Source organism: Aetokthonos hydrillicola CCALA 1050 (assembly GCF_017591665.1).
Lineage (GTDB): Bacteria > Cyanobacteriota > Cyanobacteriia > Cyanobacteriales > Nostocaceae > Aetokthonos > Aetokthonos hydrillicola.
Genome location: NZ_JAAKGC010000024.1, coordinates 1 through 57,671 on the forward strand (window position 1 = coordinate 1; position 57,671 = coordinate 57,671).

Genomic DNA, 57,671 nt, shown 5'->3' on the forward strand with positions numbered 1-57,671 from the left:
AACCCCTGTTATTCTGTTGCAACTATAGAACCTGAACAAGTATTTTTGTTATCAGAAAGGGAGACAATTTGGCTAAGCGATCGCCTTTCTTGTAGTTTAGCTGGTTTAATCGATAGCAATCTCAGTATTGATGAAATTCTTGACACCATTGAAAAGTCTCTACTGCAAGATCCAAAATCTTTTGAAGAAGCTGCTACCTTTTTCCAAGAAGTTTTCAATGTCAGTATTAAAGCCCAATATGCTTTGTTCCATTTGGAACAAAAGGGTTATCTTGTCAAACCAGATCACTCTTTACCATCGCATTTAAATATTTTTTGTCATCATCTTAATATTGCTCCCACAGTAGCCCATCAAAGATTGCGATCAACTAAGGTAGCAGTAAAAGCATTAGGTTTGGTTGCTGCATCTGATTTGATTGCTGTGCTTGAATCTCTCCAAATTCAAGTAGCAGACGTTGGTGACTTGACAGTAGTGTTAACTGATGACTATCTCGCGCCTGAGTTAGATGAGTTCAATCAACAAGCTTTAAAATCCCAATCTCCCTGGATGTTAGTTAAACCATTGGGAACAATAGTCTGGCTTGGCCCTTTATTTGATCCTAAAAAAACTGGGTGTTGGGAATGTTTAGCCAAGCGTTTGCGAGATAACAGACCAATTGAAGGGTTTATTCAGAGACAAAAGCCCATTTCTCCTTCTTTAACACCTCCTTTAGGGTTTTTGGCATCTACTGTACAAACTGCATTAGGAATGGCAGCCACTGAGGTGTTTAAATGGATTGTCCAAGGGGAAAACAAACAATTAGAAAACAATCTAATCGCTTACGATACGATCGCACTGCAAACTCAAAATCATGGCTGGGTGAAACGTCCTCAATGTTCTAGCTGTGGAGAGATGGTAAATAAGTTAACCAAAAACCCCCTACCGGTTGTTTTAGGACACCGCCAAAAAACCTTTACAGTCGATGGAGGACACCGTATTTGTTCGCCACAAGAAACTCTCAGGAAATATCAACATCATATTAGCCCCATTACCGGGGTTGTGCGAGAACTGAATAAAATTCCTGGGAATGGATTAACTCACAGCTACGTTGCCAAACATCATTTTCACAGTATATTTGATGATTTCAACGGCTTGCGCCAAAATTTAGGGGGAAGAAGCGCAGGGAAAGGTAGGACTGATTCTCAAGCTAGAGCTAGTGGTTTCTGCGAAGCGATCGAGCGATATTCTGGGGTGTTTCAAGGGTATGAAATTAGAGAAAAAGCCAGTTACCAACAAATGGGGGATAAAGCGATTCACCCCAATGCTTGCATGAACTTTAGTCAAAAACAATACCAAAATAGAGAGCAATGGAATGTTGAATGTCAAGGCTGGTTTCAAAAAGTCCCCGAACCTTTTGATGAGGAAAGAGAAATTGACTGGACTCCTGTTTGGTCTTTAACCCATCAGGAATTTAAGTATCTGCCAACGGCTTACTGCTATTATGGCTATCAAGCGGACTATAAACCCGACTGTTGGGCTGATTCCAATGGGTGCGCGGCGGGTAACACTATCGAAGAAGCTATTCTGCAAGGGTTTATGGAGTTAGTAGAGCGTGATGCTGTCGCCTTATGGTGGTATAACTCTCTGCAAAAGCCGCAAGTTGATTTAGATAGTTTCGACGAGCCTTATTTTCACAGTCTAAAGCAATATTATCAAACTATTAATCGGGAACTTTGGGTTTTAGATATTACTAGCGATCTCAATATTCCTGTCTTTGCTGCTATTAGTCGCAGAAGCGATGATCCCAAGGGGGTCGCGCGGAGCGATCGCGAAGTAGAAGATATTGTTTTGGGTTATGGCGCTCATTTCGATGCCAGGATTGCTATTAGTCGAGCCTTAACGGAAGTAAACCAAATTTTACCTAACGTTTTATTTTCCAAAGCTGATGGAAGTACTCAATATCCCCCGTCAGCAGATCCCTTGGCAGTAGATTGGTGGAAAACCGCAACTTTAAGCAATCAACCTTATTTAGTTCCAAGCCAGAGAATTGCTGCTAAAGTCAGTGGCGATTATCGCCAAATGGCAACTGACGATTTACTCGAAGATGTCAAGCTCTGTCAACAAATCGTTGAGAACAATGGTTTAGAAATGCTGGTTTTAGATCAGACTCGTCCCGATATAGGACTTCACGTTGCCAAGGTAATCGTTCCTGGAATGCGCCATATGTGGAAAAGGTTAGCGCCAGGACGGCTTTATCAGGCTCCGGTGACAATGGGTTGGTTGCCAAAACCACTGTCAGAAGAGCACCTCAACTCTTTTCCCATGTGGATGTGAGGGGTAATTCATTGCGATTGAAGCTCACATTCCGTACCCTCAAATGTCACAACCTGAAGGAAAGAATAAAAGCAGCGAGTTCTTTTTTAACTAATTGATAACATGCCCTAAGATTCATTGAAAAATTATGCGACCTAAAGTAATACTAGCTTTAATTCCTATTTACTTTCTTCTTGGTAGTTGCAAAAATGACGATTTAGTAGCAGCTAAGTCATTTGCTGCTTTATCCGAAAGCCTAGCAAACGCTAACAAGAAAATATCGGCTGATATTTATGCTTCCTGCGCTCGATCTGCAAGTTGGATAGCTCTAGGAACAGCCAAGAGTCGAGAAAATCAGCAAAAACAATTAGATACGTGTAATGACCAATTCCGTCGCAATTCACAAAATACCGAAATTGCTGGCAGTGTTTTAGTCAATTATGTTGCAGCAGTTGGAAATTTAGCGACCAAAAATGAAAATGGCTTTAGTCCTAAGATCAACCAAATTTCAGAAACTTTAGGCAATATTAACGTCAAGGGGCAGACAATAATTAAGGAAAATGCTCGTAAAGCAGGATTTCAGATTGTTGATTTTATTACTAATCTTCTAGTGAATGATTTTCGGCGGCGTAATTTGAAACTCGCTATTATCTGCACAGATAAAGATATTCAGGAATATTCTGCAAGCCTGTCCAATCTCATTGATTTATCCTATACAAACTATTCACTTGATACAGAAATCGAACATATTAATAAATATTTTGGTTACTATATAGGTCAAGTGAATCCACAATTAACAAAATTATCAGACTCAAAAGATAATCCACAAGGTTTTAACACACTTCAAGAAAGACAAACTTTCTTAGAAGAACAACAGCGAGCAGAAATTAACAAAGTTATTGAACGTAAAAAGGAGGGTGCGGCATATGTAGCAACTATTCGTTCTACCGCAGATTTTCATCACAAATTGAAACGCATTTTCAATGGAAATCAGGAGGAAATTTCACCTAAACAAATTCAAAAATGTGATAAGTATCGCTCCAACCGTGAAAGCCAAAATGTTCAAGGTATTGATAGACAGAATGATTCCTGGAATCAAGAAATTACTAGCTCAGAGTTAAAGCAAGCTAAGAAAGCGACCAAGGAATACATTGACAAAGTTACCCCTCTACTTCAGGAAATTCAAGATTAATTAACAATCTAACCGTTTGGAAATTAAGGAAAGGTAAATTATGGCTAATAATCAAAACTTAAAAAATATCCTTAACCCTGTAGATGAAGCAATTACTCGTGCTAAAGAATCTCCATATTATGTAAACCTTAATAATTCAGAATTGCAAAAAGCAAATGATAAATTGGAAGAATTGGAAAGAATAAAAAGTAAGATAATGGGTAAGATATTTGAGCAAGAAATTCAAGAAAAGCTTCTCAACCAGGATCCTGACAGTCCTCGTTCCCAAATTGAGCAAGCTACAGATCGTCTTAATAAGTCTGCTGGTAAAATTGAGGATTTTGATAATTTTTTATCAGACATAGATAAGGCTTTAAACATTGTTAGTAGTATCATCAAGGCTATTTCACCGATTCCGATTGCTCCAAAAAAACAGGGCTAACGCAACTGACACGTAATAACTGTAAGCTGTGTAAAGCTACGAAAAAATTTCAGCGTAGGAATCAAACTTTTAGCGTTACGCACCAACTCCCAATTCTGAGACAGATTGATTACAGATGATGTTAAACGGATATTCGATTATTGATGCGGATTCCCACGTAATTGAGCCTCCCAGTATGTGGGCTGAGTATCTCGAACCAGAATTTAAACAGTTTGCTCCCTCAGCAGACATGAAAATTCAAGGGGAAGACATTGTAAAAAAAGTCTCTAGGCAAGTTCGAGATAAGGGGAATAAGCAAATGATGGAAGCTCATCCTAATGCTTATTTCCAAGGCTACAATGTCGAGTCCCACGTTCAAGAGATGGTGCAGATGGGGATCGATCTGGCATTCCTTTATCCAACTTATGGGTTGTGGCTTTGGGCGATCGATACTATGCAACCGGAAGTTGCTGGCGCTTTTACCCGCGCTTACAACAATTGGTTAAAAGACTTTTGCAGCTACGATCCAGATAGACTGAAGGGGGTGGGAGCAATTAATCTGCACGCGCCAGAGTCAATGGTGGATGAATTGCATAGAATTGTCGATTTTGGCTGGAAAGCAGTGTTTTTACGCCCTAACCCCGTAAAAGGAAGATTATTAAGCGACTCTGCTTACGAGCCATTTTGGACAGAATGCGAGCGACTAGGAATAGCAGTAGGTATTCACGAAGGGACTCATAGCCGTTTGCCAACTACTGGAACAGAAAGGTTTAACACTCGTTTCGCTACCCACGCTTGCTCTCACCCGATGGAACAGATGATGGCTTTATTAGCCTTGATTGAAGGAGGGGTATTAGAACGTCATCCAAAACTGAAAGTGGCTTTTCTGGAGTCGGGTTGTGGCTGGCTTCCCTATTGGCTGTGGCGACTGGATGAAGAGTATGAAAATTTAGCTTGGGAGGATACGATTCATGATAATGTGAAAATAAAGCCATCAGAGTATTTTCGTCGCCAGTGCTTTATTGCCATAGAGCCTTCAGAACCATTACTGGCTCAGGTGATTGAATATATTGGCACGGAAAATTTAATCTTTGGTTCGGACTATCCCCATATGGATCATAAACCGAACATCGTTGCAGAAATGGTAAAGCTTGAGGAAAAATTATCGAAAGAAACTGTGCAAAAGATTCTTTGGGATAATTCTTGCCGTTTTTACAATTTGTCTTGAATTACAGATTATATAGGAGGAAAAGACAATGTGCTATTCACCAGAACTAACAGCAGCATCAAACAACGAACAAGCAATATTATCAGAGCCATTTCCTAAAAGTGATTATTACCAGATTCTATATGTAGAACCTGTAGACCGTACAGAATGTCCTCAGAATAAACACAAGCACATATCTACGACCATATTGACGAAAAAAAGAATTATTGAATCTAATAACAGTCAAATACCGGATTCAGATACGTCTAAAAAACCTAAAGATCTAGCGAGTTTCAATTTATTTCAACTTGATGAAAAAACAAAAAAGAACTTAAAAGGTTATCCTAAAACAGGCGGTGAGCCAGACAATCTGCTATCCTCATATTTACCTTCGCCAGGAGTCGTTTTTCCACCAAAGTTTCTCAAGTCATTAGAAGATGATAAAGAAATAAAATACGGTAATTTTTATGTTCCAATGCGGACTCTACTACATAGTCGCAAAATATCTCAGTTGATTGCTAAAACTTGGTGGTCTTATATGGAAGCGAGAAAGACTGAGGAAAATAGTGAGTGCTGGAAGAATTTTGTTGACGGTAAGTGGGGTCTTATTGATTCTGAAATTTTAGATGGTCTCATTGCTAGAGAAATTTTTCTTTTTGGTGGAGGAGATGTTCCTGACAAAATCGAGAAGCCTGATAACCCCGATGTCTACTGGCCTTCAAGGCCTGAAGAAAGATGTAAAAATACAAGATTTATAATTTTTCCTGGCAGCAAAGCTTGGCAGGGAAGTTGTTTATCTCTGTTATTAGCTGGACAAGCCTATTATGACAGTTATGAAAGCACAGGTAAATACAGTTATGAAAGAAAAAGAACAGGTAAATACCACCAAATTTCCCAACCTATTTTAAGCACAGGTGAAATCACTGATCAATATACTTTAGAAGTAGACTGGTGTAGCTTTAATGCTAATATCAAAGAGATTCTTATTAGTCAAGAAAAACCTTGGGTAGCTTATCAGGTTGCTATTCCCTATCCACCTATACCTAAGGAAGCCACGGAAAAAGAGGTTCGAGAATGGGCATATGCAAAAGAAGACCCAGAAAAGGCAGAAAAAGACCCGGAAAAGGGAGGGAATTTTCCCTTTTTTATAAGGGACACATCCGGCAAATATGTAGCAGATGTGAAATATTTTAGATCTCCCTATCCCTATATTCCACTCAGTTCCAGCTAATAAAAAATGTAGCATAAAATTTCTCCACAATGATAAAATCCTAGAAAGCCTAAAAAAATTCCAGGATTTTATCAAACTTCCTATGAATCAGCAGCCAGACAAAATTCAAACAGACTATCAGATTATTAAAAAAATCTATGAAAGTGCTAATTCATTAGTCTACCGAGCCATTCTTAAACCCGATAATCAACATGTTATTTTAAAGATTCTCAAGGAAAACTACCCAACTCCCTCAGAACTAACTCGATATAAGCAGGAATATGAAGTAACCCGCTCCTTTAATAGTGATGGAGTTATTAACGCATATGATTTGCAGCGGTATAAAAATAGTCTAGTCATGCTCTTAGAAGACTTTGGTGGTGCATCTTTAAAACTATTAATAGCCAACCAACGCCAATTTACTCTCAAAGAATTTCTCTCTATAGCCATTAAAACTACTGAGAGTTTAGGATCTATTCACGCTGCCAATATTATCCATAAAGATATTAATCCCTCTAATATCGTTTATAACCCAGAAACCGAACAACTTAAAATTATCGATTTCGGTATTTCCACTTCGTTATCGCGAGAAAATCAGACAGTTGGCAATATTGAGCGCTTAGAAGGGACTTTAGCTTATATTGCTCCAGAGCAAACTGGAAGAATGAACCGAGGAATAGATTACCGCAGCGATTTTTATTCCTTGGGTGCTACCTTCTACGAATTGCTGACTAATCAACTACCTTTTGCAACTACTGACCCTATAGAATTAGTTCATTGTCATATTGCTCAACAACCTGTTTCCCCCAATAAACTTGTAGAAACGTTAAATTTAACATCTCAACCAATACCTAAAGCCGTTTCAGACATTGTAATGAAATTATTGGCAAAAATTCCAGAAGAACGATACCAAAGCGCTTGGGGAATCAAAGCCGATTTGGAAACCTGTCGCGATCGCTTAGAGAGTTTAGGGCAAATAGACGAGTTTTGTTTAGCAACTCAGGATATTTGCGATCGCTTTGTTATCCCTGAAAAACTTTACGGTAGAGAAGAAGAAGTCACTCAACTATTAACTACTTTTGAGCGAGTCAGTCAAGGCAACAGTGAGATAATGCTGGTTTCTGGTTATTCAGGAATTGGCAAATCTGCCTTGGTTAATGAAATTCATAAACCAATATTACGCCAGAGGGGGTACTTTATTAGGGGAAAATTCGACCAGTTGCAGCGAGACATTCCCTATGCAGCAATCACTTTAGCATTTCAAGACTTAATACGGCAGTTACTTACGGAATCTGAGGTGAGACTACAAACTTGGAAACAAGAACTTTTAGCAGCATTGAATCCTAATGCTCAGGTTATCATCGATATAATTCCTGAATTGGAGCAAATTATCGGTAAACAACTGCCAGTCGAGCAATTAGGAGCAACTGAAGCTCAAAATCGATTTCATTTATTTTTTCAAAGATTTATTCACATTTTCACTAAAAAAGAACACCCTTTAGTTATCTTCCTGGACGATCTACAGTGGGCAGATTTAGCTTCTGTGAAATTAATTGAGCTATTAATAACCGATCCTGATAGCCAACATCTATTGATAATCGGAGCCTACCGAGATAATGAAGTTGATGCTACTCATCCCTTTATGCAAACCTTAGAGCAAATAAAAAAAGAAGGTGCTAGGGTCAATAATATCTTGCTGCAACCATTAGAAATTCAAAATATCAACCAATTAATTACTGATACTTTAAATTGCTCGATAGAAAAATCAAAACCTCTAGCAGAGTTAGTCACCAATAAAACTCAAGGTAATCCTTTTTTCTTAACTCAATTACTCGAATTTTTGTACAAAGAAAACCTTTTGTTATTTGATCACAATCAAAGTTGTTGGGACTGGAATGTTGAACAAATCGAAGGAGTAGGAATAACTGATAATGTTGTTGAGCTAACTATCAGCAAAATTACCAAACTAAACGAAAACACTCAGAAAATTTTGCAATTAGCTGCCTGCATCGGCAATCAATTTAATTTAGAATTTCTCTCTGTCGTAAATAGAAAATCTCAACTTACTACAGCTAGAGAACTTCAGCCAGCATTAGAAGAAGGCTTGATTTTACCTCTGAGTAATGACTATAAAATACCTCTGCTTTGGAATCAGGAAGAAATATCAATAAATACTTCAGAAATATCTTCTGTTTTTATTCCCAAAATACCCAAATATATCTCCTACAAATTTTTGCACGACAAAGTTCAGCAAGCGGCTTATGCTTTAATTCCAGAAGCAGAGAAAAAAGCACTTCATTTGCAACTGGGTCGTCTTCTTCTAAAAAATATAAAGAAAACTGAATTAGAAGAAAATATTTTTGATATTGTTAATCATCTAAATGAAGGTTCTGAATTAATTACTGAGCGTTCAGAAAGAGATAATTTAGCTAAATTAAATCTTCGAGCAGGTAAAAAAGCAAAAGAATCAACAGCTTATCAACCAGCCTTAAGATATTTAAAAACTGGGTTGGGATTATTATCACTGAATAGTTGGAAAACCCAGTATAAATTAACTTTAGAAATTCATGTAAAAACTTTAGAATTACTCTACTTAAATACTGAGTTTGATCAAATTGAAGATTTTTCAGAAACTATTCTAAAACAAGCTAGCACTATTCTCGATACAATCGAAGTTTATAAGATAAAGATATTTTATTATTTCGCTATATTAGACAGTCAACGTGCAATAGATAATGCTCTTGAGATTTTATCAAAACTAGGGATAGATATTTCTGACAGAACTATCGATATAAATGAGAAAATAGAACAAAAACAGAAATATATTGAATCACTTTTTCAAAATATAAAAATTGAAGATTTAGCTAATCTACCTGTAATAACCGACAAATATAAGCTAGCAGCTATACAAATCTTACAGCAAATGATACCGCCCACATTTACTGCGAACTTTTCATTATTTGTTTTGGTAATGCTAACTCTAATTAATTTTTGTTTGGAATTTGGAAATTATCCTCAAGTATCTATTACTTATAGTTTCTATGGACTACTTCTTTGTAGAGTAATAAATCATATTGATTATGGATATAAATTCGGAGAACTGTCTATCAAATTGCTGAATAAATTTGATAGATCTCAATCAGAATCTCAACCTATTCATGTATATTATGGATTTATCTGGCACTGGAAAATATTTCTAAAAGAAAAAGTGGCGCAAGATAAATTACTCAGCACTTTTCAGAAAGGAATAAATATAGGAGATTATGAGCATTCTGGTTATGTATCTATAGATTATTGCTTGATAAAGTTTTTTGGGGGAGATAATTTAAAACAAATTAAAGATGATGAAAACAAATATTTTTTGTTAATGAAAAAAGCAAAACAAAAATATTTAACTGAGTATTTAATGATTTGTCAGAGGACAGTTGATAATTTAACAACAAAATCTAAAAATCAAAACTTTTTGTTAATCGGAGATTCTCAACAGGAAGAAGAAAAAAAGATTCAAGAATATACTATATATAATAACCAATGGTTATTATATACTTTTTACTTGAATAAAACAATAGTAAACTATTATTTTAATGATTTATCTCAAGCTGTTAATAATGCAATTGAGACGGAAAAACATGTTGAAAGTATTGGCTCATATTTAACTGCAGCGCAGCATAACTTATACTCTTCTCTTTCCTTCCTCGGTTATTATCATTGTTATAATCTAGAGCAACAAAAAAAAATCTTAGAACAAATAGAAAAAAATCAGCAGAACATGAAAACATGGGCTAATGATTGCCCAGCCAACTTTCAAAATAAATACGATTTAGTAGAAGCAGAGAAAGCGCGAGTACTGGAACAAAATTGGCAAGCCCAAGAACTTTACGAAAAAGCAATTCAAGGTGCTAAAAAATCGGAATTTATCCACGAAGAAGCCATAGCTTACGAACGCGCAGCAGAATTTTATCTGTCTATAGGTAGAGAAGAAATAGGACGACTATATCTGAAAAATGCTTATCATTGTTATAGTCATTGGGGTGCAAAAGCCAAAGTTAAAGCCCTAGAATTGGAGTATCCGCAGTTTCTAATGGATATAAACAACCGAAAACAAGACCAAAGCATTAATACAACTGAATCTACTGGTGGTACAAATCCTCAAGTACTCGATCTGATGGCAGTTACCAAAGCCTCTCACGTATTAGCTAGGGAAATTAAACTGGATCAACTGCTGGCTAAGCTGATGAAAACTGTAATTGAAAATGGCGGTGCTCAAAAAGGCTTTCTGCTTTTAGAAAAAGATAATAAATGGGCGATCGAAGCTGAAGGGACAGTAGATTCTGATCATGTTAATACACTACAATCAATTTCAGTAGACTTCGTAGATGACTCCAATCACTTTCCCCTCTTGTCATCTGCCATTATCAACTATGTTGCTCGCACGCAGGAATGCGTAATTTTAAATGATGCTGCCCATGAGGGACAATTTGTTCGTGATCCATATATCGTCGCCACTCAACCTAAATCCCTTCTTTGCACACCCTTACTCAATCAAGGCAAGCTTAACGGCATCTTATATCTGGAAAATAATTTAACTACTGGTGCTTTTACACCAGATCGCCTAGAAGTTCTAAAACTCCTGTCTTCTCAAGCCGCAATTTCTCTTCAAAATGCTCAACTTTATGTTGCACTATATGAGAATGAGCAAAGATTAGCCCAATTTTTAGAAGCTATGCCCATAGGTGTCTTTGCACTTAATGCTAAGGGCGAACCCTACTATGCAAATCAGGCTGCCCAGCTAATCCTTGGCAAGGGAATTGTAACTGGAGCAACAACTGATCAATTGACCGAAACCTATCAGGCTTATTTAGCAGGGACAGACCAATTATACCCAACTCAACAACAACCCATTGTACGAGCCTTAAATGGCGAAAGTACGACTACGGATGATATAGAAATTCACCAAGTTGATAAAACAATTCCTTTAGAAATATCAGCTACCCCTGTTTACGATGAGAAGGGACAAATTGTTTATGCGATCGCTACCTTTCAAGATATCACCGAACGCAAACAAGCCGAAGCGGATCGGGTTCAGTATACCCAAGAACTAGCCCTCAAAAATCTTGCTCTAGAACAAGCTAAAGATGAAATAGAAGGATATAGCCGGACTCTAGAACAAAAAGTCTCAGAACGCACACAAGAACTGTCACAAACTTTAGAAATTCTCAAAGCCACCCAAGCAGAACTGCTATTTGAAAACGAGTTACTCAGAAGTAATGAACAAGCCAGCACTTTTGACTATCAAGTGGGAGGAAGTTTGCCGATGGATGCTTCCACTTATGTAGTGCGTTCCGCAGATCGTTACCTCTACAAAGCTTTAAAACGCGGAGAATTTTGTTACGTTCTCAATCCCCGACAGATGGGAAAGTCCAGTCTCATGGTACGCATGATTCACTACCTCCAGCACGAAGGGGTTTGTTGTGCGGCAATTGATATGACCCTTATTGGCACCGAAAATATTACCCCAAATCAATGGTATAAGGGATTAGCTTCTGAGTTAGGGCGACGTTTGGGTTTACGAAGCAAAGTTAACCTAAAAGCTTGGTGGAAAGAGCGAGATGGTATTTCTCCAGTTCAGAGGTTAAATCAATTTATCGAAGAAGTCCTGCTAGTAGAAGCAGGGATAGAAAATGACATTCCTTCCAAACAACTGGTTATTTTTATCGATGAAATTGATAGTGTCTTAGGTTTGAATTTCGCAGTTAATGACTTTTTTGCCTTGATTCGCTACTGCTACAACCAGCGCAGTCTCAATCCACAGTATCAGCGTTTGACTTTTGCTTTTTTTGGTGTTGCTACCCCCTCAGATTTAATTAGTAGTATCCAAACAACCCCCTTTAACATTGGTCAGTTTATTCAACTTGAGGGCTTTAAAGAGCATGAAGCCCAACCTTTGCTGCAAGGATTGGCAGAAAAAGTGAGCAATCCGCAAACCGTGCTTAAAGAAATCTTAGCCTGGACGAACGGGCAGCCTTTTCTTACCCAAAAACTCTGTAAACTCATCCGCAATACTTCATCTCCTATTCCCAATGGCGATGAAGTCTCCTGGATTGAGAATTTAGTGCGAACGAATATAATAGACAATTGGGAATCCCAGGATGAGCCAGAGCATTTGAGAACCATCCGCGATCGTATTCTCAGAAGTAACAAGTCTGTTCAACTACTAGAAATTTTTCGACAAGTTTTACATCAGGAAGAAGTTATCACTGTCGACAGCCCAGAGGAAAAGGAATTGATCTTGTCAGGTTTAGTAGTCAAACAACAGGGAATTTTGAGAGTCCAGAACCGTATTTATAAATTGATTTTTAACCGCAGTTGGGTTGATTTGCACATTTAGGAAGGAGTATTCTTAAAGTACTGCTGATACAACTTACACGTTGGTATTGCTTTATGTCCTGATTCAGTAATCAGCCCCAAACTACTTAACTTGTAAGACAGCATACCATCTAACCGCACAGGTTCATTAGCATTTATGACTGCTAGAAGGGTACTGGCTAATTCTGGTTGTTCTTGCAGTGTGACTAAATGTCGCTGCAAGTGATGGGAATAAATTCCGGTCGGTGTGGGCGCAGTTTCCAGCAGTTGTGCCAAAGTTGCATTCCCACGACTAAGGTGATAAAGAGCAATTTGCACTAGTGCAGGATGTCCCCCCACCATGTCTATTAGTTGCATAGCTTCCTCCCCATCTTCCCAATTAAGCTCGTAACGTTGGGCTAACTGCTGTACCTCCTGCTTACTAAAATTGTTTAACTGAACTGGCAGTCCCACATTGAATGGGGACTGGTTAAGCTGGAGAGGAACGTAAATTTCCGTCGAGTGAACCACAATCAGGCGGAGCTTTTGCCATATAGGCAAAGTTCTGGCTTCTTCATACCAAGAGCGCAGCAGAGGTAAAAAATCCTTTGCCACTTGAGGATGCTCAAAAATCTGATTCACTTCATCCAACCCTAACACCACCGGAGTCGCAATTGATTCTAGTAGATAGTCTTGGAAGTATGAAGTGCAGCTAATTTTACTGCCTAGATCCTCATCCCAGTACTCGTCTAAGTTCCGTTCTAACTGAAGGTGGCGCGCACAATTGGCACACAGCCAACGCAAAAATTGATTCAAATCGCTCAAGATTCCTTGGTCAACTTGATCTAGGTTCAAGCTAATCGTGCGGTAGCCTAAACGTTTACCAAAGTCGAGAACTCTCTGGAGTAGAGAAGTCTTGCCCATTTCTCTAGCCGCTTTAATCCGCACTAAGGCTCCTGGTTTCCTGATTTCTTGATAAACCTGCTCTTCAAGGGGAGCGCGTTCAATATAAAAAAGGGAGCCAAGAGGAACTGGACCATTCGGGTAGCTCGGCGACATGTCCTGGTTGACATCGATCAGCTCAGGGGATTCAAGGTTTTTGTCTATAGTTTTGGATGAAACCTCAAAATTTAGATTGGCAATTTCTCTCCAGTCCAGTCCCAATTTCCGGCAGAGTTCTTCAAATGTCGTGTAGTCGACAGGCTTACCTGTCAGGAAGTTATTGACCGTTGCTAGAGCAAATCCTACTTCTTCAGCTAAAGAGCGTTGACTGGGAAAACCGTTAGATCTTAGTGCCAATTTAACTTTGTCAAGGCAATCCTGTTGAACTCTAAGGGATCTAGCCATGGAACATTTTACGACAACTTCGAAGAATCATACGCAAATCGACATTGAAAAGTCAACCCAGATTAACGAAATGTAAAATCATTAACGAGCTTATAAATTGTGTCATTATAAGGCTTTTATAAGGCTAAAAACACCTTACAAACTGAAGAATTTTCACGAGGTTTGAGAGGATCCAATTCGGCAATACTTAGAGATACTTATAGCTAAATGTTCCATTTATAATCTTGTACAATTGGCAATTGGTTTGGCATACAGCCAATCATACTTATCTAAAATGTAATAGTTTTATCTTCAAAAACGATATTGATTTTCCCTTGAAAGCAGAGTCTCATATTTTACCACAAAAGTCATAACAAAAGTACTCACAAATCAGGAATAAGTCAGTAATTCTCAGATTCGAACTCAGTTAGCAACAGTGTTTGATGGATATATGAAACCTCTATTTCAATTCAAAAGGAGAAATAAATTCATGTTTAATCGAGTCGTTACGCTTAAGTGCTTGGGAGATGTAGAAGGTCCTAGATTCTTAGATGGTAGAACAAGAGAGGGATCTGTTGGACTGGCACCTGGTACAGATGGAGTTTTTACTGGCACTAGATGGGAAATGACCGATCTAGATGATGATAAATTCCCCTCAGGCCGCCCCCCAGTGCCGCCCCGAAATTAACTAAGGATTTTTGCTCAAAGCCTTACAAGGGCTAGGATCCCGCTAATGAAGCACACCCGCTCTTTAATATAAACTTATTCCCTATAGAGCGCGGGCGCTTCAGCATCTATATACCAGTTGGTATATGGATGCTGAAGTCGGAAAAGCATCAATCAAAGCCAATTGTAGTTTTTTACGCTTATTTGGGTTTAATCTGAACGCTATTCGTTCAATTTAATGATGAGATCCAAAAAGTTATTGATACCCTTGATGATTGCTTGCTAGATATTAGTTCTGGCTCTGAGCATGAACAAGTTGAACTTGAGGATTGAAACGCCCTTTTTATTCGCGATTATATCTCGCGAATAATATGTTTTTTCTAAATTGGGATGCTCCCTTTTATAAGTGCTTCAGGTTTTCTTAGTGCCATTCAACTATAGACAAAAATTTCTAGAAAAAAATTGGTCCTAGATTCTGGAATTGGAATTAGACGCTGTGTATTTACCTTACGAACAAAACCACTTCTATAACTTACCTTTATGAAATCTCTTACTCCAGAATTAATTCGAGCTATAACCCCCATGTTTCTGGCAACTATTGGAGCGGTCATTGGTGTTGCTGTTTTAGTCTCCCCAAAAATCACTGATGCCAAATGGTCTGCGGGGCTTGGACTTGCAGGAACAGCAATTGCAGGTGCTGCTGGTCTTGCTCAAAGTAGCAAAAGTGAGCCTGACTTTTCAGTGAGTAAGCAGGGGGACAACTTGAAAGTTGAAACCCCGAACTCTGAGCCAGCAGATAGACACTAAGAAAGTTTAATGAGAGTCTGGAACGCAATTATATTTATTTTTTGAGCCTTTTCTTATAGTCATAAATGGATCAAATTTAACGTTTATGTTTCTGAAAATATTTCCCCAGCCGAAATCTTTATTAAGAATGTTTGTGTTTTTAAATTTGAAAACAGAAGCAATAGAGTAATTGTGATATGAAAGAATTCAAAATTATGACATTAGGAGCATCAGGCGCAGGAAAAACTGTATTCCTCGCAAGTTTATGTAAACGGCGCATTTTTACAGAAAGACGTTTTTGGTAGCTTGCTTCCTGTACGTTCGCTCATTTTTAACCGCAAGATTTAATTAAGCCTTACGGGGCTTGTAATTCAGGCTGTGCAATGGATTTAGGCATTTTTAGTCCCATAGAGCTTTTGGTCATTTTATGATTTATCGTATGCCTACGGCTAAAATAACCGCCTCTGAAAGCCTTTTATGATAGTCACAAATTTTACATGAAAATAACGATTCACGTAGAAATCTCTTTTATCCTTTTACATTAAGGCTTTAATTCCCCTTCGGATCTCAAAATAAGCGAACGCACAGTGCTTCCCCACACCTCGGTTAATATTGTTCTAAATCCAGAACAGTCTAACCAACGTGGGCTTTCTGCTTAAATGTTGTAAATCAAACCTATTACGGACAAAACTTGAAAAAACCTCAAATTCAACAGCAGAAAATGTGGTATCGAAGGAATCATAGATTCTGTAAAGTACTGTTGGCTTTGCTACTGATGTGCGTGACAGTCCGCTTACTTCCCTATTTAGCCCCCATTAAAGTTGCAGATATTGCACAACAACAGCTAGCGCTTGAATTTACAGATCGCAATGGGTTACCACTAGGCACATTACTGACACGCGACCAAGAACATACAGCAGTTATACCGCTAAATCAGGTTTCTCCGGAATTTATTCATGCTATTTTAGCCGCTGAAGATGGAAGGTTTTACAAACATGGTGCGCTGGATGTAAAGGCGATCGCGCGCGCACTCAACCAAGCAATCCACGCAAAAACAATAGTTTCTGGTGCTTCGACAATCACCATGCAATTAGCACGGATGTTAGCTCAACAGCAACGCACCATATCAGGTAAACTTCAGGAAATTTGGCTATCTTGGCGGTTAGCAGCCGGAATGAGCAAATATGAAATCCTTGGCGCATATATTAACCGTCTACCAATGGGTGGGAATATCTACGGCGTTGAAGCAGCCGCTCGTACTTATTTTTCCATACCTGCTAGTGATTTGAATCTTTCTCAAGCTAGCATTCTTGCTGCTATTCCCAACAATCCCACATACTTCAATCCTTACGATCATTATCAACGTTTGAAGCAGCGCCAAAAATACGTGCTTAATCGTATGGTATTTGATGGGTATATCACTCAATCTCAAGCAGAACGAGCATTTACTGAAGAAATTACATTTCAAGCTCGCCAATTCTCAATTAAAGCACCACACTTTTTGTTTTGGCTAGCTACTCAGTTACCACTACCTCAACTCGCTCCAATCCGCACTACTATAGATCGTCCTTTGCAAGAGTTTGTCCAAGCACAAGTACAGCAAGTTATTTCTACCCTCGCCAGCAATAATGTTCACGATGCTGCCGCTTTAGTGATTGATAACCATACTGGAGAAGTTTTGGCTTACGTCGGTTCACCAAATTACTTTGATCAAGAAACGCTAGGACGCAATGATGGAGTACAGGCGCTACGTCAACCAGGATCTACTCTCAAACCGTTTCTCTATCAATTAGCTTTAGAAAAAGACGTGATTCGCCCTAATACAATTTTGGTAGATGAGCCTGCTCACTATGCAATCCCTGGAGCGAAACTGTATAGTCCTACAGATTATAGCCACAGTTTTCTCGGATCTGTGCGGGTACGTGTAGCGTTAGCAAATTCTCTTAACGTTCCAGCGGTGCGGGTGTTAGAAAAGGTAGGGGTGCAGACTTTTTTGAATCGCCTTCATGATTTAGGATTTACGCACCTGTCTCACTCTGCAGAATATTATGGTTTAGGGTTGACTCTAGGAAGTGGTGAAGTCAGTTTATGGGAATTAGCTAGGGCTTACCTTTCTATGGCAAGATTGGGAGAAGCTATCCCCTTAGTAACAACATTGTCTCGAAGAGAAATTGCAACCACACCTACCACTAAGGTTGAAAATCGGACGACATGGGAATTGATTACGAATATGTTGAGCGATCGCCATGCGCGTGCAACAGCGTTTGGTGTAGATTCAGTGCTAAGTTTACCGTTTCCTGCTGCTGTGAAAACTGGAACCTCCTCGAATTTTCGTGATACTTGGACAGTGGGATGGACTACCGATTACACTGTCGCTACCTGGGTAGGTAATTTCGATGGTCAACCAATGCAACAAGTTTCTGGAGTTACCGGGGCTGCACCTTTGTGGAATCGGATTATGTTACACTTGCACGAGCATCAAGAACCCGCAGATTTTCCACCTCCAGAAGGGATGATACAACTACCTATCTGCGTGAATTCTGGGTTGCGACCTACACCAGATTGTACATCAATAGTACAGGAATATTTCTCTCCAGAACACAAAGTAGACTATGAACATCTATCTGGAAAGAATCAGAACTCGTTAGCGAGTTCACAATTTAATTTTAGTTCTAACAAATTGAAAATTGTATCTCCTCATAACGGCGATTTATTCCTAGTTAATAACCCTGCTTTGGGACATGAAAAATTAGAATTTAAACTAACAGGTACACAGACAAAACCCGTAGAGTGGTGGCTGAACAATCAAAAATTAGCTACACAGTCAACCAATTCTTTATTTTGGAATTTACAACCTGGCCACTGGACTTTGGAAATCAGAAGTGGTGAAATGAGAGAAAAGGTAAGTTTTGAAGTTCAGTTAGCTAATAGAAAACCTAAACATCGAGGGTTCGTAGTGATGGTGTCTAGTATACGAGAATCTTCACCCTAAGCTAGACTATATTGATTGATTTTTAATCGAAAAAGAGAAACTAGGTATTACTATTCTCTACTCAGGTATTATTCTTATCTACCCACCATATTATGATGCTAAAATTACGTTAATTTACGCATTGACATCGTGAAAGCTTTTGACTTATCGTATGTTATCAACAATTAAATTTCTAGCGAAGAAAATTATTGAGCAATTCTTACAAGTGTAAGTTAGCTAACCTTCGCTTCGGTTAGACAAAATCTCGCATCCTATACGGGGTGTGAAGTAACTCGGAATCAAAAGTCATTTTTCAGGGTTTAGCCTCTACCTACGTGGATTAAGAAGACTCATCAATATGAGCTTCAACCAACTTAGGTAAAAGGAGAAGAGGCAAATGGTAATTTTCACTCATAATATTGCGAGTATCATTAGTCATACTTGCAATGGTGTTGTTGTCGAGGGTGCTAGGACTCAACATCAATCAAGCTTGAATTGGAATCGAAGTATTACACAGCAGCGAGTCAATACATGACCGCTCGCGTGCGATCAGCGCTTCTCCTAACTGATATCTTGCACCTGGGCTGTCAGCCACCCAGCCAGCGATTTAAATCGCTGGCTGATAGCTAAAGTCCTCTCAAGAGGACTGATCAAGAATTTCAGTCCATTTCAATGGACTTAAGCTATTAGCCCTGCACTTAAGTGTAGGGCGGGATATCGGGCTGATTCAGAATGGTGCAAGATATCAGCTAACGGAAAGGCTGCGCCAACGCCGCTGCGCTAACGCGATCGCATTTGAAATTGACATAATCGCATTTGGAATTGACATACAAGACTTACAAACTCTAAGTCAACCCAGGAATAACACTATCTGACTGTTCAAATCTGAACCGTTTTAGCAGTGTTATTCACAAGATTTCGTAAAAACACAAAATAGCTTCTTTAGACGTGCTTATGATCACTCGTGCAAATCAAAAGCGATTCCTTGAGATAACTGTGTCATGTTTAGCGACTATTGTTCCATTGGGAATGTTTAGTAATGGCATCGCTTTGGGGCAAACAGCCGACCAGTTAACAAAGTTTCGGTCTGAGGCTTTGAACGAACATAATGCTAAGCGAGCTCTTCATCCTATCAACCCTCTAACCTTAGCACCAGAAACTGACGAGTTGAACGCAGGCTCTCAACAATGGGCGGAACATTTGCTTGAACTCGGAAAGCTTCAGCACAGTTCTTCTCAAGAGCGCAATGGTGCCGGAGAGAACTTATACGTCGTTTACACCACACGAAGCTATGAGGCAGATCAGGTTGCCAAACAAGCAGTTGATCGCTGGTATGGTGAGATAACAAACTATGACTACAACAACCCAACGTTTAGTTCAGCTACTGGACATTTTACTCAAGTAGTCTGGAAGAACACTACGACATTAGGCTGCGGTTATGCAGAAGGAGCTAAAACCGTAAACGGGATTACTTACAATGCATACTATACGGTCTGTCGATATAGTCCTGCTGGTAATGTACTAGGTGAGTTCGAGGACAACGTGCTGCCACCAAAATGAATCAATTATAAAAAGGAGTCAGAAGACAGGAGTCAGAATTCATGCTGACTCCTGACTCCTGAATTCTTCTTTACCTAGAAACTACCAGGGTTGTCATCAAGTGCGAGCAGAAAATTGATGAGATCTGTTTGCTCTTTAGGATTAAATCCAGCTTGCCTATCGACATAAAATTCATGACCTGTACCATCAACGTTACTACTCACTAAACCAGGGTTAGCTTTGTTGGCTTGCACAACTAAAGCACGAAGATCACGATCCACCAAAGCACGCAAGCTACTAGCAGCATCCGCTGGTATCCCTTGACTGAGAGTGCCATTCAATCCTAAACCATTTCGATCAACAACAGTAAAGCTGCCATTTGGACGAACTTCAAGACTTCCGGCTCGTACTGCTACGCCACCATCATGCAAATATGGTGCACTCAAATAAAGACCACGTAGGGAAGGCGTTTTGTAAGCACCATTCGGCAAGATCTCTTTGGGTAAGGTTGTGGGACTATCAGAGATGCCATCCGTTGGTATATTTAGGACTTCAGCGTTATCAGGTACGGGAACAGAAGTGTCAAAAGTGTATAGCTTTGGTGGCACTAACAAGTTATTCAGTGCTAAGCGGGACTGACCACGCGCTGGGTTCGTACGAATTTGCTCAAGGGGATGAATTTTATTGTCGGTAAAGAAGGGTGGAATATGACAAACTGCACAATTGGCTTTCTCAAAAACTTTTGCCCCCCGCTCAACAGAATTATTCTTCAATGCTTCCTGATTTTCCGAAGTCCGATTGGCAGGCGGTACTAAGCTATTTTGGAAAGCAGACATGGCATTGTTAGCAAAGAGAAAAGTCCCACTAGCAACATCATCTGAGTTTCCAGTATTAGGGCTGAAAATCAAGCCATTGAATGTAAAAAGGCTGGGTTGCAGGTTTGGATAAGTTCCGCTACCAGGAGCAACAACTTGGTCTTCTAATTCTGCCTTTGCAATATCTGGTGCAATTGTCCGCAACCACTCTGAGGGTTTTACTGTAACTCCTTCCGGTAAACGTAATCTTGGATCGGCAGAGTTCTGAATGCTTGTACCAATATAAACTTCTGGGTCAATGCCAAGAGTTTTTGCAATAAGCTGTGAAGATGCTAGAACATTAATTTCTGAGGAGTGAACAGCATTGTTAAAAGCACTCAATCCTCCAAACGGACCAAGAGCGCCGCTCTCTCCAGACCAGCCATAAGGGTGACTCTTAAACGTGAAAACGTTGGGAATCTGGGCGGTATTTTTAATGCCGTCTGTTGAACTCTCGAAGTTACCAAAAGGTAAGTCTAGTAATATATCATCAAAAGCTTTCTCAAACTTCTCAGGATCTGGTAATTTTACTAAATTACCTTGGCTGTCAATAATCGTTTTGCCATTACCTTGATATTGTGGATCTAGGGGATTGATTTTTGTACGTGAAAATCCAGAAGCCGAATTTGGTGCCAAAGCGAGAAACAAGGGAAAGGCAATTTCACTATTGGCAACCCCTACAAGACGTTTACCCTCCTTTGAAACACTAGCATGACATAATGCACAAGTAATGTTGCCATTTGGTACAGATCCCAACGGGGTAGTGTTCCCTTTTTCGATTTTTAAGCCTGTGTTGATAACAGTTCCTTTGGGAAAAGTCCGACTACCTAAGGTAATATCTTTTTGAAGAGTAATTTGTAAATTTGTCGTCGGCTGACCTTGCAATTTGGAAATTGCTACAGTAAATTCGTCTGAGAGCAAATTTATACCTTGTCCAAGACCGAATACTCCTTGCAAACCGAATGTGTCACCAATTTTACGGTTGAGAAATATATCTTCACCTTTTGCGATTAATTCTTGAGTGATTTCAACTGCTCCGACTCTCTTGTAAGAAACGGGGTCTTTAGGATTAAGTCCTTTACTTGTAACGAGTTCTGACGCTTCTTGAGGACTAAGCAGTTTGCCAAAATAATCGTAATATCCTAACGGTTGAGTCGGTGCAGGTTGTAGGAGATTAATCTGGGCGAAAGTTTTTTGACTTGTTGTCAAAACATTGGATAAAACTATACTACAAAAACTAATAAAAAATACACAGATCAGTAAGGGAAGCTTCGCTTTGAAGACGTATAGTCTCCTAACTAAGCCAATAGCAGGATAATTTTTTTTCATTGCGTATTACGGAATGAAGTTGAATGACTTTGGGCTTACATGGCACATGAAAAATAATATCTATCGATAGATAGATATAGATTTTTTATGTTTCTGCAATTTGTTTTCAGTTGTTTCGCTTAGCGGCATAGAGTACATTTTTCGTATCTATTGAATAGATAACGCATTCATGTACGCAGAAAGCACAACAAGAGAGTAAAACAAGCTGCTGCTCTTTACGTAAGACCGATTGAAGAATACAATACTTGACCCCGTAATAGCTTTGTTGCCAACTTGGCACATATAATATTATCGTCTGGCCGTAACGCACCATTTATGAGCGATTAGTGCGTTACAGCTTTCCGTTTGACACGCCCTAGAATAATTAATCCTGGTCTAACCACTCCACAATGTGTCGATTCACAATATCTGGTACTTCATCGTGAGGGCAATGCCCAGCATTAGGAATAGGAATGATTTTAATATCTTTACCATTCTCCCGCGCTTGAGCGTAAATTTGCGCCCCAGTAATTGGCGTCCAAGGATCAGCCTCACCCCAAATAACTAACAATGGACTTTCAACTTTAGGTAACAATTCTACTGGACTTGGGCCAGGTGGTGCTGCGATGACAGAGGCAAAAACTTGCTGTGCTCCAGGGTCACAAGATGGAGCATAAAGTAAATCAACCAGTTCATCTGTCACTGCTTCTGGATTCCGATACACTTGGTACAAGGTACGGCGAATTTGGGATTTTTGGCGGATCCGGTCAAAGAAAAATTTACCTGTAATGGGATGACGAACTAAGCCGTTAAATGCTGCCATAACAATGCTTAGTGCGGGGTTAAGTTCATTACGACGATGACTTAAACCACCAGCAGAGTTAATTAAAACCGCACCCTCAGCAATTTCTGGATGTTCTGCCACTACCATTAAGCTTATTAGTGCGCCAATGGAATTGCCGATAAATACTGCGGGTTCTTTAATATTTGCTACGGAAAAATCCTTGAGCAATTCGACCCATAATTGTAAACTGTATTTTAGCGGCGGTTTAGCCGAACCACCAAACCCTAACAGATCAATAGCAAAAACTCGGTAACCAGCATTTGCTAAAACAGGAATATTTTTTCGCCAATGTCCAATAGAAGCACCAAAGCCGTGTACCAACACTAAGGGTTTGCCAGTACCCATAACAGTGTATTTAATTTTGTGACCCTGCCAATTCCAAAAAAGACTCTCAAATGAGGTTGGTAGCTGTTGTGTATTTACAGTCATTATTAAGATTTGTAAACTATTTTCTTATATAATAGCTCAATAGCTTGTACGGTAGGATTTTCCCTTAATATTCAGTGAGACAGGGCTATACGGTTCCCTGTCCCATAAAATCAAAGTTGACTAAGCTGCACAATAAATAGGGGTGGATTTGCAACCCACCCCAACTGTTTTAGATATACTGCGACCAACTGCTGCTGCTACAGGTTCTAAATCATGAACTAAATTGACCATATCTTCTAAAGAAAGTGCTTGACGTGCATCGGAGATTGATTTTTCTGGCTCTGGGTGACACTCAATAATCAGTCCATCTGCGCCACAAGCGACAGCCGCTTTAGCCACAGGTGCTATCAGTTCTCGCTTACCTACTGCGTGGGAAGGATCTACAATCACCGGTAGGTGAGTTATTTGCTTGAGTGCGGCTACTGCTGCTAGATCCAACACGTTACGAGTGTAACTATCGAAGCTCCGAATACCTCGCTCGCACAGAATTACATTCGGATTTCCGTGGCTTAAAATATATTCGGCTGCCATAACGAATTCTTCTATTGTTGCTGCTAATCCACGTTTGAGAAGTATCGGTTTGCTTACCTGCCCTAAAGCTTTCAGTAAATCGAAGTTCTGCATGTTGCGGCTACCTACTTGAAGCATATCAACATGGGTAGCGACTGATTCAATTTGTGAAACTGACATGACTTCGGTAACGACTGGGAAACCGTAGCGCGATCGCACTCCTGCTAAAATTTCTAGTCCTTCCTCTCCCATTCCCTGGAAAGCGTAGGGAGAGGTTCTGGGTTTGTAGACACCACCGCGTAGAGCATGAATAGGAGCAGTTGATAGCATTTGGGCAACTATCTCCATTTGTTCGCGACTTTCAACAGCGCATGGTCCACCAATAATTACCAGTTCGTTACCGCCACACGCGATTTCTTCAGAGATATTTACAATTGTCTGACTGTGAGGATGGGATTTGGCAGCTAATTTAGCGTTGATCATGACTAGATTCTCCTTAAGAATTAGGTGATGGGTGTCAGGTGAAAGAAATAGAACTAACAAAAAAGCCCGGAACCTTTTTTGTTCCGGGCTGTAGCGTTTTATCGGCATGACGCTATTTACCCGGAATGAGGGCTCCAAAAGTAAAAACCATAAAACCAGTTGCTTAAATAAGTCATCACGATAAAATTTGCTCCTTAAAAAACAAAACCGCAGAACTTAGTCTGCGGTTCACTGGGCGATTTCCATGTGGAAATTTAATTCACTCCCAGTGAACCGCCCTATACCAAAAATAAAAATAAGAATAATTATTGAACATTTTTTCGCCGCTCTGCTTTAATGAATGATTTAATGTAATTATACCTTCCCTGAAGGCTAACACAGAGAATCATCTCTGTCAAGACCCCCGTGATTATGGACTTTGAAATTTCTATCAACCTATGCCCCATGCCCCATTCCCTATGCCCCATGCCCCATTCCCTATGCCCCATGCCCATCTTAACCCGACTGTCCAGAAGAAACTATTTTTCTAACTTTGCCGTCGCTCTTAGATGTTACGTAGAGTTCTCTTTGCTCATCTATTCCGAATCGGGCTTCTGAGCGACTGTTCCCGACTATTTGTAGAAAAGACCGTTCCTGAGTACCATCAAACAATCGGAGCTCATTAATAGTTGCCTGTTGACCATCAATTAGGTTATCTACAGGAACATTAAAAAATCGACCATCATTAGCAAAGTCAGCAAAAATATACTGACCGACTAGTTCAGGAATGACACTACCTCGATATACAAAACCACCAGCGATCGCGATCCCATAAAATCCCACAGCATCCGGGGGTATATCATGCTCATATTGAGCCACAGGGTAGGTGTAGTTAAAATCAACATCATTAGCAGGTAATGGAAAAATAACGTTTATATTGTTTCTATCGGTCAAGAAAGTACCTTCTCGATCTGGCCAACCATAATTAGCTCCTTTCTTTCCGAGATTCACTTCTTCGATAAAAGCCTGACCTATATCCGAAATCAACATTTTACCATCGCCACCTGTATCCCAGCTGAAACGATGAGGATTACGCAGCCCATAAGCCCAAATTTCACCCAGCGTTGCTGAGTTCCCACTATTTACAAAAGGGTTATCGGAAGGAATGCCATATTTTCCATTAGCACTATTATTACCGAGAGGATCAATCCGGAGAATTTTTCCCAGTGGTGTACTTAGATCCTGTGCATTATCGAGAGGATCGGTTCTCCCTACAGGAAAGCCATCACTTCCGCCGTCACCTGTTGCAATGTAGAGCATCCCATAATCTGCATCACCAGGATTAGCATTAGGATTAAAAGCCAGTTGTCCTAAGTTGTGATCTCCATAAGGTTGTTCAATACGGATCAGTTCCCGAAATGTTCCAGAAAAAGTGTTTGCGGTAGGATCACTAGCAGTCCACTCACGAATTACATCGTGATGAGAACTGGCTATAACATTCTTATTGTTATCAACAACTGTCTTTATAACTGGAAAATCAGGTGTTCCGGTATCTTTATTTTCAGCATGCACTGTGTAAAATAACCCATTCGTGGCAAATTGCGGATGGAAGGCAAAGTATGAAAATCCTTGTTGACTATTGTCACGAAATCCTGCGCCTACAACACTTTTCAGATCCAAATAAACGCTAGCAACACCATTGATAATGATATATAGCTTACCGTGGGTATCGTTTACGAATGACCTCCCACTGCCATCCTTAGCGTTAGCGAGCAAGTTCAATTGAGCAGATGGCTGATCTGCACTTCCACTATCAGGAATTTTTACAATTTCTTGCAATCCCACGGCAAGACCTGACTTTACAATTGGATCAGGAATAGGATTTGTTGTTATTTGAGCAAAGGCAATGGTGGAAAAAGTGACTGTTAAAAAAAGAATAAGACAGAACCAAGGCCAGGAGATAAATTCCTTGATATAGTTAGATATTCTCCGCTTATTATCGCTTTTTGATAACATAGAGTGTTATTTTTTGTTGAGAGATTGGGTATTATATCATGCCATCATGTTGATTTTAATCGTGTTTTTACTGTACTCCCGCAATGAATATAATGATTACTACCTCAAGTCATAAGCTACAAACAGAGGGAAAGAAACTGCAAGTAAACTTTTGGATAAACTTACACATCCTTAATCTTTTTTTTGTAATTTTTACTTTTTACTTTTTACTTTTGGCTTGTTGTACTAGATTTATAAGTCATAAAGAAAAAAATACCGATAATACCCTATTACCACTTTTCCATATCTCTATCATTATTTGATCAAGACTACCAAGTTTGATTATGCCCAGTCCCAAAATCTTAGCCTCATCTTTCAACGGTCAGGACGTCTATCCCTGCCCAGTCTGTCGCGTAGGCAAAATTACTCATATGCCTCTAATGGAGGCTATGTCTTGTGACTTCTGCCAGCAGATCTTTAGCGTTAATATAGAGGAGCAGCAGATAAAGATGCCTTCTAGACAACCCCCACTGATTTGGCGTTGGAACGGCTTTAACTGGACGCAAGCTCATGTAGAGGGTGTAGAATTTGGCTGGAGCTATGTGCTAGCAGCAGTTGCATTTATACTCTTCCCCACCGCCCTCATTGGAATAGTAGCTTACTATTTCCCTCCCCGTCCAGATACTCCCTTATCTTGGGTACCTTATATCTGGACAGGATTAACCTTCATATCCCATTCAGCAATTATTGTTTGGCTTTTGATTGAAGTCTATCAAATTCCACTTAGAGCTTATTGGAGAGGCATACGTAACATACTCAGAACTCCTAGCTTTTAACCGCTCAATAAAAGTTGGATCTTTTGCAGATCCGTTGGTAGAATCGGAGTATGGGTGAGCGAAACACCCCCACGACGATACTATTTTTTTGCCTAACGCGCCAATGGGTAGGTGTTGAGAAAGAGACACAAGAACTAATGGCTGGACTGCTCGTTGTACAACGCTTTGACCGCATCACCTAATCTTAGATACCTGTCTAAAGTGCAGTGGTAGGTTGGGTTGAACGAAGTGAAACCCAACAAAATCCTAAAAATGTTGGGTTTCGTCCCTCAACCCAACCTACACAATTTTAGGCTTTAGGCTTTAACTGAACCGTATTGGTCTATTACCTACCTTCACTGTTAAGTTCACACCTCCAACAAGATTGGGATATGTCCAAGAAACAAAGGAGATTTAAGGCTGTTAGCCGTCTTGAAAATGTGGAAATCCTTATCCAAGAACCATGCCAGGTTCGGTGGACAGATATGGAAGGGGATGATCATGTGAGAAAATGTCACTATTTTGAGCCACTCCCCCGAATAGAATTCGGGGGATTCAGGCGTAGAGCCGCCAGGGATGGGTCAAACACCCCCTACTGATTTGGCTGAGGTCAAGCCCCATCCTCACCGCTACTTTGCGAAGTATATTACCCGCACCATTGAGATCCGCGTTGACTTCAAAACCGGCTGACGTTCTGAACAATCCTCTCTTAACGCGAGTTCCAGAAAATTCGTACCCTTCGGGTTTCTCACCGAATGCAGGCACTAAATCTTCATCCAAAAAACTTGCCTTAGAAGTGTACGCTTCCTCAGCCTCAACAAAATTAATCCCGTGCAAAATGCATAACTGCTCAACTCTTTTTCTAAGCTTGGCGGTGGGAATTTGCACGAAATTTTGATTGTTCCGGGAACCGATATCTATACCCTGTTTTTGTTCCTTGTTGCAACCAAAAACAACTGTATTAACTGAGTTACCCAAACACCAATTAATAATTGTTTTTGCTACCACATTAACCGCGTTTCTCATTTGACGGTTCCGCTTATCGGTTAATCGCTGCATTCTTTTGGTGAAGAAACCGGATTCTCCAAGGTATTTATCCACTGCTCCTTGCAATGCAGCCTTTGTCTTGTTGTAGTACTGGTTAACGGATTTAAGACGCTTGCCAGAGATTAAAAAAGATTTCCCGTTGGTACAAACCGCAGACACCCAGTTGTTTAAACCCGGATCAATTCCTAGCGCATTACTGCCAGTGGCTTGTACTTGTGGGGAGATCTCGTACACGTACTCTGTGTACCATGTACCGTGAGATGGAATAAATCTCAACTCCTTAATCTGTTTGTCCCACAACCGTTGAGGGTAGGGCAAGGTTATTGAATCAATCCCTTCAAAAAAGGCTTTACCAGCTCTGCCTAAAGGAATTTGTATCCACCTACGGTCTTTGTCTTCTATTACCTTGAGTGCTTGACCAGGATAAACTATTTGGTACAGCCCACCCTTAGTCCGGTAGTGCGGCAGTCTAGGCTTTTCTTTTAATTCCCCATTCTTAAACATTCGTTCTAGTTCTCGAAATGAAGAAAAAGATTCAGCGACACTTTTTAGTGTTTGTTGTCCAGCTTGAGAATGCATGATTTTGTAGTTTTCATCAACTTTCAAATCGCTGCATAATTTGGAATAACCAACAAATCTTTTTTCTTTAAAATACCTTTGACGGTTTACATAGACTCCTGTGTTGTACAGGCTGTTTGATGCCATAGCCAGAACTTTAAGTATCTGTTGGGTTGTGGCATCTGGTTTAGTTAAATCTTTTTGTGTTCCTATTTCCACTTTGTTTAAAGTTGGGTTATACTCCTAAAATAAGACAAAAACACCCTTAAAGTCAATGGCTAGACAAAAAAAATTTCAACTTTGGTTGACAGATGATGAGTACAATCTTTTAAAAAGTGTTGCGGATAAAAAGAATGTACCGATGGGTGAAATTCTCAGGGATTACATCAAGGATTTAGCCAAGAAGAGTACTCACGGGGAATAAATTCCCCCGTGTCGTCTTTCATCCCCGGTCTAAAGACACGGGGCTTTCAGCCTCCCGCACTATCTTGGTAAATTAAATGTTTACAACTTTATAGGCATGTCTCTTGAAGAAATTCTCAACTTGATTAATCTGCATGAAGAAAAACTTTGCGCTCAACTTTATGCTCGTGCTGATGGTACGATGACGATGGAACCTTGCAGGGAAAAACAAGAAGATAATAATATTGTTAGAGGTAGGATCCGAGTAACTAACAAAGAACGGTAAAAAAAGTTACTTTTTTAGTGTGGAGAATTTGAAACAACGAAACTTGGTAATGCACATTACGGTGAATTTGTACAGTGGGTAAGCTCTAAAAAGAATTCAGCAGATAGACGATGGATAACTCATAATGAAGATGATTGTCCATCAAGAGTGATATGAGTGAGCTGGAGCGGTACTACAGGGTGTTAGATTTGGAACCTGGAGCAACACTAGAAGAAGTGAACCAGGCTTACAAGGATTTGGCTTTTATCTGGCATCCTGATCGTATCCCAAATGATAATCCCCGCTTACAACAGAAAGCGCAAAAAAAGCTGCAAGAAATAAATGAAGCTAGGGAACAATTACGTTCTCTAAAACAGAAGTATCAAAATACACAATGGGAAAAGCCACCGCAAAAAACCTATCAACCACCGAAGCAAAACTCAGACTTAAGTGGTAGGGATTTCAGTCGAGCCAACTTGAAGGGTAGAGATTTATCTAGAAGAAACTTAAGCTATGCGAACTTAAGCGGTGCAAATCTCAGTGATACTTTTATGCACAAAGCTAATCTCAGAGGAGCAAATTTATCTGAAGCAAATTTGTTTAGAGCCAACCTTCTGTTGTCTGACATGAGAGAAGCAAATTTGCGATTTTCAAACTTAATTGGAGCGGATCTGAGCGGAGCGGATTTGCGAGGAGCAGACTTAACAGGAGCGCGGATTCGGTCTGGCGATCGCCTACTTGTTAAAATGATTGGGACTAACTTAGCTGGTGCAATTATGCCTGATGGGAAAATTTATGAGTAATACTGGAACAATTGTGTTTTGTTTACCTGCAATGTGCAAAAATCAGCTACGATATACAATTTTAACTCCTTGATTAATTATGAATATTGCTATTATAGGTTGTGGTTATGTCGGTTGCAAGGTTGCTGAATATTGGCAGCAAGAGAAGTCTTTTGTTGTGACAGCCACTACAACCAGTCCTGAACGCGTTCCTACATTAGAAGCAGTAGCACAAAAAGTAGAAGTATTAAAAGGCAGTGATGCTGAAAGTCTAAAATCAATCTTAAAAAATCAAGAGACTGTACTCTTAAGTGTTGCTGCCAAAGGTGCTGATTTTTATCAAGAAACTTATCTGCATACTGCCCAAACTTTAGTTTCTGTCTTAAAGCAGATTCCGAGTGTACAACACTTGATATATACAGGAAGTTATTCTGTTTATGGTGATAAAAATGGGGAATGGGTCGATGAAGAATCTCCCGTTGCACCAACAAACGTTTCTGGGGAAATCCTTAGTAAGACTGAACAAGTTTTACTATCAGCAAACAGTCAAAGCCTTCGCGTGTGCATCTTGCGGTTAGGAGGAATCTATGGCCCAAATAGAGAATTGGTAAAGATATTTAGTCGATATGCAGGAACAACTCGACCAGGTGATGGGGAGGACGTAACAAATTGGGTTCATCTAGATGATATTGTTGCTGCGATAGAGTTTGTCCGTGAAAAGAAACTCGAAGGTATTTATAATTTAGTTGACGATGCACATCTGAGAAGTCGAGAATTACTAAACCAAATTTTCGAGAAACACAGTTTGCCTAATGTTACGTGGGATCCTACCCAGAAAAGTACTCGTCCCTACAACGCTAGGGTATCCAATCAAAAGATAAAAGACGCAGGTTATCAGTTGATTCACCCCCAAATGATTTTTTAAACATGAGCACTCAAACTAAAACCAAATCTCCCACCCAGTTTTACACTTGGAAAAATTACCGTTGTGCATACGAAGTTCACAACCCACTCAATTCATCACCTGAAGGTACCCCTCTGCTGTTAATTCATCCAATTGGTGTGGGGTTATCGCGTCAATTTTGGCAACGATTTTATCATGAATGGGATAAGCAAGAACAACGTAATTTGATTTACAACCCTGATTTACTAGGATGTGGTGAAAGTGATATGCCTCATGTAGGCTACACTGCTGTTGATTGGGCGGAACAGTTGCAGCATTTTTTACGCACAGTGGTACAAAAACCTGTGATCGTGTTGGTACAAGGTGCTTTAATGGCTGTTGCAATTGAATTAGTTCAAAAAGAACCCAATTTAATTGCAGGACTTATACTAGCAGGTCCACCAGCTTGGGCTATAACTACTAAAAGAATACCAGAGTCACGGCAAAAAATTATTTGGAATCTTTTAGATTCACCTCTGGGAAATGCTTTTTATCGATATGCTCGTCGTGAGAATTTTTTGCGCAATTTCTCAACTCGTCAGCTGTTTGACAAGAGTGATGCTGTAGATGCTGAATGGTTGAATACATTGCGCAAGGGTGCAGAAAATCCTGCTAGTCGCCATGCAGTTTTTTCTTTTTTAGCTGGCTTTTGGCGGAAGGATTATACTAACGCGATCGCGTCTATCAACAAACCCACACTAATAGTTATCGGTGAGACAGCATCAAGTATTGGTAAAGAGGGTAAACAAGAAACACCAGACGAGCGCTTGGCTGATTACCTGAAGTATTTACCCCAAGGTCGTAGTATAAAAATTCCGGGTCGTAATGTTTTACCATATGAATCGACGACCGAGTTTGTTAAGGCGATAGCTTCGCTGCTGCGTGAAGCGCAGATCGCGCCTTTTGTCGCTGAATTATCTTAACTGCTTATCGCGACAAGTTCGGTTCGACAATTTCTGACCAGTTTTCAAAATTGCGCCTAACCCAATCCATCCCAACTTCATTATTTAGCTTAATTTTTTGGGGTGTGTTTGGGTAGATTTTGTGCAGTATATCAGTATCTTGCTCTACAATAACTCTCGCAAAGTTGAGAAAACTCTGTCCAAGAAACTTAAGTGCAGGATTATTGATGATCCCATACATAATCACATAAGTGCGCGTACAAGTTTCCGACTCTGGTACAAACAAGTGGATCTGAGCTACTTTACCAAGTCCTGTTTTCCCGTGAAATATCACTAAGTGCGGAAAGTGATTTTCTAAATGAGCTTTTAGGACTTTTGGTAAAAGTAACAAACTAGGATTGCTGATTTTTTCAGCCCAACTGCTGAATGATGTAACATTAGTTAAGAATGCGTGAGATTGATGTCCATTGTCAATAAACTGCTCAAAACGAACTTCCTCAATCCTAAATAAAGGGCGATGGGTACCGTTTTGGTGATTGTAATCGTGCATGTTTAACAGCATACTTAGCAAATCCGTTTTCACGCTGGTATCACCTGCATGACCAATAAACTCATACTGCGAAGCAATCTCATTCAAGATATTAGGGATCGGTATTTTAGGCTCATAACCACCATAAGACCAAATAAAATCACCTTGAATAATCAGTTCTAGCGGCTTGATTTGCGGTAATGTTTTCTTGTTGGAACCTGGCAAAACCGTACATCCTTCACCATCAAACTCAAGTGCATGAAAAGGACAAACGACTACGCTCGTTTTATCTTCACCCTCTTGACACCACCCTTCAGACAGCATAGCTCCCATGTGTGGACAAGTATTGGGTAAAGCGCTCACTTTACCAGTTCTATCTTTCCAAAGTACATAGTCTTCACCGTAAAGAGATATCTTTTTCGGCTTATTGACTTCTAGCATAGATTTGTGTGCTAATAGCCAGGGTGCACCAACGAGCATAGACATAGGTGTTACTCTCCTGATTTACTAGTGTTCTGAGGAATTATTTGAGGCAGGCTGATTTTGCTTGTCTACTGTAATAGTAAAACAAAACGTGACTAATATGTCACATTTATATGTAAAATTATGACAAAAAATTCATATTTGCCAATAAATAAGAACCAGGGTATGCGGCGTCAACCTCAGCAAAAGCGCAGTCAGCAGCGTGTGGAGAGAATGTTAGATGCAGCAGCGGAGGTATTTGATGAGGTGGGTTATGAAGCGGCGACCACTCACGCGATCGCCGCTCGTGCTAAAACAGCTATAGGCTCGCTTTACCAGTTTTTTCCCGATAAATTGGCGATTTTTCACGCTTTGGAGCTGCGTCACGTCGAGCGAGTACGCGCCATACACGCAAAACTGAGTCAGTCGGAAATCATTCAACTTCCGTTTGAGGAATTTATCCAAACTCTAGCAGTCGAGTTCAGGAAACTTTTTGAACAGCCTACTTCTCGAATAGTGTTTGTGCAATACTTCACATCTGCCGCAATATTCCAAACTATTGATGAGAGTTTTACTCAGGAAGCTATAGACTTCACATCTCAACTTTGGCGAAAGCGTAATCCTGAGTTAGCTCTCGAACAGAGTAACTTACTAGCGAAAGTATGCGTCCATACTTATAATACTTTAGTGCTTATAGCATTACGCAGCAATGAAACTGACTGCGAGCAGATTTTTGCCCAGATAGAGGCGTTGTTGATTGCATACTTACGCCCTTATGTAGGCGATGAAGTGTTGAACAAGGTAATGAAATGTCCGCACTGTCGTTCTCAACGCCTCTCTAAAAATGGTCACCGTCATGGCAAACAGCGTTATCTTTGCAAAGACTGCGGTAAGCAATTTCCAGAAAACTTACCTGAGTGATACTTATTAAGCTATCAAGGTTCAGAGCTTTTCTCCAAGCTATACTGAGGATTGAAACATAAAAGCCGATTTATGCAGGCATAGTACAATGGTTCAGAAAATTTCCTTGTTTAATCACAAGGGCGGAGTTGGCAAAACAACAACCACATTTAATTTAGGATGGATGCTCGCCTCAAAAGGTAAGAGAGTAATCCTTGTGGATGCTGACCCGCAGTGTAATCTCACAGGGATGGCTTTGGGAGAAGAAACAGAGGATGATGAGGCAAGAATAGAAAATATATATAGTACAACATCAAACATTAAGATGGGTTTAGCTCCTGCTTTTGAATCTCAACCAAGAGCTATTGAGGCTGTAGACTGTATCCCAATACAAGGTCAACGAGGGTTATTTTTGTTGCCTGGTCATGTTGGATTTGCTGAATATGAGGTAATATTAGGCATTGCTCAAGAATTAAGTGGTTCAATTCAAGCCTTAAAAAACTTACCAGGTTCTATCACTGATTTATTTGAGAAAACAGCTACTAAGTTTAATGCTGACTATATTTTGATCGATATGAGTCCCAGTTTAAGCTCGATAAATCAGAATCTATTAATGACGAGCGATTTTTTTCTGGTTCCAACTACTGCTGATTTCTTCTCAGCAATGGCAATAGATTCTTTAGCTAAAGTTTTACCAAGATGGTGCGCTTGGGCTAAAACAGCAAGCTCTATTCCAATTCTGAAAAATGCTGCTTACCCATTTCCTAACATTACGTTGCGTTTTTTAGGAACTATTGTTCAAAATTATGGAATTATACGTGGTGGAAAAGAGAGTGCTGCCTTTCAAACATGGATTCAGAAAGTTGAACAAGCTGTTTCTAAGAAGTTAGTCCCTATTTTACGCCAGAATAATCTGTTGCTACCTCATATAGCCTATACTCAGCAGGGAATTAATGATACCTTTTCTCTTACGAAAATATCAAATTTTAATAGTCTAATTGCTCTGTCTCACCAACACCGAACCCCGATTTATGACCTCAAACCTGAGCAATTAGGGCAAAGAGGAATAGTATTAAACAATAACCAAAGTAAACAAGAAGAATTTAGGGAAACTTTTTCAGACTTAGCAGACAAGATTATTGCACTAACTTCTACCTCTACCTATGCAGTCAGCGCTTGACCAATTTCGTATTAGTATTGGTCGCGTTCGAGACCTCATTAATCTTCATAACTCTGTAAAAGCTCAAACTACGAATGCGTTGGATGTCTCAGATATTTTAAGGGCGTCTTTGGTTCTAGCTGTCAGTGCTTTAGACTATTACATTCATGAAGTTGTTACATTAGGGATGCTAGAAATTCACTGTAATCAACGTCCTGAACCCATCCCTCCAGCTAACACTACTCAATCAGCCTTTTCCCGTTTTGAAATTTCGTTAAGTGCTGCGCGTCAAGAGCGGATAATGGCGATAGATGTTGCATCTTGGTTGAAAAACGAGATTCAACAAAGTTACGGCTCGACATTTATGCAGCAGTCTCATACAATCTCGTCTTTAATTCCTGTAATATCAACTAGTATAGCGAATAAGCTTAATAACAATGTTTCTTGGCTAGAAAATGAAATCCGAGAAACTCTTAGTTATAAAAGCTTTCAACAGCCAGATAAGATAGCTGATGCAATTAGGCTTATATCAGGCAAGAAATTATGGGAAGAAGTTTCTGTAAAAATAGGTAAACCAGCAAAAGATATCAAGCAACAACTGAGTGCAATTGTTGATCGTAGAAATAAAATTGCCCATGAAGCTGATATAGATCCTACCTTTAATATAGGCAATAGATGGAATATTGATGAATTGTTGGTTAGTGATGCAGTGGACTTTATTGAGCAACTTGTTGAAACTGTTCATCAAATTTTGTAGCTAAATTCTTTATGACGCAAATCTTACTATACCAATCCTATTTGATCTCTAAACAGAAGCAATCTGGAAGGCTTGTTAATAAAAGCCCCGCGAGTGTTCGGTTTGTAATTCATTTAGGATTGCTATACTACTCTTTCTAATATGAGGTTTTTGTGATGTTTTTGAATTTCTATTTGCTTAATTTATTCTGCTCTCTAAGCCATGCTGATTTATTTTGTAGTGCGAGCATCTTGCTCGCTGAATTTATGCAACTGTCTCCTCCATACAATAAAACCCCATAAGCTAACGCTCGCTTATAGGGTGACGGATAATGCCAGAGGAAATCACCTAAGGTGATTTACAGGAATAAATATACCGCAGCCGTTGGTTTCGACTTCGCTCAACCAACTGAGAGATCGTGAGTTGAGCGAAGTCGAAACTCGCACTCCCCAGGTATTTTCTTTCTCGGAAATCACCTAATATCTAATAGATCCGCTCGCCCAATCTTGCGGTTTGAGGAAAACTTCAGTCAACTGTGCTTCAGGACTCCCTGGTTCTGGCTCATAACCATATTCCCAGCGTGTCACTGGTGGCAGAGACATGAGTATGGATTCTGTCCGACCATTGGTTTGCAGACCAAAAATTGTTCCTCTGTCGTAGACTAAGTTAAACTCAACGTAGCGACCGCGACGATAGAGTTGGAAATTGCGGTGGCGATCGCTATACTGCATTTCTTGTCGCCGTTGCACAATAGGCACATAAGCTGGTAAAAATGACTGACCGCAGCGTTGCACAAAGTCAAAAAGATCTTCCCAAGTACGAGATACCGTTCCCACTTCCTGACTGCGAAGGGCTGCTGAACCATCGCTGTTAGGACCAGCATAAAGGATTCCATGACCATCTTGATAGTCAAAGAATATCCCGCCGATACCTCTTTGTTCTTTGCGATGCTTTAAATAAAAGTATTCATCACACCAAGGTTTGAAGACGGAATAGTATTCTGGATGAGAGGCATCACAAGCACACTTCAATGATGAGTGGAAGTGAGTAGCATCCTCTGCAAACGGGTAATAAGGTGTCAAATCAGCACCTCCACCAAACCACCAAACTGGACCCGCTTCAAAGTAACGGTAATTAAGGTGTACAGTTGGTACATAAGGATTACGAGGATGCAGCACCATTGAAGTGCCAGTAGCAAAAAACTCATGTCCAGCTGCTTCTGGACGTTGGATCAATACTGAGGGAGGTAGTGTGTCTCCCCAAACTTCTGAAAAGTTGACTCCACCTTGTTCAAATACTCGCCCATCTCGAATAACACGAGTACGTCCTCCACCACCTTCCGGTCTTTCCCATCGGTCTTCCCGAAAACCTGCTTCTCCATCCAGTTGCTCAAGCACTGTGCAAATTTGATCCTGTAACTTCAGCATAAACTGCTTTACCCGGTGGCGCGAATCAGCCGGTATTCTAGGAGATGCAAGTAGTACAGTTTGATTTGTCGTGTCTGAAAGAGGACTCATGGGAATACCTTTTAAAGTGATAACTGTTTTGTCTCTTTAAGACTTTATAACTACTTAGTTGTTTAATTATTAATTGTTTCAAAATTTAACAAACAGAATTCAGGAGTCAGGAGCCAGGAGTCAGAATAAATTCTTGAAACTGCTTGATGAACAAAGTCCTCGTTTCTTTGGGTGTCTCCTGCCGGGGGATGTTACGCGCAGCTATACCTGTAGGGCTTTACCTGACATCTTGCACCCCAGCTGAATCAGCCCGATATCCCGCCCAGAACTTAAGTTCCGGGCTAATAGCGCGCATTCCATTGAAATGAACTCAAATCTTTGATCAGTCCTCTTGAGAGGACTTTAGCTATCAGCCAGCGATTTAAATCGCTGGCTGGCTGATAGCCCAGGTGCAAGATATCAGTTACGCTAATTGTCTACTGAGCAGCCACGGCATTGCCGAGTGTAGCACGTGGTGTTGGAGATCCTCCTAATGTACTGGTTCCTCCTGATTCCTGAATTCTGACTCCTGACTCCTTGTTTAAAGGAATGTAACGTTTTCAGCTAGGGGGTCTAGCCAAAGGATGAAATTTATTATAACTTGATAGCTATCAAAATATTTAGTTGAGTAGCCGAATAATCATGGTTAATACACTGCCCCAGTCTGTACCCAAGGAACCAAAGGTGGGAATTAAAACCCCAAGTAAAGAAACAGTACTTACTCCTCGGTTTTACACCACAGACTTTGAAACTGCTGCTAGCTTAGATCTTTCTGCTCAGGACACTGAGTTAAAGGCGATGCTGGAAGAAATGCGGGCAGATTATAACCGCCACCATTTCGTTCGGGATGAAGAATTTAAACAGTCTTGGGAAAATATTCCGCCAGAAACACGCCAACCTTTTATTGATTATTTAGAGCGTTCTTGTATCTCAGAGTTTTCTGGGTTTCTGCTGTTCAAAGAGCTATCTCGTAAGCTTAAAGGGCGTAGTCCAATTTTATCTGAGATGTTTCAGCTGATGGCTCGTGATGAAGCTCGTCATGCTGGATTTCTCAATAAGGCAATGGGAGACTTTAAACTTTCTCTCGATCTTGCTGAGGTAACGAAAACTCGTACTTATACATTTTTCCCCATTGAGTGGGTGGTTTATACTGTATACTTATCAGAAAAAATTGGTTACTGGCGCTACATCCTTATTTATCACCATCTACAAAAGCACCCAGAAAATCAATTTTACCCGATTTTCCGTTACTTTGAAAGTTGGTGCCAAGACGAAAACCGTCATGGGGATATATTTAAAGCATTATTGAGATCCCAGCCACAACTGTGGAAGACTTGGAAAGCAAGACTGTGGAGTCGCTTTTTCCTCTTATCTGTATTTGCAACCCATACGTTAACGGTTCACGAGCGTGCTGGTTTTTACAACTCACTAGGACTGGACGCAACAGAATTTGATCGCCAAGTAGTTTGCAATACCAACGAAACTGCGGGTCGAGCTTTTCCAGTGATGCTAAACACCGATCATCCAGAGTTTTTCTCGCGTTTGCACTACTGCTCAGATCAAAACTTGAAATTAGTGGAGATTGATCGCAGTTCTGCTCCTAAATTCGTGAAGCTTATCCGCAAACTACCTTATATCGCCTCAATTCTGTGGAATCTTTTGCGCCTCTATTTAATTAAACCAATTGATACAGAAGCGCTGCGCTTAACAGTTCGTTAGTACTGTTTTTTCAAAAAACAGCTGTGTTATTCCTCAGTGCTTTCAGGTTTTCAGCTTGCTGATGCACACGTTCGCTGATGCGATCGCACGCCAACTCACAAAGCTCAAAAATCATCGGGTCTGCAACCTCGTAAAAGGCGCTAGTGCCTTTGGGCTGACGAGATAAGACCCCCATCTGAGTTAATACCTTCAGATGCTTAGACAAATTAGCCTGTCCCAAGCCAGTCACCTCCGCAATGTCCATTACATTCATCGGACCTGACTTGAGACAGGTCAAAATTTGTAGCCGACTCACTTCTGATAAAACTTTGAAATACTCAGCAACCGCCATAAGAATAGCTGGATCAGCTTTGGATGGCTTCATTTTTGACATAGGGAGATTTAATTGTCAGCAGAATAATTATTTAATAACTAATTGGTATTATAACCAAGTGTTGATCAATTGTAAGAGGAAAAAGGTAATGGGCATGGGGCATGGGGCATAGGGCATTGGGGAAAGGATTAAAAGCCCTTTTATGAAGAATTATAGGTGTATCCAATAAAGAATTGTTAAAGCTCAACAACTAGATTACTAATTAGTTATACTCTTAGATAAGAATCAAAACCTTGGCGGTGCATCACACAGTGGTATTGACCTGGTGTTTTAGTACCACAAAGCAAAGACCCACTAGCTTCAATATTGTACAAAACGTCATAAGGTTCATATAGTCAAATGTTAAATCAATTAGTTGAATATATCTCTCGAATTCCGTCAGAACTCTTATATAGAATAAATCTAATCAGGCACGCCAGTAAACTACCCCCGCTTAGCGCACAGGATAAGTTAATTGTTAATGGGCTTCGCAAAGAAGGAGTTTTTGGTACTTCCTTAGAAGAGTTAGGACTTCCCAACACGCCAGAACTTGTTAAAGCTGCTAAGGGCGAGTTATCTAATATGGAAGCAGCTTTGTCTCGTAGCCGTAATAATCAAGAAAAGTTTGGCAGTCTAAAAAACCCAGCCTATCCTCAGATTTTTACTGTTACAGAGCTATCTGATTTCTTTTCATGGGGAAGTCAACAGAGATTACTTAATATTGTAGAAAATTATATAGGTCTTCCCGTTGCATTCCAAGGTGTGCATTTACGTCGGGACTTTGCAAATGACGAGCCTGTAACAACAGAGCAATGGCACCTAGATGCAGAGGATCGTCGTATGGTAAAAGTCATTGTCTATCTGTGTGATGTCGCAGAAGAAAACGGTCCATTTCAGTACATTCCTAAATATAAAGTCCCGTTTCTGCTAGCATTGCGCATTCGCGCTAAAATTGCATCAACGATGGCGAAGGGTAAAGTTGGTCTTAATGATCGAGAAATGGAAGAACTCGTACCCCCCTCACTATGGAAATCTTGCCCTGGAAAAGCAGGATCAATCGTTATTGCAGATCCAAAAGCGATCTTTCACCACGGGAAGTCTCGGAAAGAATCACGCGCAGCACTGTTTTTTGTTTACACAGCAGAGAATCCTTTGCGCCCAGAGTGCTGCACACAGTACAGCGATCAAACTTTTCCAAGAGTTTTGCCAGTTTAATTAAAATAACAGGGAACCATATACTATGAGTATTGATTTAGCAAGCAAGTTGCGGGAAGGAACGAAACAATCCCATACTATGTCCGAAAATACGGCATTTATGAAATGTTTCCTTAAAGGAATCGTTGAACAAGAACCATTCCGCAAGCTGATTGCAAACTTGTATTTCCTCTACTGTGCTATAGAAGAAGAGCTTGAGCGCCATCATGATCATCCTGCGGTAGCTCCGATTTATTTTCGTGAACTAAACCGCAAGGCAAATTTAGAGCAAGATTTGGCTTTTTACTATGGCTATCGCTGGCAAGATCAAATTGTAGCCTCCAAGGAGGGTAGAGCTTATGTTGATCGTATCCATGAGGTAGCAAAGACAGAACCAGCACTACTGATTGCTCATGCTTATGTTCGGTATATGGGAGATCTGTCTGGTGGTCAGAGTTTGAAAAAAATTATCCGCTCAGCAATGAGCTTACCAGAGGATCAAGGAACCAGATTCTATGAATTTGACGACCTGAAGAGCGTTGAGGCGATCAGAGCATTTAAAGGTAAATATCGTGATGCCTTAAATTCACTACCAATAGATGATACCTTAGCTCAAAAAATCGTGGACGAGGCAAATAACGCCTTTCAACTCAATCGCAATGTCTTCCATGAATTAGAAGACGATGTTAAAGCGGCGATTGGTGACCACGTGTTTGATTTGATCACACGCCAAGACAAACCAGGTAGTACAGAACGCTCTCCAGGTAATACTGCAGTAGAACTGATTGCAGCCGAGTAAAATTCCCAGAACAATCAAACATTTCCAGAAACCATGTAGGGGCGTAGCCTCCGGCTTCTCGCAGAGTACGGCGTTCGCCCTTACAAGTATCTTGAATGTCTAAAATTTGCTAATTCTCGGAACTCACGCTAAATATAAAAACAATCGAAAATAATCAACTTTGTCGGTGATAATTAAGCGTCAGTACTATAACATATAGTTGCATCTGCTGTTGCTGTACTGGGAAAGAAAGAATTTGACAGTACCAATATCTCTGTCGCTAACTGCGCTTTACTAGAGAAAAGCAACATGGTGTTAATATAGCTAAACTTGATAAAGAATTATGGAAGCAGATGAACTCCTCAGTCGATATGCAGCAACAGAACGGGATTTTGCCAATGTAGACTTATCTGCGGTAAATCTGCGAGAAGCTGAACTAGTGAATGTAAATTTGAGTGGTGCTAACCTAAGCAATAGTGATTTACGGGAAGCACGCTTAGGACATGCAATGCTTTTTCAAGCAAACCTCAGTAAAGCTAATTTAAGTGAAACCATTCTCTGGGGTACAGATTTGAGCGAAGCTAATCTCTGCCAAGCTGAGTTACGGGAAGCTGACTTGAGCGGAGCTAAGTTAATCAAAGCAATGCTACAGAAAACAAACTTAGCTAAGGCATTTTTGTCTGGAGCGAACTTGAGTTATGCGAACCTCTCGCAAGCAATGCTATTTGAGGCTGACTTACGCCCTAGTTCCAAGCACCAGACCAATCTAGAATATACCGATTTAAGAGACGCAGACCTAAGCTATGCAAAAATCAGCGGGGTTTTATTGCGTCACGCCAAATTAGATGGAGCCAAGCTGTGTCGAGCAAGTTTAGCAATTCTGTTAACTGATAATAATTCATATCAGACAGACCTCAGTGAAGCTAGTTTGTGTGAAGCAGATCTTAGCTATGCCGATTTGAGTGGAGTAAATTTACGCAATGCTGATTTACGAGGCGCTGATCTCACTCAAACGATCCTCACTGGTGCTAACCTTCACGGCGCTATTATGCCGGATGGAACAATTCATCAGTAATTTAGAAGGAGTCAGGAGTCAGAATACAGGAGTCAGGAGATAGAATACTCATACACGGAAAAATTTTCTGCTGTCTTACCAAAATTGATGCGCCAGTCGAATAAAATTCAATTCTTGCTCCTGACTTCTGACTCCTGACTCCTGAATTCTTTATTAAAATAATGGATATTGAAAATCTACGACAAAACTATACAAAGACAGGTCTGAGACGACAAGACTTGAAGGATGACCCCTTTGAGCAATTTGAAATTTTATTTCAACAGGCTTGTGCAGCTGATTTATTAGAGCCAAATGCAATGATTTTGGGTACTGCTTCTGCACAAGCAGAACCTTGTTTACGTACTGTTCTTTTAAAATCCTTTGATAAGCAAGGCTTTATATTTTTTACTAATTACGAAAGTAGAAAAGCTCGCCAGATTCAAGAAAATCCTCACGTATCACTGCTCTTTCTCTGGTTGCCATTAGAATGTCAAATTCAAATTCGTGGCACTGCTGAAAAAATTTCTACTGCTGAGACATTAAAATACTTTACAACCCGTCCTAGAGGTAGTCAAATTGGAGCTTGGTGTTCACAACAAAGTACGATCATTTCATCTCGTAAACTTTTAGAGATGCAATTTGAAGAAATGAAGCAAAAATTTATGAATCATGAAATACCTTTACCATCTTTTTGGGGAGGTTATCGTGTGCTCCCCCATAGTTTTGAATTTTGGCAGGGACGTCCTAATAGACTTCATGACCGATTTTTGTACTCACGCCAGGATGACGGTTCTTGGGATATTCAAAGGCTTGCTCCCTAATATAGAACCGTGAATAAAGCAACTATTTCAAATAGCCTAAAGCCTTGATATATACAACTTTTGACTTTTGACTTTTGACTTTTGACTTCCGCAAAGCGGTGCTAGGGGGATATACTATGGTTTTGCGCTATATTCTTGCATGGTTTCCCATGATATTTATCGCGATTCTCAATGGAACTATTCGAGACATTGGTTATAAAAAATATCTTGGTGACTTGCGTGCTCATCAAGTTTCAACCTTGACAGGAATTTTATTGTTTGGTGTCTATATATGGGCGCTTATTAATTTTTGGAATCTTGAATCACCGGAGGAAGCACTTACTATTGGATTGATCTGGCTCGGACTCACAGTTGCTTTTGAATTTATTTTTGGTCACTATGTGATGGGTAATCCTTGGAACAAACTGCTTAGTGATTATAATATTCTGAAGGGACGCGTTTGGATTCTCATTCCCATCTGGATTTTTATTGCTCCATTCCTGTTTTATTCCTTTTTATAAATTTTCCTCATGAAAAATCAGTTTAAGTGAATAAGTTTGCATCTACATGAAAGTAGTCCGCAAGAGCTTTAGCTTCTACTTTATTGATACCACGCTCGCCACTAACAATTTCTTTCACAACTTCCAGTGAGCCAATTACCTCAGCTAATGCTTCTGGAGCAATGTCGCGTGCATCCATCAAATGGATTAACATTGAATTAGGAGTGCCTTGAGGAATTGGGTAATGAGTTTCTTCAAATTTTTCAATTAATGTTACCAATAGTTCCAGCAACATTTCCTCTTCTGGTGTACGATTGAGACGATGCTCTAAGTTTTGAGCAAGTGCGATCGCTTCTTCATTTTCTGCTTCTGTGGTAATTGTTTTTGGTTGATACTCGGCTAGCAATTTACCGTAAGATTCACGATTAAAAGTACGGGTCATTTTTCCATTTATCCTTATCGTATTCAGCGTGAGTTAGGATATATTTAATATAGATTCTTTGAGTTTCGTAAAATTGTGGAGTATTAGAGCTTTTTTCTGGATGGAGGCGATCGCGTGAGTTATAGTGATTTTTCTTTTGCCGAGGTTCTAGAAAAATTCGACCTGAAAACCGAAGAAAAGATGGGTGTATTTGCCGACTTCCCTGAAGTAGAACCAAGTGATTTCTTGAAAGAAGCGATAAAACGATATTTTCCACTTCTTCGGGCAAGTGATAACGAAAAAATTCGCTCAGAAGGTTTGATTTTCCCAGTTTTATCTGACTTAAAATTCCAGGTAAATCCACAAGTTAACTTATTCTCTGGAATAGACTTCAACGTGGATACAAGTCTTGGTTTAAATGGATACTGTGACTATCTTATCACAAAGTCTGAAGAATCGCTCATCGTCAAAGCGCCTGTAATCATTGTTGTTGAAGCAAAAAAAGAGAATATCAATGCAGGTTTGGGGCAATGTTTGGCGGAAATGGTTGCGGCTCAAATATTCAACCAGCAAAGAGGAGAGTCTATTCCATCGATATACGGAACTGTGACTACTGGAACTAACTGGGTGTTTTTGAAATTGACAGAAAAAACTGTGTTGATCGATTTAGATGAATATTCCATCAAAACTCCCAACAAAATTATAGGAATCTTGGCTAGTGCCATCAATCAAGATTGATTTTTGCTACTCAGCATTGATAATCTAGGTCAGCTATTAGTTATTGAAGCAAAACGCGACGATCTAGATTACGGCTTTACTCAGCTGATTGCAGAATTGATTGCTCTCGACTTATGGGAGCGATCGCCCAAAGTTGAACAGCAACCTGAATTAGTTGGAGCAATCACTACAGGACAGATTTGGCAGTTTGCACTCCTTGATAGAAACGCCAAACATATTGATCAAGGATTAGATTCATACGTTTTGCCAAGAGATATTGAAACTCTGCTGAGAATATTAGCCCAATCTCTTATATTTAAGTTAGGCAACCGTTCAGTTGTTACACTTACCAGGCTACCTAAACAAGTTTGATTTTCGGGTGATGTCACCAACACCGCAGGAACAGGTCTGGACTCTTCTTTGGCGCACTCCATGTATTCCCATACACAGATTCTGGCACAGAAGAGCGCTCGGCGAAACATCGAACACAACCCGGAACCCGATGTTGTTGTTGTCGTTGTCTGGGTTGTTCCTGTTGCGATACGCGCAACGGCAGTTTTGAGGATTGTTGTTCCACGAACCACCGCGCAGCACTCGGAGTTGCCAGTCCCTTCTCTACTTCCTCAACCAAATGAGAGAAGCAAATATCTGTTGACGTAGCTGCCAAGTATCTCCATGCTCTAGATGAGCAATCCAACTTTGAATTGATCGAGTTACTTCGTCTATACTTATCTTACCTTGAATATATTCGATTTGCATATTTCTTAGTCTACGTTTTGCTCTTCGCAAGTTTTCTGTGCGTACTCGGATACAGTGTGGTAAAACGCGAAAGCCTAAAAAATTAGCACCGTACCTTGTTTCAAATAACTGGCTCTTAATCGGATGAATTTTTAGTCGTAACTTGGCTAAATATTCTTCAATCGCAAATCGTGCTTCTTTTAAAAATCCCCAGTCATCTGAAAACAGGGCAAAGTCATCGACGTAGCGGAGATATTTGCGAGCTTTTAGCTGTTCTTTAACAAAATGGTCGAAACTATTAAGATAGATATTAGCAAAAAACTGGCTGGTAAGATTCCCAATCGGTAAACCGCGTCGTCTTTCGAGCGGTGTTAATAAACTATCTTCCTCAAAGTACTCAACTGCTGCTAGCTGTTCATTGCTGTTGTCGATGATGGTATTAATTAGCCAGAGCGTATCTGAGCATTTTATTTTACGGCAAAGCAAACTCTTTAGTATTTCATGGTCAATGCTAGGAAAATATTTTTTGATATCGCATTGAAGCACGTAGCGACTAGAACGAGAAAATTCGATAAACCGATTTAAGGCGCGATGAGTACCAAATCCGACTCGATTAGCGTAGGAATCACCTATAAATGTCGGTTCAATCAGAGGAACAATTATGTTACACAACGCATGATGCACGACTCTGTCTTTATACGGTGCAGCAGAAATAAGCCGACTTTTTGGTTCTTTGATATAAAAACTTCTATAAACACCTGGTTGATAATTTTTGTTCGCCAGTTCTTTTTGTAATTTCTCTAATTCTTGTTCTAAGTTGTAATTAAAAATTAAAACATTGTCGCGATATCGCTTACCTTTTTGTGCTTTCTTCGCTGCTGCTAAGATGTTTTCAAATTCGATAATTTGAGGATAGATATTTCCGTAGCGTTTCATGCCATGTTAAATTTAGTTGTTAGCGTGCTGACGTTTATTTTGCTGTTTAATCCAAGCACCTAGCTCCATACCAATTTCGTTAATAAATTTTCCTGCATATTCGTAACGAGGCACAGCTATTAGCTGGAAATCTAGCAGAAGTCGCGTTTGATGACGTAAAATATGTAATTGAGTGCTTATTGCTTCTAATTGTGGCAGCTTTTCATTAGCATAGCGAGCGGCAATTAACCCATCGAATATATTATATAGCCCGTTTATCATTCTATCCCCTAATATAAATTTATGATGCTGAGGTAAGCGGTTAAGAATTGGAACATACCATCGAATCAAGTCGTATGTCTTCTGTATAATAGGTAATTCTTCCATTAGTTTTTTGAGAAAAATATAAAAGTGCCATTTACAGACTTAAATTTATATGTTAAAGTGATTAAAGTCAAATAAAAAAAAGATCGTTCCGCTCCGCTACACTCTCTAAGGGCTAAGAGAAGAAGGGTCAAGGGGAAGAGGGCAAAAGTGCCAAGGGGTACTAAGTCCTCGGCGAAACATCGAACACAACCCGGAACCCGATGTCGTTGTCGTAGTCCGGGTAGAACCTGTAGCGATACGCGCAACGGGAGGAAGGAGGATTGAAGTTCCACGAACCACCGCGCAGCACTCGGCTAGACCCTTCATCGCTAGATAGCCATATAGTTTCATCGTTAGACGCTCCTTCATAGTTCTCATGCCAATGGTCAGCGCACCATTCCCAAACATTACCGTGCATATCGTATAAACCAAAGGCATTTGCCACGCCAAAGCTACCTACAAGTGTTGTTTCTCCTCGAGAAATTCCTTTAACCCCAACGCCATAAGTATAGTCGGCATTATAATTTGCCAAATCGGATGTAATTGTTTCACCAAAATGAAACGGAGTTGTTGTACCTGCGCGACAAGCATATTCCCATTGGGCTTCACTTGGCAATCCATAGGATCTGCCAGTGTTTTGGGACAGGTGACGCGTTAAGCGATCGCAAAACTCTACAGCATCATACCACGAAACACTCTCGACTGGACGATCTTCTCCTTTAAAATGAGATGGTTCAGGTTTCAGTTCCCGATTGACTTGTGGTAAAGACGCTACAGCTTTCCACTGAGCTTGGGTTACTGGATATTTCCCCATAAAAAATTGTTTAACGCTGACTCGGTGTTGAGGACTTTCGTCATCAGATCGCTCAAGTTCATCTTCCGGCGATCCCATCAAGAAGCTTCCTTCAGGAATCAATACCATCTCTAGGTGAACCCCATTCCCTAAATCTTCGCTAAAACCTTGAGCCTGCTGTCGATCACGGTGAATGGTTAAATGGGGATGAGCAATCCACTTTTCAACAAGTTTTTGTAGATTTTTTTTGGTGACTTTTTCCCCAAGCACTTCTGATAAAACTTTCCATAGTTTACCAGCAACATTTGAGAGAAAACGTACAGAGTATTCTGCTGATGCTGAAATTTGCTCATAGGTTTGGTTAGCTAATGTTCCCTCTAGTACTAACCGTTCAACGTCTTGGAGATATTTTCCTGTTTTAGTAAAAACCGCCTCTTGCAAAATTTCAAGAGGATTATCTGTACTAACTTCAGCAGATTGATTAACCTGTATAGTAGCAACGTCAAATTCAAAAGGTTTTATTGGTGGGAAACCTTCAAGAGTAGGTACCGTATCCTGACGATCTCTGAAACCTTTTGGTAACAAAGCATTCGGAAGACTCACTTGAACACCCTCTACCTCATAAGAACGACGCACTTCTTCTTGAGTAACATCATTTGGTGTTTTTAAGAGTCGCTGTACAAGCCTTGCACACTCTAATAAAGCTGGTTGATTTTGTAATTGATATTTTAACTCTTCAGTAATACGCGCCAATCGTGCGAATTCCGCGCGCGTTCCTGACTCAGTGATGCTTTCCGAATCTGCTGCACTAGTAGTTTCTGCAAGTCGTTGGGCGATCTGTTTTGCTGCTTCTTTGGACTTTTCATCTCCTAAATATACCATTGCTGCCCATCTTTGGGCTTCTATTTCTTTTTGTCGTCTTCCTGGATTTAGCCGACTTAGATAATTAACATAGCTATATAAAACCTGTGCGACTTCCCGCATTCTCTGCTCACCATACTCTTGCTTCATTTCCCCCAGCAAATATGCTCGTACGTGAGTATCCATCGCATAAAGTTCATACCCGACTTGACTACACAAATCAGACAACAAAAGATCAACCTCTGCTACCCAAGGAACTTCGTCACCTCGTAAAAACTGATTGCGTAAATAGTTCACTAATTCTGGAGTTAACACCAAAGGTAATGCAGCATGGTAAGCCAGTAGTCGGTACGACTTATCGAAACGCCAAACAAACCGATCTACTGCTTGAATCGCCTGTTCTCGTAATTGTGCTGCATCAGTCTCAGTTGTCATGAGAAACGAGTGTGAAAGTGTTGTAATGGTTGTCCGCGAACGATGTCAATAGCATTACTTAAGCCATTATTATCCATTTGGTACATTGGTACTAAAACAGCAGTAATTTCTGCTGAACTCCCATCCCAACGTTTTTCTGGCATAGGATTTAACCAAGCAATTAAAGAAGTGTGCCGTTTTAGTTGAGCGAGAAAACTGCTAGTTGCCTGAATTCGCTTTAATTCACGATAACCTCGTGCAGAGCCCGCATCACTCACAATCAATACACTAGTTTCATTATCGCAGGTTGCTAATACTGTTTGTAAAGCAATTGGTTCTGTTAGGTAGATGTCTTTGTAAACATTGGCAGCGGGGACGTTATGAAAATAAAAGACGTTAACTTTTTCTGGTTGTAGAGAACTTTCATAGAGTGCTGTTTCTACTAAATCACGGGTGAAGCGGTGAAACGGAGTCATTGATCCATTTTGATCAACCAGTAATAATAAATGAGCATTATTTCGTTCTCTTCTGCGGTAGACTGGAGCTATGTAAAATCCCTGGTGAGTCGCTTGCTCAATCGTGGCATTAATATCTAATATATCTAGTGAACCATCAGCAGCAGGTCGGCGTAAATATCGCCAACAGTAGATCATGGAACGACGAGAAATAGGATAGTATGTCTGTAATGTAGAAGTGTCTTCTGTTTCTGCTGGTGTAAACGGTGCGCGAATTGGTAGTGATGAAAGTTCACGTTCCGTTTTAATCTCAGTTACTTTCTCCTCAGCGGGTGGTGGTGTCGCTATTTCTTGGGGTTCCTCAACCCGTTCTTGAACAGAAGGTTCAGGCTTTAGCTCTTTGGGAGGTTTTTTTTCAGCCTGTTTTGAGGTTGAACTGATGAGAGACTCCCAAACACCATCAAACTGGCTTTGCTCAGATGGAGAGTGACACCATAAAATTCTCAATGTCCCTGCTAGTTCTGTTTCATCCTCTCCAAATCCTCCCTCAACAGCTTGCTTTGCAGCCAATAACTCTCCTACACCAAGCCCAAAACCAGTTTGGCGCAGACGAATAAAGGCGCGAGTCATCAAATCTTGGGGGTTAAAGGAATTCATGACGCTTGAGCATATTTTTTCCAATCTTGCTGAAGCTTAAATAGTAACTCGGGGTAGGGAAGCAATTTATCCTTTTTTAGTTGTGTTGCGCTATAAGGTTTTGGCTCGAACTTGTGTAACGCCTTCAGCCAATCAAGAAATTCGCTGGTTCCTGGTTTCTTGAAGAGTCCACCCTCATTCCACACGGTTAAAAAGCGATTAATAGCAGTTTCTACTAAAGCGCTTGGTGGTGGTGCTTGTTGAGAAATTTGGTAGTGCTTTTCAACAATCTCTTGCAACTGCTCCGACTTATTAGGAAAATCTACGTAATGATATAAGCAACGCCGCAAAAATGGCGCAGGTAAGTTACCTTTTTCCTTATTACTGGTGATGATCACAATTGGTTTATGGGTAGCGCAAACCGTTTCTCCAGTTTCCTTAATCTTAAATTCCCAAGGTTCATCTAATACAGTTAGCAAATCATTTGGGAAATCTAAATCAGCTTTATCGATTTCATCAATTAATACAACTGCTGGACAATCTTCTAGTTTAAACGCTTTTCCTAATGCACCAAATGTACGATAGTCTTTAGGATCAGCAGGGTTACGATTTTCGCTCGTTTCTTCTTGGTTTACTGGTGGAATTTTTTCTACTTTTTGTGTTTGTACATCGTGCAGCCGTAAAATTGCATCGTATTCGTAAAGTCCATCTTGAGCTTTTGTTGTAGAGCGTATATCCCAGCGATAAAGAGGAAAACCTAACTCATAAGCAACAGCTGAAGCGAGACGAGTTTTACCACACCCAGCGTCTCCTTCTAGTAATAATGGTCTTCGGAGATAAATTGCTAAATTTACAGCTTTTTTTAATTCCTCAGAAATCACATAAGGTTCTGGCTTTTGTGGGGAATCTTCGTGTGAATTCTTAGGTCGGAGTTTAGGATCATTTTCAAACTTCAATTTATTATTAGAGAAATTCATAAGCTATTCCATAAAAAGCTAACTCAATGTACTCATTAATGCATCACAAATATATTTAGGATTACCACCGTTACTTGACTTGTAAACATCATTAGCAATTGAACTAATTTTATGTTTTGGTAGTCCTGAATATTTGATTAGCCAACTGTGAATATCTTTCTTACTCCACTCTTTTAAAGGGATTGCTAAAATTTTATTTCTATCAAAGTCTATTTCTGTACAAAAAAAAGAAGAATTTAAATATTCTTCATCAGTATTGGTGTCTGATATAGCAAGAATTATGAATTTTATTTGCTCAATATCTTTTATCTCGCAATTTAGACGTATTGTTTTCACCAATGTCTTCCAAAATTTATTAACAAGCCATCCAAAAAAAGATTTCATGTCGGACAATAAATTTATTTTGTTTAATTCTATAAAAATGATAGTTCCATTTTCCATAAAACAAAAAAACTTTTCAATTATTTTTATATACTCTTCCTCCGTTTCTATTGTATCCATACCTAAATGATCTCCTAGTCGTTGCAAAAACCCTATTTCATCCAGTCTTACGTCAAGTGAAAAAGATATTGGAAAATACCTGAAATCTGTTGTCTCATCGTTTAGTATTTTTCGCAGTTGTAAACAAAATAAGTTGCCCGCCATATTTAAGCTATCGTTTACAAGAAAAAGGACAGCACCATCTTCTGCGCATTCCTCCAGAATATTTCTTACCGTCTCAATTTGTTCCTTAAAGTCAATTTTAGGAAGCTTTTCTTCTAAAGCGCAAGAGCGACGGTGATTAGAATCTCCGCTTATATCTTTTTTATCTAATAGATTGTATAATTTATCTATTTTTTTACTATCTCCCTCAAGTTTCCTTTTCAAACGGATTCGTTGAGCCTCGTCTATTGTTGAACGATATTGTTCTAGAGATTCATCCCGCTCTCTTTCAAGATCTGCAATTTGTAATACAATTTCTTTTCTATTAGAAGTAAGGGACATTCCAAGAAATTTAGTTCTAATTATTAAATTGGTATATCTACAAAAATAAACACTATAATTTATATATCATTTATCTGACCTTCAAGCTCAGTTATTTGGCTATCTAAATTATCAAGTTTTCTTTTCAAACGGACGCGTTCAGCTTCATCTATTGTTGAACGATATTGTTTTTTAGAAGCCTCCTGTTCTTCTAGAAGATCTTCAAGTTCCTCTTGAAGACGAAGTTGTTCACGTGGGGATTTCATACTTTTGATCTGACTCTTTCTTTTAAGGTTTTGTACGCTATTAGATTCTGACCCTGTGGTTTTATTAACTGGGTTTTCATTTAATTTTACGATATTCTCTGCGTAGTAAGCAAGAATGATATCGCCTAATCCCTCAATACGTTGTGTAGGAAACTGCAAACGACTATTTTGAACCCCCCATTTTCTCAATTCATTCAATACGTACGAATAAAGCTGATAAACAGTAATAAAGTTCTTATTTTCCCTAACTTTCTGGCTATTTAATCCTTGTAGTAGAAAATGTGTGAAAATCCCATTTTCCCCATCTTCATAAGCCTTTTGATTTGCTGTAGCTGCTGCAAGTAGAACAAAACCTTCAGCTTTTTGATGCACATTCTCAAAAAACTCTTGTTGATCAATGACATCTCTACCTATGTTGACTCCACTGTGGCAAGCATCTAATGTCAGTATTAGCTTATGGGATCCGCTTTTTCTCATATAGCTCTCGACTTGTGCTACGGATAAAACTTCGGATTCATCATCTAAAAGAGAAGATTCGGTGTCCTTTAGTATCAAAACAGGCTCTTTTGTCTCAGGAGTCAAAGTTCCATGACATGAGAAATGTACCCAAAGGAGATCATTAGGTTGAAGTGATTGAGAAAGTATATTAAGTTTTGTCTTTACGTTTCTACGAGTCGGTGCGTCTTTATCATTGAGTCCATCATGGAGACAAAAAACTTCGTAGTCTAGCTTAGTCAGATTTCTCTGTAAAGCCTGAACGTCATTTACACAAAACTCTAACTGTTTAATGTTACGATCATCATAATGATTCACACCGACTAATAACGCCCAAAACTTTCCTTTCTGTTTTTCCTCCGCTGCTGGGATTATTTCACGGTTAAGCATTTGTTCTTCTTGATTTGTCAATAATTCTTGAGCAGTAGTTTTTAATAGTCGATTTCCAGGGTTTGACGTACACGCAGCACGAATTAAATCTTCAGTCCATCCCTGTGAGTCTGCTGCTTGTATTAGGACAAAGACAATTTGTTGTAAACTGCCTTCAGGTGCGATCGCTCTTAAATTCCTATTTAGTTCAAACGATAACATCTGCTCTAGAGACGCCATATTAGGAAAAGCATTTATTAAAGCTTCCTGTAATTTTTTGCGCTGTTGACCGGATAAGCCCATAATTTATCATTTCCCATATGTTTAATAGGAGTTGACGATTCTTGTGGTACGTTTTACGCGATACTTTCGGTGAGCTTCTCTACGAGACGCTGCGCGATCGCTAACGCCTTTAACACTCAGCCAATCGTGCTCATCACCCTGTTACTACGAACTTAGTTTATCCTTTGTCATAGATTCATCAAATTTCACAGTGGAGACAGAAAAATCGTTAACTTCTAGCCATTGCTCAATGAGTTCTGCCACAACTTGGCTCATTTTCAAACCACGGATAGCACAAGCTGCGTGAAACCGTTTTTTTGTTGCATCTGGGATACTAATATGCATAGTTTTGATCGATAATAAGCTGCTTAAAAAGAATACCCAGACAAATCTACAAATGTAGAGGATGCGATTCCAGATAAATGCTATCAATTTCGTGGTTATTTTGATTTTAAGAGTATCAATTTGTACTAGTATCAATAATACGCGATAGCGAAGCGGGATCGCATCCTGGAGAGAACAAGCACCAATCGCTCGGCTTTTTCTCCTTATGGTAATATGCTGTGGTTGATAGTTAATGTCTGAACAATACCCAAGAAAATTAGGGAGTTAAAACAGATGCTACGCCAATTAGGTTTTACAGAACTCCCAGGTAAAGGAAGCCACACTAACTGGGTACATCCTTTATACTTTGGAAAACTCACTATTTCAGGTAAGGATAGTTCAGACGCTAAATCGTACCAAGAATAAGGATGTGCAACAAGCTATAAAAGAAGTGAAGGAGAAACAGCAGGAGAAACAGGAAGATGAGTAAATTTAAGTACCAAATGGTGATTCAATGGTCAGAAGAAGATAATTGCTTTTTGGTAGGATTTCCTGATTTTCCCGGACAACGTTGGCGAACTCATGGTGATAGTTATGAGGAAGCTGTCACAAATGGTATTGAAGCTTTAGAATCCCTAATTATGGCTTATGAAGCAACGGGTGAAAAGCTTCCGGAACCAACGGTTAGTAAAGTAGCTTAAATGCTTAGGCGTAGTCATAGAAATGCTCAAAAGAATCTCTATAGGTTTCCTAGTGCTGCTTGTTAATATGCAGTTAGGAATCTCAGCTAAAGCACAGTCACAAGTTCCACCAACGCCAACAATCAGCACAAAATCAATTTGCCCAAACCAGCTAGGTGCAATTATAGATGCTGTGATCAATCGTCCTCAATTCAATCGTATGCGTTGGGGAATTTTAGTGCAAAACCTCGGCTTTGCGCAAACTCTTTATAGTCGAGACGCTGAAAAATACTTTGTTCCAGCTTCCGTTAACAAACTGCTAATAACAGCGGCGGTACTACAGCAATTAGGTAAAAATTTTCGCTTTCGCACGTCTGTATATAGTAGCGGTGATGGTGTTTTGCATGTTGTGGGTAGAGGAGATCCCAGCTTAACTGATATTCAGCTTATAGCTTTGGCAAAGCAATTGCAACAGAAGGGTATTCGGGAGGTTAAGTCACTGATTGTTGATGATGGGTATTTTCAAGGAGAACTTGTCAATCCTTCTTGGCAATGGGAAGATATACAGTCAGACTATGGCGCACCTATTAATAGCCTTATTCTCAATCAAAATATTTTTAGTTTAAAGCTACTACCACAAATTGTCGGTCAACCTTTACAAATTGTGTGGAGCGATCGCAACGAAGCCAAATACTGGAAAATCGTCAATCAGTCAATCACAACAGGCGAAGATCAACTAAACGATATTAACATTACACGCGACTTAACCAGACCAATTTTAAAAATTCAAGGAAATTTAGCAGTAAATTCTCAGCCTGAATCAATAAGTTTACCAGTCTTTGCTCCTGCTGAATACTTCTTGGAACATTTCCGCAATGCTTTAGCAACACAAAACATTAAAGTCCGACAGGCTTACGTATCATCTACTAATAGCAGCTTGCAGCAAGAATTAGCTGCTGTCGAATCTCCTCCACTACCGGAATTGTTAGCACAGATGAACCTTAACAGTTATAATCTCTTTGCAGAAGCCTTACTCAGATCGATTGGTGCTAGTTCTCTCCAGCAAGCACAACGAACACAACCCACCATCAAAAAACCAACAGATAAAAATAAAACTAGCGCAGATGCTGGGTTAGACGTGATGAAAGCAACCTTAACCCGGTTAGGAGTGGATCCAGGTGGTTATATTTTAGCGGATGCTTCAGGATTATCTCGCAAAAACTTAGTTAGTCCGCAAGCTTTAGTACAAACCTTGCAAGCAATGGCAAAATCACAAGAAGCATATGCGTATCGTGCTTCTTTACCAGTTGCAGGAAAAAGTGGTACATTGAAAAGCCGTTATCTTCATACACAGGGTGAGGGTATTGTACAAGCAAAAACAGGCTCAATGGATGGTGTTGTTTCCTTAGCTGGATATATAACTCCACCCAACTATCAACCACTGGCTTTTAGCATCATTGTAAATCAATCCAACCAACCCATTAAAGTTGTACGACGCGCGATCGATGATGTTGTTGTTTCGTTAGCTCAATTACAGCGCTGTCAATAAACGAAGAACGGGAAGAGGGAAGGAGTTTACAACTCATTTAAGATTTGTCTTTCAGTTTCTCCTGTAAGCTAATAAGGTCAGTTCTCATCATCTTTCAAAACAACGATGCCAAGTACCCCAAAAATTCTCGCCTTAGACTTTGATGGTGTCATTTGCGATGGAGTGATTGAATATTTTAAGGTATCATGGCGTACATATTGTCAAATTTGGCTAGCTGCTGAGGAAACACCACCAGAAGGTTTAGCAGAAGTATTCTATCGTCTTAGACCTGTCATTGAAACAGGTTGGGAAATGCCTATTCTAATCAAAGCCTTAGTGAAGGGGATAGCTGAAGAAAAAATTCTTAATGATTGGGAAGCGATCGCAAAAGCAATTTTAGAACAAGATGATCTCAAATCAACAAAAATTAGTACTGCACTAGACAAAAACCGCGACGATTGGATTGCTCAAGATTTAAACGGTTGGCTGAGTCTACATAGATTTTATCCAGGAGTAGTGGAAAAAATCAAAGCCACTACCCGTGATACATCTTTATACATTATTTCTACTAAAGAAGCGCGTTTTATACAGCAATTGTTGGAGCAACAAGGAATCTCTCTAAGTAGAGACAAGATTTTTGGGAAAGAAGTTAAGCGTCCAAAATACGAAATTTTACGACAACTAATTCATGCAACAGGTACTTCACCAGCAAGTATATGGTTTGTCGAAGATCGACTTAAAACATTAGAGATAGTTAAACAACAACCAGACTTAGAGGATGTTAAACTCTTCCTTGCGGAATGGGGATATAATACCTCATCAGAAAAAGCATCTGCGCGCAATGATAGCCGGATTAAACTATTATCTCTTTCTAACTTTTCTCAAGATTTTTCTGATTGGCTCTAAACCATTTGTTTAAGTTGCATAGCAGTCTGATTTAGAATTTCGCTATTCTCTTTGACTCGAGTAATACTCTCAGCTGTTTGTGTAGCAGAAATATTGAGAGAACTCATTGCTTCTAGTACTTGCTTAATAGCAATTGCTTGTTGATTTGCTGTAAGCGAAATTTGTTGACTGTTGATGACTATATTATTAATAGCATTAGCTACAGACGAAAAAGCTTCTGCTGTTTGATAAGCGATATCTACGCCTTTATCAACAGTTTTTGTACCTTGATTGGTAACTTTAACCGCCGAGTTAAGGGCTACCTCAAGTTCAGCAACTAACTGATTAATACTCTGTGCTGATTGCTGACTTTGATTCGCTAATTTGCTTACCTCAAAAGCAACAATAGCAAACCCCTTACCGTACTCGCCTGCACGTTCAGCCTCTAATGCTGAATTTAAAGCTATCACATTAGTTCGATGGGCGAATTCACTAACAAGGTTCGATATTTTACGAATCTGATAAGCCTGATCTTTCAAATTTAAAATTTGATTAGATATTTCCTCAACTTGATCTTTCAAAATTGCCATTTCTTCCAAGGTTAGATTTACCTTTTTGTTTCCCTGCACTGCTAAGGATAATACTTGTTTTGCTCCTGTAGCAGATAATTCAGCTTGTCGTGCTGATTCCTGAGAAAAGGTACTCATTTCATCCATAGTAATAGTAGTTTGATTAACAGAAACTGCTTGCTGATTTGCCATAAGTTCCTGTCTTCCAATTACATTAGTGATTTCCTCCGAAAGAATGAAAATAGAATTAACAATCTTACGTAGAGAACGACTGATAGGTTTAGCAAT

At 39.7% G+C, this 57,671-nt stretch carries 51 protein-coding genes and 2 pseudogenes (1 of these 53 running past the window's edge); 32 read left to right on the forward strand and 21 right to left on the reverse strand.

Translation table 11 applies throughout. The features are described 5' to 3' along the window. The 6 genes from G4P69_RS14360 to G4P69_RS14385 form a co-directional block, all read left to right on the forward strand. Nucleotides 1–2,313, forward strand: a 2,313-nt coding sequence (locus G4P69_RS14360; RefSeq protein ID WP_208350426.1) for a TOMM precursor leader peptide-binding protein, incomplete at its 5' end; no start/stop codon positions are given. A 127-nt stretch (nucleotides 2,314–2,440) separates the two neighbouring features. Continuing rightward, the gene (locus tag G4P69_RS14365) at nucleotides 2,441–3,484 is read left to right on the forward strand and encodes a hypothetical protein (RefSeq protein ID WP_208341446.1); all 1,044 of its coding nucleotides are present in this window, start codon (nucleotides 2,441–2,443) and stop codon (nucleotides 3,482–3,484) included. 40 nt (nucleotides 3,485–3,524) lie between these two features. After that, nucleotides 3,525–3,905 (forward strand): hypothetical protein, encoded by a 381-nt coding sequence (locus G4P69_RS14370; protein WP_208341447.1) that lies wholly within the window; start codon nucleotides 3,525–3,527, stop codon nucleotides 3,903–3,905. A 115-nt stretch (nucleotides 3,906–4,020) separates the two neighbouring features. Next, nucleotides 4,021–5,112 carry an amidohydrolase family protein gene (locus G4P69_RS14375; protein WP_243902355.1) on the forward strand — a complete coding sequence of 364 codons (1,092 nt, stop codon included), beginning with the start codon at nucleotides 4,021–4,023 and terminating at the stop codon, nucleotides 5,110–5,112. A gap of 187 nt (nucleotides 5,113–5,299) precedes the next feature. Then, on the forward strand, nucleotides 5,300–6,322 hold the full coding sequence (locus G4P69_RS14380) for a hypothetical protein (RefSeq protein ID WP_208341448.1): 1,023 nt from the start codon (nucleotides 5,300–5,302) through the stop codon (nucleotides 6,320–6,322). A gap of 82 nt (nucleotides 6,323–6,404) precedes the next feature. After that, nucleotides 6,405–12,689: an AAA family ATPase gene (locus G4P69_RS14385; RefSeq protein ID WP_208350431.1), complete on the forward strand. Its 6,285-nt coding sequence runs from the start codon at nucleotides 6,405–6,407 to the stop codon at nucleotides 12,687–12,689. On the opposite strand, the gene G4P69_RS14390 is transcribed toward G4P69_RS14385, so the two are convergent. Further along, nucleotides 12,686–13,993 (reverse strand): AAA-like domain-containing protein, encoded by a 1,308-nt coding sequence (locus G4P69_RS14390; RefSeq protein WP_208350432.1) that lies wholly within the window; start codon nucleotides 13,991–13,993, stop codon nucleotides 12,686–12,688. The two genes, G4P69_RS14385 and G4P69_RS14390, sit on opposite strands and share 4 nt — an antisense overlap. 469 nt (nucleotides 13,994–14,462) lie before the next feature. Here G4P69_RS14390 and G4P69_RS14395 point away from each other — a divergent pair, with 469 nt between their 5' ends. The 4 genes from G4P69_RS14395 (at nucleotide 14,463) to G4P69_RS14410 (ending at nucleotide 19,955) form a co-directional block, all read left to right on the forward strand. After that, on the forward strand, nucleotides 14,463–14,660 hold the full coding sequence (locus tag G4P69_RS14395) for a hypothetical protein (RefSeq protein ID WP_208350433.1): 198 nt from the start codon (nucleotides 14,463–14,465) through the stop codon (nucleotides 14,658–14,660). A gap of 518 nt (nucleotides 14,661–15,178) precedes the next feature. Then, nucleotides 15,179–15,445 (forward strand): hypothetical protein, encoded by a 267-nt coding sequence (locus G4P69_RS14400; RefSeq protein ID WP_208350434.1) that lies wholly within the window; start codon nucleotides 15,179–15,181, stop codon nucleotides 15,443–15,445. 700 nt (nucleotides 15,446–16,145) lie between these two features. Further along, nucleotides 16,146–18,416, forward strand: coding sequence for a penicillin-binding protein 1C (gene pbpC / locus G4P69_RS14405; protein WP_208350460.1), 2,271 nt, complete (start codon nucleotides 16,146–16,148; stop codon nucleotides 18,414–18,416). Between the two features lie 933 nt (nucleotides 18,417–19,349). After that, entirely contained in the window at nucleotides 19,350–19,955 is a 606-nt protein-coding gene (locus G4P69_RS14410) for a CAP family protein (protein ID WP_208344745.1), read from the forward strand. A 74-nt stretch (nucleotides 19,956–20,029) separates the two neighbouring features. On the opposite strand, the gene G4P69_RS14415 is transcribed toward G4P69_RS14410, so the two are convergent. The 4 genes from G4P69_RS14415 to G4P69_RS14430 form a co-directional block, all read right to left on the reverse strand. Further along, nucleotides 20,030–22,117, reverse strand: a complete 2,088-nt coding sequence (locus G4P69_RS14415; protein ID WP_208344744.1) for a di-heme oxidoredictase family protein — start codon at nucleotides 22,115–22,117, stop codon at nucleotides 20,030–20,032. 364 nt (nucleotides 22,118–22,481) lie between these two features. Then, on the reverse strand, nucleotides 22,482–23,369 hold the full coding sequence (locus G4P69_RS14420; RefSeq protein ID WP_208344743.1) for an alpha/beta fold hydrolase: 888 nt from the start codon (nucleotides 23,367–23,369) through the stop codon (nucleotides 22,482–22,484). Between the two features lie 120 nt (nucleotides 23,370–23,489). Further along, nucleotides 23,490–24,362, reverse strand: coding sequence for a 3-deoxy-7-phosphoheptulonate synthase (aroF, locus tag G4P69_RS14425; protein WP_208344742.1), 873 nt, complete (start codon nucleotides 24,360–24,362; stop codon nucleotides 23,490–23,492). Nucleotides 24,363–24,857: 495 nt separating this feature from the next. Continuing rightward, a complete protein-coding gene (locus tag G4P69_RS14430) occupies nucleotides 24,858–26,357 on the reverse strand; it encodes a PQQ-dependent sugar dehydrogenase (protein WP_208344741.1) in 1,500 nt (499 codons plus the stop codon). Nucleotides 26,358–26,680: 323 nt separating this feature from the next. Between G4P69_RS14430 and G4P69_RS14435 the strand changes: the two genes are divergently transcribed. After that, nucleotides 26,681–27,172, forward strand: coding sequence for a hypothetical protein (locus G4P69_RS14435; RefSeq protein WP_208344740.1), 492 nt, complete (start codon nucleotides 26,681–26,683; stop codon nucleotides 27,170–27,172). A gap of 50 nt (nucleotides 27,173–27,222) precedes the next feature. Continuing rightward, entirely contained in the window at nucleotides 27,223–27,354 is a 132-nt protein-coding gene (locus tag G4P69_RS39950; protein ID WP_279605399.1) for a hypothetical protein, read from the forward strand. 352 nt (nucleotides 27,355–27,706) lie between these two features. On the opposite strand, the gene G4P69_RS14440 is transcribed toward G4P69_RS39950, so the two are convergent. Beyond that, nucleotides 27,707–28,975 carry an RNA-guided endonuclease InsQ/TnpB family protein gene (locus G4P69_RS14440; protein WP_208350440.1) on the reverse strand — a complete coding sequence of 423 codons (1,269 nt, stop codon included), beginning with the start codon at nucleotides 28,973–28,975 and terminating at the stop codon, nucleotides 27,707–27,709. 55 nt (nucleotides 28,976–29,030) lie between these two features. On the opposite strand from G4P69_RS14440, the gene G4P69_RS14445 reads away from it, so the two are divergent. The 5 genes from G4P69_RS14445 (at nucleotide 29,031) to G4P69_RS14465 (ending at nucleotide 32,071) form a co-directional block, all read left to right on the forward strand. Further along, nucleotides 29,031–29,180 (forward strand): hypothetical protein, encoded by a 150-nt coding sequence (locus G4P69_RS14445; protein ID WP_208342754.1) that lies wholly within the window; start codon nucleotides 29,031–29,033, stop codon nucleotides 29,178–29,180. A gap of 96 nt (nucleotides 29,181–29,276) precedes the next feature. Next, the gene (locus G4P69_RS14450) at nucleotides 29,277–29,444 is read left to right on the forward strand and encodes a hypothetical protein (protein ID WP_208342752.1); all 168 of its coding nucleotides are present in this window, start codon (nucleotides 29,277–29,279) and stop codon (nucleotides 29,442–29,444) included. Nucleotides 29,445–29,596: 152 nt separating this feature from the next. Continuing rightward, a complete protein-coding gene (locus G4P69_RS14455) occupies nucleotides 29,597–30,226 on the forward strand; it encodes a pentapeptide repeat-containing protein (RefSeq protein WP_208342750.1) in 630 nt (209 codons plus the stop codon). 79 nt (nucleotides 30,227–30,305) lie between these two features. Then, on the forward strand, nucleotides 30,306–31,130 hold the full coding sequence (locus tag G4P69_RS14460; protein WP_208342740.1) for an SDR family oxidoreductase: 825 nt from the start codon (nucleotides 30,306–30,308) through the stop codon (nucleotides 31,128–31,130). Between the two features lie 2 nt (nucleotides 31,131–31,132). After that, nucleotides 31,133–32,071: an alpha/beta fold hydrolase gene (locus G4P69_RS14465; protein WP_208342737.1), complete on the forward strand. Its 939-nt coding sequence runs from the start codon at nucleotides 31,133–31,135 to the stop codon at nucleotides 32,069–32,071. 4 nt (nucleotides 32,072–32,075) lie between these two features. Here the strand turns inward: G4P69_RS14465 and G4P69_RS14470 are convergent, their stop codons facing one another. Next, nucleotides 32,076–33,059: a Rieske 2Fe-2S domain-containing protein gene (locus G4P69_RS14470; protein WP_208342735.1), complete on the reverse strand. Its 984-nt coding sequence runs from the start codon at nucleotides 33,057–33,059 to the stop codon at nucleotides 32,076–32,078. Between the two features lie 168 nt (nucleotides 33,060–33,227). Between G4P69_RS14470 and G4P69_RS39225 the strand changes: the two genes are divergently transcribed. From G4P69_RS39225 to G4P69_RS14485, 3 genes are all read left to right on the forward strand, one after another. Then, the gene (locus tag G4P69_RS39225) at nucleotides 33,228–33,962 is read left to right on the forward strand and encodes a TetR/AcrR family transcriptional regulator (RefSeq protein ID WP_208342732.1); all 735 of its coding nucleotides are present in this window, start codon (nucleotides 33,228–33,230) and stop codon (nucleotides 33,960–33,962) included. An 88-nt stretch (nucleotides 33,963–34,050) separates the two neighbouring features. Continuing rightward, on the forward strand, nucleotides 34,051–35,121 hold the full coding sequence (locus G4P69_RS14480) for a ParA family protein (protein ID WP_208342730.1): 1,071 nt from the start codon (nucleotides 34,051–34,053) through the stop codon (nucleotides 35,119–35,121). Beyond that, a complete protein-coding gene (locus G4P69_RS14485; protein WP_208342728.1) occupies nucleotides 35,105–35,857 on the forward strand; it encodes a HEPN domain-containing protein in 753 nt (250 codons plus the stop codon). Before G4P69_RS14480 ends, G4P69_RS14485 begins: the two co-directional genes overlap by 17 nt. 455 nt (nucleotides 35,858–36,312) lie before the next feature. Here the strand turns inward: G4P69_RS14485 and hemF are convergent, their stop codons facing one another. Further along, nucleotides 36,313–37,353, reverse strand: a complete 1,041-nt coding sequence (hemF, locus tag G4P69_RS14490) for an oxygen-dependent coproporphyrinogen oxidase (RefSeq protein WP_208342726.1) — start codon at nucleotides 37,351–37,353, stop codon at nucleotides 36,313–36,315. Nucleotides 37,354–37,974: 621 nt separating this feature from the next. Between hemF and acsF the strand changes: the two genes are divergently transcribed. Beyond that, nucleotides 37,975–39,051, forward strand: coding sequence for a magnesium-protoporphyrin IX monomethyl ester (oxidative) cyclase (acsF, locus tag G4P69_RS14495; protein ID WP_208350443.1), 1,077 nt, complete (start codon nucleotides 37,975–37,977; stop codon nucleotides 39,049–39,051). Between the two features lie 10 nt (nucleotides 39,052–39,061). Here the strand turns inward: acsF and G4P69_RS14500 are convergent, their stop codons facing one another. Further along, nucleotides 39,062–39,424: an ArsR/SmtB family transcription factor gene (locus tag G4P69_RS14500; protein ID WP_208342723.1), complete on the reverse strand. Its 363-nt coding sequence runs from the start codon at nucleotides 39,422–39,424 to the stop codon at nucleotides 39,062–39,064. A 339-nt stretch (nucleotides 39,425–39,763) separates the two neighbouring features. Between G4P69_RS14500 and G4P69_RS14505 the strand changes: the two genes are divergently transcribed. From G4P69_RS14505 to G4P69_RS14525, 5 genes are all read left to right on the forward strand, one after another. Continuing rightward, on the forward strand, nucleotides 39,764–40,618 hold the full coding sequence (locus G4P69_RS14505) for a phytanoyl-CoA dioxygenase family protein (RefSeq protein ID WP_208342721.1): 855 nt from the start codon (nucleotides 39,764–39,766) through the stop codon (nucleotides 40,616–40,618). 25 nt (nucleotides 40,619–40,643) lie between these two features. After that, nucleotides 40,644–41,396, forward strand: a complete 753-nt coding sequence (locus G4P69_RS14510; protein WP_208342712.1) for a biliverdin-producing heme oxygenase — start codon at nucleotides 40,644–40,646, stop codon at nucleotides 41,394–41,396. Between the two features lie 322 nt (nucleotides 41,397–41,718). After that, nucleotides 41,719–42,450 (forward strand): heterocyst differentiation pentapeptide repeat protein HetL, encoded by a 732-nt coding sequence (hetL, locus tag G4P69_RS14515; protein ID WP_208342711.1) that lies wholly within the window; start codon nucleotides 41,719–41,721, stop codon nucleotides 42,448–42,450. A gap of 161 nt (nucleotides 42,451–42,611) precedes the next feature. Continuing rightward, nucleotides 42,612–43,250, forward strand: coding sequence for a pyridoxamine 5'-phosphate oxidase (pdxH, locus tag G4P69_RS14520; RefSeq protein WP_208342708.1), 639 nt, complete (start codon nucleotides 42,612–42,614; stop codon nucleotides 43,248–43,250). A 116-nt stretch (nucleotides 43,251–43,366) separates the two neighbouring features. Then, nucleotides 43,367–43,750 carry a hypothetical protein gene (locus tag G4P69_RS14525; RefSeq protein WP_208342706.1) on the forward strand — a complete coding sequence of 128 codons (384 nt, stop codon included), beginning with the start codon at nucleotides 43,367–43,369 and terminating at the stop codon, nucleotides 43,748–43,750. A 22-nt stretch (nucleotides 43,751–43,772) separates the two neighbouring features. Here the strand turns inward: G4P69_RS14525 and G4P69_RS14530 are convergent, their stop codons facing one another. Both G4P69_RS14530 and G4P69_RS14535 read right to left on the reverse strand, forming a co-directional pair. Continuing rightward, the gene (locus tag G4P69_RS14530; RefSeq protein WP_208342703.1) at nucleotides 43,773–44,171 is read right to left on the reverse strand and encodes a helix-turn-helix domain-containing protein; all 399 of its coding nucleotides are present in this window, start codon (nucleotides 44,169–44,171) and stop codon (nucleotides 43,773–43,775) included. Then, a pseudogene (locus G4P69_RS14535) lies at nucleotides 44,155–44,241 on the reverse strand (type II toxin-antitoxin system HigB family toxin); the annotation flags it as partial. The pseudogene G4P69_RS14535 and the gene G4P69_RS14530, both read right to left, overlap by 17 nt. A 44-nt stretch (nucleotides 44,242–44,285) precedes the next feature. Between G4P69_RS14535 and G4P69_RS14540 the strand changes: the two are divergent. Beyond that, nucleotides 44,286–44,888 (forward strand): hypothetical protein, encoded by a 603-nt coding sequence (locus G4P69_RS14540; protein ID WP_208342701.1) that lies wholly within the window; start codon nucleotides 44,286–44,288, stop codon nucleotides 44,886–44,888. A gap of 3 nt (nucleotides 44,889–44,891) precedes the next feature. Beyond that, nucleotides 44,892–45,239 (forward strand): hypothetical protein, encoded by a 348-nt coding sequence (locus G4P69_RS14545; protein ID WP_208342699.1) that lies wholly within the window; start codon nucleotides 44,892–44,894, stop codon nucleotides 45,237–45,239. On the opposite strand, the gene G4P69_RS14550 is transcribed toward G4P69_RS14545, so the two are convergent. From G4P69_RS14550 to G4P69_RS14590, 9 genes are all read right to left on the reverse strand, one after another. Next, the gene (locus tag G4P69_RS14550) at nucleotides 45,222–45,461 is read right to left on the reverse strand and encodes an SUMF1/EgtB/PvdO family nonheme iron enzyme (protein WP_208342696.1); all 240 of its coding nucleotides are present in this window, start codon (nucleotides 45,459–45,461) and stop codon (nucleotides 45,222–45,224) included. The two genes, G4P69_RS14545 and G4P69_RS14550, sit on opposite strands and share 18 nt — an antisense overlap. Nucleotides 45,462–45,482: 21 nt before the next feature. Continuing rightward, the gene (locus G4P69_RS14555) at nucleotides 45,483–46,541 is read right to left on the reverse strand and encodes an RNA-directed DNA polymerase (RefSeq protein ID WP_208342687.1); all 1,059 of its coding nucleotides are present in this window, start codon (nucleotides 46,539–46,541) and stop codon (nucleotides 45,483–45,485) included. 12 nt (nucleotides 46,542–46,553) lie between these two features. Then, nucleotides 46,554–46,907 (reverse strand): diversity-generating retroelement protein Avd, encoded by a 354-nt coding sequence (avd, locus tag G4P69_RS14560; protein ID WP_208342685.1) that lies wholly within the window; start codon nucleotides 46,905–46,907, stop codon nucleotides 46,554–46,556. A gap of 160 nt (nucleotides 46,908–47,067) precedes the next feature. Continuing rightward, a complete protein-coding gene (locus G4P69_RS14565) occupies nucleotides 47,068–48,975 on the reverse strand; it encodes a formylglycine-generating enzyme family protein (protein ID WP_208342683.1) in 1,908 nt (635 codons plus the stop codon). Next, complete coding sequence (locus G4P69_RS14570; RefSeq protein WP_208342681.1) at nucleotides 48,972–50,066, reverse strand: VWA domain-containing protein; 1,095 nt, start codon at nucleotides 50,064–50,066, stop codon at nucleotides 48,972–48,974. Before G4P69_RS14570 ends, G4P69_RS14565 begins: the two co-directional genes overlap by 4 nt. Then, nucleotides 50,063–51,022 (reverse strand): AAA family ATPase, encoded by a 960-nt coding sequence (locus G4P69_RS14575; protein ID WP_208342680.1) that lies wholly within the window; start codon nucleotides 51,020–51,022, stop codon nucleotides 50,063–50,065. The genes G4P69_RS14570 and G4P69_RS14575 overlap by 4 nt, the downstream gene beginning before the upstream one ends. An 18-nt stretch (nucleotides 51,023–51,040) precedes the next feature. Next, nucleotides 51,041–52,006 (reverse strand): hypothetical protein, encoded by a 966-nt coding sequence (locus G4P69_RS14580; protein ID WP_208342679.1) that lies wholly within the window; start codon nucleotides 52,004–52,006, stop codon nucleotides 51,041–51,043. Between the two features lie 59 nt (nucleotides 52,007–52,065). After that, nucleotides 52,066–53,418, reverse strand: a complete 1,353-nt coding sequence (locus G4P69_RS14585; protein WP_208342678.1) for an effector-associated domain EAD1-containing protein — start codon at nucleotides 53,416–53,418, stop codon at nucleotides 52,066–52,068. Between the two features lie 144 nt (nucleotides 53,419–53,562). Continuing rightward, a complete protein-coding gene (locus tag G4P69_RS14590; RefSeq protein WP_208342677.1) occupies nucleotides 53,563–53,742 on the reverse strand; it encodes a plasmid partition protein ParG in 180 nt (59 codons plus the stop codon). A gap of 243 nt (nucleotides 53,743–53,985) precedes the next feature. On the opposite strand from G4P69_RS14590, the pseudogene G4P69_RS14595 reads away from it, so the two are divergent. From G4P69_RS14595 to G4P69_RS14610, 4 genes and pseudogenes are all read left to right on the forward strand, one after another. Then, nucleotides 53,986–54,211 (forward strand): annotated as a pseudogene (locus G4P69_RS14595) (type II toxin-antitoxin system HicA family toxin). After that, nucleotides 54,204–54,422 (forward strand): type II toxin-antitoxin system HicB family antitoxin, encoded by a 219-nt coding sequence (locus G4P69_RS14600; RefSeq protein WP_208342676.1) that lies wholly within the window; start codon nucleotides 54,204–54,206, stop codon nucleotides 54,420–54,422. Before G4P69_RS14595 ends, G4P69_RS14600 begins: the two are co-directional and overlap by 8 nt. Nucleotides 54,423–54,444: 22 nt before the next feature. Continuing rightward, a complete protein-coding gene (gene dacB, locus G4P69_RS14605) occupies nucleotides 54,445–55,950 on the forward strand; it encodes a D-alanyl-D-alanine carboxypeptidase/D-alanyl-D-alanine endopeptidase (protein ID WP_208342675.1) in 1,506 nt (501 codons plus the stop codon). 105 nt (nucleotides 55,951–56,055) lie between these two features. After that, a complete protein-coding gene (locus G4P69_RS14610; protein ID WP_208342674.1) occupies nucleotides 56,056–56,835 on the forward strand; it encodes an HAD family hydrolase in 780 nt (259 codons plus the stop codon). Here the strand turns inward: G4P69_RS14610 and G4P69_RS14615 are convergent. Next, on the reverse strand, nucleotides 56,832–57,671 hold the 3' portion of the coding sequence (locus G4P69_RS14615; RefSeq protein WP_208350446.1) for a HAMP domain-containing methyl-accepting chemotaxis protein. It continues 672 nt past the right edge of the window; the window shows 840 of its 1,512 coding nt (coding positions 673–1,512); its start codon lies beyond the right edge, outside the window; it ends in the stop codon at nucleotides 56,832–56,834. The two genes, G4P69_RS14610 and G4P69_RS14615, sit on opposite strands and share 4 nt — an antisense overlap.

Excerpts from the sequence above, each read along its gene's own strand:
- G4P69_RS14365 (WP_208341446.1), top strand. The coding sequence starts at position 2,441 with ATGCGACCTAAAGTAATACTAGCTTTAATTCCTATTTACTTTCTTCTT.
- G4P69_RS14370 (WP_208341447.1), top strand. The coding sequence starts at position 3,525 with ATGGCTAATAATCAAAACTTAAAAAATATCCTTAACCCTGTAGATGAA.
- G4P69_RS14375 (WP_243902355.1), top strand. The coding sequence starts at position 4,021 with ATGATGTTAAACGGATATTCGATTATTGATGCGGATTCCCACGTAATT.
- G4P69_RS14385 (WP_208350431.1), top strand. The coding sequence starts at position 6,405 with ATGAATCAGCAGCCAGACAAAATTCAAACAGACTATCAGATTATTAAA.
- G4P69_RS14390 (WP_208350432.1), bottom strand. The coding sequence starts at position 13,993 with ATGGCTAGATCCCTTAGAGTTCAACAGGATTGCCTTGACAAAGTTAAA.
- G4P69_RS14395 (WP_208350433.1), top strand. The coding sequence starts at position 14,463 with ATGTTTAATCGAGTCGTTACGCTTAAGTGCTTGGGAGATGTAGAAGGT.
- G4P69_RS14400 (WP_208350434.1), top strand. The coding sequence starts at position 15,179 with ATGAAATCTCTTACTCCAGAATTAATTCGAGCTATAACCCCCATGTTT.
- pbpC (WP_208350460.1), top strand. The coding sequence starts at position 16,146 with ATGTGGTATCGAAGGAATCATAGATTCTGTAAAGTACTGTTGGCTTTG.
- G4P69_RS14410 (WP_208344745.1), top strand. The coding sequence starts at position 19,350 with ATGATCACTCGTGCAAATCAAAAGCGATTCCTTGAGATAACTGTGTCA.
- G4P69_RS14415 (WP_208344744.1), bottom strand. The coding sequence starts at position 22,117 with ATGAAAAAAAATTATCCTGCTATTGGCTTAGTTAGGAGACTATACGTC.
- G4P69_RS14420 (WP_208344743.1), bottom strand. The coding sequence starts at position 23,369 with ATGACTGTAAATACACAACAGCTACCAACCTCATTTGAGAGTCTTTTT.
- aroF (WP_208344742.1), bottom strand. The coding sequence starts at position 24,362 with ATGATCAACGCTAAATTAGCTGCCAAATCCCATCCTCACAGTCAGACA.
- G4P69_RS14430 (WP_208344741.1), bottom strand. The coding sequence starts at position 26,357 with ATGTTATCAAAAAGCGATAATAAGCGGAGAATATCTAACTATATCAAG.
- G4P69_RS14435 (WP_208344740.1), top strand. The coding sequence starts at position 26,681 with ATGCCCAGTCCCAAAATCTTAGCCTCATCTTTCAACGGTCAGGACGTC.
- G4P69_RS39950 (WP_279605399.1), top strand. The coding sequence starts at position 27,223 with ATGGGTGAGCGAAACACCCCCACGACGATACTATTTTTTTGCCTAACG.
- G4P69_RS14445 (WP_208342754.1), top strand. The coding sequence starts at position 29,031 with ATGGCTAGACAAAAAAAATTTCAACTTTGGTTGACAGATGATGAGTAC.
- G4P69_RS14450 (WP_208342752.1), top strand. The coding sequence starts at position 29,277 with ATGTCTCTTGAAGAAATTCTCAACTTGATTAATCTGCATGAAGAAAAA.
- G4P69_RS14455 (WP_208342750.1), top strand. The coding sequence starts at position 29,597 with ATGAGTGAGCTGGAGCGGTACTACAGGGTGTTAGATTTGGAACCTGGA.
- G4P69_RS14460 (WP_208342740.1), top strand. The coding sequence starts at position 30,306 with ATGAATATTGCTATTATAGGTTGTGGTTATGTCGGTTGCAAGGTTGCT.
- G4P69_RS14465 (WP_208342737.1), top strand. The coding sequence starts at position 31,133 with ATGAGCACTCAAACTAAAACCAAATCTCCCACCCAGTTTTACACTTGG.
- G4P69_RS14470 (WP_208342735.1), bottom strand. The coding sequence starts at position 33,059 with ATGCTCGTTGGTGCACCCTGGCTATTAGCACACAAATCTATGCTAGAA.
- G4P69_RS39225 (WP_208342732.1), top strand. The coding sequence starts at position 33,228 with ATGCGGCGTCAACCTCAGCAAAAGCGCAGTCAGCAGCGTGTGGAGAGA.
- G4P69_RS14480 (WP_208342730.1), top strand. The coding sequence starts at position 34,051 with ATGGTTCAGAAAATTTCCTTGTTTAATCACAAGGGCGGAGTTGGCAAA.
- G4P69_RS14485 (WP_208342728.1), top strand. The coding sequence starts at position 35,105 with ATGCAGTCAGCGCTTGACCAATTTCGTATTAGTATTGGTCGCGTTCGA.
- hemF (WP_208342726.1), bottom strand. The coding sequence starts at position 37,353 with ATGAGTCCTCTTTCAGACACGACAAATCAAACTGTACTACTTGCATCT.
- acsF (WP_208350443.1), top strand. The coding sequence starts at position 37,975 with ATGGTTAATACACTGCCCCAGTCTGTACCCAAGGAACCAAAGGTGGGA.
- G4P69_RS14500 (WP_208342723.1), bottom strand. The coding sequence starts at position 39,424 with ATGTCAAAAATGAAGCCATCCAAAGCTGATCCAGCTATTCTTATGGCG.
- G4P69_RS14505 (WP_208342721.1), top strand. The coding sequence starts at position 39,764 with ATGTTAAATCAATTAGTTGAATATATCTCTCGAATTCCGTCAGAACTC.
- G4P69_RS14510 (WP_208342712.1), top strand. The coding sequence starts at position 40,644 with ATGAGTATTGATTTAGCAAGCAAGTTGCGGGAAGGAACGAAACAATCC.
- hetL (WP_208342711.1), top strand. The coding sequence starts at position 41,719 with ATGGAAGCAGATGAACTCCTCAGTCGATATGCAGCAACAGAACGGGAT.
- pdxH (WP_208342708.1), top strand. The coding sequence starts at position 42,612 with ATGGATATTGAAAATCTACGACAAAACTATACAAAGACAGGTCTGAGA.
- G4P69_RS14525 (WP_208342706.1), top strand. The coding sequence starts at position 43,367 with ATGGTTTTGCGCTATATTCTTGCATGGTTTCCCATGATATTTATCGCG.
- G4P69_RS14530 (WP_208342703.1), bottom strand. The coding sequence starts at position 44,171 with ATGACCCGTACTTTTAATCGTGAATCTTACGGTAAATTGCTAGCCGAG.
- G4P69_RS14555 (WP_208342687.1), bottom strand. The coding sequence starts at position 46,541 with ATGAAACGCTACGGAAATATCTATCCTCAAATTATCGAATTTGAAAAC.
- avd (WP_208342685.1), bottom strand. The coding sequence starts at position 46,907 with ATGGAAGAATTACCTATTATACAGAAGACATACGACTTGATTCGATGG.
- G4P69_RS14565 (WP_208342683.1), bottom strand. The coding sequence starts at position 48,975 with ATGACAACTGAGACTGATGCAGCACAATTACGAGAACAGGCGATTCAA.
- G4P69_RS14570 (WP_208342681.1), bottom strand. The coding sequence starts at position 50,066 with ATGAATTCCTTTAACCCCCAAGATTTGATGACTCGCGCCTTTATTCGT.
- G4P69_RS14575 (WP_208342680.1), bottom strand. The coding sequence starts at position 51,022 with ATGAATTTCTCTAATAATAAATTGAAGTTTGAAAATGATCCTAAACTC.
- G4P69_RS14580 (WP_208342679.1), bottom strand. The coding sequence starts at position 52,006 with ATGTCCCTTACTTCTAATAGAAAAGAAATTGTATTACAAATTGCAGAT.
- G4P69_RS14585 (WP_208342678.1), bottom strand. The coding sequence starts at position 53,418 with ATGGGCTTATCCGGTCAACAGCGCAAAAAATTACAGGAAGCTTTAATA.
- G4P69_RS14590 (WP_208342677.1), bottom strand. The coding sequence starts at position 53,742 with ATGCATATTAGTATCCCAGATGCAACAAAAAAACGGTTTCACGCAGCT.
- G4P69_RS14600 (WP_208342676.1), top strand. The coding sequence starts at position 54,204 with ATGAGTAAATTTAAGTACCAAATGGTGATTCAATGGTCAGAAGAAGAT.
- dacB (WP_208342675.1), top strand. The coding sequence starts at position 54,445 with ATGCTCAAAAGAATCTCTATAGGTTTCCTAGTGCTGCTTGTTAATATG.
- G4P69_RS14610 (WP_208342674.1), top strand. The coding sequence starts at position 56,056 with ATGCCAAGTACCCCAAAAATTCTCGCCTTAGACTTTGATGGTGTCATT.